The 53,045-nt window shown below is 69.0% G+C and carries 44 protein-coding genes; 28 read left to right on the top strand and 16 right to left on the bottom strand.

Annotation, left to right across the window (positions count from 1 at the left end):
• Nucleotides 1-374: 374 nt before the first annotated feature.
• On the top strand, nucleotides 375-1,442 hold the full coding sequence (locus H9658_RS21680; RefSeq protein WP_179567896.1) for an NAD(P)-dependent alcohol dehydrogenase: 1,068 nt from the start codon (nucleotides 375-377) through the stop codon (nucleotides 1,440-1,442).
• A 355-nt stretch (nucleotides 1,443-1,797) separates the two neighbouring features.
• Here the strand turns inward: H9658_RS21680 and H9658_RS21685 are convergent, their stop codons facing one another.
• Both H9658_RS21685 and H9658_RS21690 read right to left on the bottom strand, forming a co-directional pair.
• Nucleotides 1,798-3,528 (bottom strand): M28 family metallopeptidase, encoded by a 1,731-nt coding sequence (locus H9658_RS21685; RefSeq protein ID WP_179567894.1) that lies wholly within the window; start codon nucleotides 3,526-3,528, stop codon nucleotides 1,798-1,800.
• Between the two features lie 84 nt (nucleotides 3,529-3,612).
• A complete protein-coding gene (locus tag H9658_RS21690; protein WP_179567892.1) occupies nucleotides 3,613-4,275 on the bottom strand; it encodes a DUF4097 family beta strand repeat-containing protein in 663 nt (220 codons plus the stop codon).
• A gap of 162 nt (nucleotides 4,276-4,437) precedes the next feature.
• Here H9658_RS21690 and H9658_RS21695 point away from each other — a divergent pair, with 162 nt between their 5' ends.
• A complete protein-coding gene (locus H9658_RS21695; protein WP_406848154.1) occupies nucleotides 4,438-5,691 on the top strand; it encodes a murein hydrolase activator EnvC family protein in 1,254 nt (417 codons plus the stop codon).
• Between the two features lie 105 nt (nucleotides 5,692-5,796).
• Nucleotides 5,797-7,284, top strand: a complete 1,488-nt coding sequence (locus H9658_RS21700) for a S41 family peptidase (protein ID WP_191826918.1) — start codon at nucleotides 5,797-5,799, stop codon at nucleotides 7,282-7,284.
• Between the two features lie 229 nt (nucleotides 7,285-7,513).
• Here H9658_RS21700 and H9658_RS21705 read toward each other — a convergent pair whose 3' ends face one another.
• On the bottom strand, nucleotides 7,514-7,834 hold the full coding sequence (locus H9658_RS21705; RefSeq protein ID WP_142742976.1) for a DUF1820 family protein: 321 nt from the start codon (nucleotides 7,832-7,834) through the stop codon (nucleotides 7,514-7,516).
• 40 nt (nucleotides 7,835-7,874) lie between these two features.
• Nucleotides 7,875-8,567 (bottom strand): rhomboid family intramembrane serine protease, encoded by a 693-nt coding sequence (locus tag H9658_RS21710; RefSeq protein ID WP_039006253.1) that lies wholly within the window; start codon nucleotides 8,565-8,567, stop codon nucleotides 7,875-7,877.
• Between the two features lie 232 nt (nucleotides 8,568-8,799).
• Between H9658_RS21710 and H9658_RS21715 the strand changes: the two genes are divergently transcribed.
• The 6 genes from H9658_RS21715 to H9658_RS21740 all read left to right on the top strand — a co-directional run bounded on the left by H9658_RS21715 (nucleotide 8,800) and on the right by H9658_RS21740 (nucleotide 19,449).
• The gene (locus tag H9658_RS21715) at nucleotides 8,800-10,137 is read left to right on the top strand and encodes an outer membrane protein transport protein (RefSeq protein ID WP_191826919.1); all 1,338 of its coding nucleotides are present in this window, start codon (nucleotides 8,800-8,802) and stop codon (nucleotides 10,135-10,137) included.
• 631 nt (nucleotides 10,138-10,768) lie between these two features.
• Complete coding sequence (locus tag H9658_RS21720; RefSeq protein ID WP_191826920.1) at nucleotides 10,769-13,747, top strand: TonB-dependent receptor; 2,979 nt, start codon at nucleotides 10,769-10,771, stop codon at nucleotides 13,745-13,747.
• A 70-nt stretch (nucleotides 13,748-13,817) separates the two neighbouring features.
• Nucleotides 13,818-15,689, top strand: a complete 1,872-nt coding sequence (locus H9658_RS21725; protein ID WP_191826921.1) for a beta-galactosidase — start codon at nucleotides 13,818-13,820, stop codon at nucleotides 15,687-15,689.
• A 70-nt stretch (nucleotides 15,690-15,759) separates the two neighbouring features.
• Entirely contained in the window at nucleotides 15,760-17,133 is a 1,374-nt protein-coding gene (locus H9658_RS21730) for an APC family permease (RefSeq protein WP_191826922.1), read from the top strand.
• Complete coding sequence (locus tag H9658_RS21735) at nucleotides 17,130-18,056, top strand: carbohydrate kinase family protein (RefSeq protein WP_191826942.1); 927 nt, start codon at nucleotides 17,130-17,132, stop codon at nucleotides 18,054-18,056. Before H9658_RS21730 ends, H9658_RS21735 begins: the two co-directional genes overlap by 4 nt.
• Complete coding sequence (locus H9658_RS21740) at nucleotides 18,037-19,449, top strand: family 4 glycosyl hydrolase (RefSeq protein WP_191826923.1); 1,413 nt, start codon at nucleotides 18,037-18,039, stop codon at nucleotides 19,447-19,449. The genes H9658_RS21735 and H9658_RS21740 overlap by 20 nt, the downstream gene beginning before the upstream one ends.
• A gap of 158 nt (nucleotides 19,450-19,607) precedes the next feature.
• On the opposite strand, the gene putA is transcribed toward H9658_RS21740, so the two are convergent.
• Entirely contained in the window at nucleotides 19,608-22,793 is a 3,186-nt protein-coding gene (gene putA, locus H9658_RS21745; protein ID WP_369916606.1) for a bifunctional proline dehydrogenase/L-glutamate gamma-semialdehyde dehydrogenase PutA, read from the bottom strand.
• A 274-nt stretch (nucleotides 22,794-23,067) separates the two neighbouring features.
• Here putA and H9658_RS21750 point away from each other — a divergent pair, with 274 nt between their 5' ends.
• Genes H9658_RS21750 through H9658_RS21770 form a run of 6 tightly spaced genes read left to right on the top strand, consistent with a single transcriptional unit; the run spans nucleotide 23,068 to nucleotide 27,809 of the window.
• On the top strand, nucleotides 23,068-23,544 hold the full coding sequence (locus tag H9658_RS21750; RefSeq protein ID WP_191826925.1) for a DUF2244 domain-containing protein: 477 nt from the start codon (nucleotides 23,068-23,070) through the stop codon (nucleotides 23,542-23,544).
• A 20-nt stretch (nucleotides 23,545-23,564) separates the two neighbouring features.
• Nucleotides 23,565-24,554, top strand: a complete 990-nt coding sequence (gene coxB / locus H9658_RS21755) for a cytochrome c oxidase subunit II (RefSeq protein WP_191826926.1) — start codon at nucleotides 23,565-23,567, stop codon at nucleotides 24,552-24,554.
• Between the two features lie 30 nt (nucleotides 24,555-24,584).
• The gene (gene ctaD, locus H9658_RS21760; protein WP_185815048.1) at nucleotides 24,585-26,195 is read left to right on the top strand and encodes a cytochrome c oxidase subunit I; all 1,611 of its coding nucleotides are present in this window, start codon (nucleotides 24,585-24,587) and stop codon (nucleotides 26,193-26,195) included.
• Entirely contained in the window at nucleotides 26,195-26,326 is a 132-nt protein-coding gene (locus H9658_RS23155; protein WP_255432700.1) for a hypothetical protein, read from the top strand. Before ctaD ends, H9658_RS23155 begins: the two co-directional genes overlap by 1 nt.
• Complete coding sequence (locus tag H9658_RS21765; protein ID WP_179567870.1) at nucleotides 26,323-26,913, top strand: cytochrome c oxidase assembly protein; 591 nt, start codon at nucleotides 26,323-26,325, stop codon at nucleotides 26,911-26,913. The genes H9658_RS23155 and H9658_RS21765 overlap by 4 nt, the downstream gene beginning before the upstream one ends.
• 20 nt (nucleotides 26,914-26,933) lie before the next feature.
• Nucleotides 26,934-27,809: a cytochrome c oxidase subunit 3 gene (locus tag H9658_RS21770; protein WP_179567868.1), complete on the top strand. Its 876-nt coding sequence runs from the start codon at nucleotides 26,934-26,936 to the stop codon at nucleotides 27,807-27,809.
• 100 nt (nucleotides 27,810-27,909) lie between these two features.
• Here H9658_RS21770 and H9658_RS21775 read toward each other — a convergent pair whose 3' ends face one another.
• A complete protein-coding gene (locus tag H9658_RS21775; protein ID WP_003480622.1) occupies nucleotides 27,910-28,128 on the bottom strand; it encodes a twin transmembrane helix small protein in 219 nt (72 codons plus the stop codon).
• 30 nt (nucleotides 28,129-28,158) lie between these two features.
• On the opposite strand from H9658_RS21775, the gene H9658_RS21780 reads away from it, so the two are divergent.
• The 5 genes from H9658_RS21780 to H9658_RS21800 are packed head-to-tail and all read left to right on the top strand — an operon-like array spanning nucleotide 28,159 to nucleotide 32,073.
• A complete protein-coding gene (locus H9658_RS21780) occupies nucleotides 28,159-28,917 on the top strand; it encodes an SURF1 family protein (protein WP_191826927.1) in 759 nt (252 codons plus the stop codon).
• Between the two features lie 27 nt (nucleotides 28,918-28,944).
• Nucleotides 28,945-29,520 (top strand): hypothetical protein, encoded by a 576-nt coding sequence (locus tag H9658_RS21785; protein ID WP_191826928.1) that lies wholly within the window; start codon nucleotides 28,945-28,947, stop codon nucleotides 29,518-29,520.
• 11 nt (nucleotides 29,521-29,531) lie between these two features.
• On the top strand, nucleotides 29,532-30,695 hold the full coding sequence (locus H9658_RS21790; protein WP_191826943.1) for a COX15/CtaA family protein: 1,164 nt from the start codon (nucleotides 29,532-29,534) through the stop codon (nucleotides 30,693-30,695).
• A complete protein-coding gene (cyoE, locus tag H9658_RS21795; RefSeq protein WP_191826929.1) occupies nucleotides 30,692-31,612 on the top strand; it encodes a heme o synthase in 921 nt (306 codons plus the stop codon). The genes H9658_RS21790 and cyoE overlap by 4 nt, the downstream gene beginning before the upstream one ends.
• On the top strand, nucleotides 31,609-32,073 hold the full coding sequence (locus H9658_RS21800; RefSeq protein WP_191826930.1) for a hypothetical protein: 465 nt from the start codon (nucleotides 31,609-31,611) through the stop codon (nucleotides 32,071-32,073). Before cyoE ends, H9658_RS21800 begins: the two co-directional genes overlap by 4 nt.
• 165 nt (nucleotides 32,074-32,238) lie before the next feature.
• Here H9658_RS21800 and H9658_RS21805 read toward each other — a convergent pair whose 3' ends face one another.
• Entirely contained in the window at nucleotides 32,239-33,825 is a 1,587-nt protein-coding gene (locus tag H9658_RS21805; RefSeq protein ID WP_191826931.1) for a thioredoxin family protein, read from the bottom strand.
• A gap of 345 nt (nucleotides 33,826-34,170) precedes the next feature.
• Nucleotides 34,171-35,160 (bottom strand): bile acid:sodium symporter family protein, encoded by a 990-nt coding sequence (locus H9658_RS21810; protein WP_191826932.1) that lies wholly within the window; start codon nucleotides 35,158-35,160, stop codon nucleotides 34,171-34,173.
• Between the two features lie 239 nt (nucleotides 35,161-35,399).
• Between H9658_RS21810 and H9658_RS21815 the strand changes: the two genes are divergently transcribed.
• Nucleotides 35,400-36,584, top strand: coding sequence for a lipase family protein (locus H9658_RS21815; protein ID WP_191826933.1), 1,185 nt, complete (start codon nucleotides 35,400-35,402; stop codon nucleotides 36,582-36,584).
• Nucleotides 36,585-36,636: 52 nt separating this feature from the next.
• Here H9658_RS21815 and dnaG read toward each other — a convergent pair whose 3' ends face one another.
• The 4 genes from dnaG to rpsU form a co-directional block, all read right to left on the bottom strand.
• On the bottom strand, nucleotides 36,637-38,376 hold the full coding sequence (dnaG, locus tag H9658_RS21820; RefSeq protein ID WP_191826934.1) for a DNA primase: 1,740 nt from the start codon (nucleotides 38,374-38,376) through the stop codon (nucleotides 36,637-36,639).
• Between the two features lie 67 nt (nucleotides 38,377-38,443).
• On the bottom strand, nucleotides 38,444-39,358 hold the full coding sequence (locus H9658_RS21825; protein WP_179567850.1) for a YihY/virulence factor BrkB family protein: 915 nt from the start codon (nucleotides 39,356-39,358) through the stop codon (nucleotides 38,444-38,446).
• 131 nt (nucleotides 39,359-39,489) lie between these two features.
• Nucleotides 39,490-39,936 (bottom strand): GatB/YqeY domain-containing protein, encoded by a 447-nt coding sequence (locus tag H9658_RS21830; RefSeq protein ID WP_191826935.1) that lies wholly within the window; start codon nucleotides 39,934-39,936, stop codon nucleotides 39,490-39,492.
• A gap of 297 nt (nucleotides 39,937-40,233) precedes the next feature.
• Entirely contained in the window at nucleotides 40,234-40,449 is a 216-nt protein-coding gene (gene rpsU / locus H9658_RS21835; protein ID WP_003465342.1) for a 30S ribosomal protein S21, read from the bottom strand.
• Nucleotides 40,450-40,570: 121 nt separating this feature from the next.
• On the opposite strand from rpsU, the gene tsaD reads away from it, so the two are divergent.
• From tsaD to H9658_RS21865, 6 genes are all read left to right on the top strand, one after another.
• Nucleotides 40,571-41,650, top strand: coding sequence for a tRNA (adenosine(37)-N6)-threonylcarbamoyltransferase complex transferase subunit TsaD (gene tsaD / locus H9658_RS21840; protein ID WP_191826936.1), 1,080 nt, complete (start codon nucleotides 40,571-40,573; stop codon nucleotides 41,648-41,650).
• Nucleotides 41,651-41,745: 95 nt separating this feature from the next.
• Nucleotides 41,746-42,105 (top strand): dihydroneopterin aldolase, encoded by a 360-nt coding sequence (gene folB / locus H9658_RS21845; protein WP_179567844.1) that lies wholly within the window; start codon nucleotides 41,746-41,748, stop codon nucleotides 42,103-42,105.
• A 117-nt stretch (nucleotides 42,106-42,222) separates the two neighbouring features.
• Nucleotides 42,223-43,671 (top strand): circularly permuted type 2 ATP-grasp protein, encoded by a 1,449-nt coding sequence (locus tag H9658_RS21850; RefSeq protein ID WP_179567842.1) that lies wholly within the window; start codon nucleotides 42,223-42,225, stop codon nucleotides 43,669-43,671.
• Nucleotides 43,671-44,612, top strand: coding sequence for an alpha-E domain-containing protein (locus tag H9658_RS21855; protein ID WP_179567840.1), 942 nt, complete (start codon nucleotides 43,671-43,673; stop codon nucleotides 44,610-44,612). The genes H9658_RS21850 and H9658_RS21855 overlap by 1 nt, the downstream gene beginning before the upstream one ends.
• Nucleotides 44,613-44,965: 353 nt before the next feature.
• On the top strand, nucleotides 44,966-47,143 hold the full coding sequence (locus H9658_RS21860) for a glycoside hydrolase family 3 N-terminal domain-containing protein (RefSeq protein WP_191826937.1): 2,178 nt from the start codon (nucleotides 44,966-44,968) through the stop codon (nucleotides 47,141-47,143).
• Between the two features lie 196 nt (nucleotides 47,144-47,339).
• A complete protein-coding gene (locus H9658_RS21865; protein ID WP_191826938.1) occupies nucleotides 47,340-48,485 on the top strand; it encodes a PQQ-dependent sugar dehydrogenase in 1,146 nt (381 codons plus the stop codon).
• A gap of 363 nt (nucleotides 48,486-48,848) precedes the next feature.
• Here H9658_RS21865 and H9658_RS21870 read toward each other — a convergent pair whose 3' ends face one another.
• On the bottom strand, nucleotides 48,849-49,154 hold the full coding sequence (locus H9658_RS21870) for a hypothetical protein (RefSeq protein WP_179567834.1): 306 nt from the start codon (nucleotides 49,152-49,154) through the stop codon (nucleotides 48,849-48,851).
• Nucleotides 49,155-49,345: 191 nt separating this feature from the next.
• Between H9658_RS21870 and H9658_RS21875 the strand changes: the two genes are divergently transcribed.
• Entirely contained in the window at nucleotides 49,346-49,858 is a 513-nt protein-coding gene (locus tag H9658_RS21875; protein WP_191826939.1) for a hypothetical protein, read from the top strand.
• A 40-nt stretch (nucleotides 49,859-49,898) separates the two neighbouring features.
• On the opposite strand, the gene H9658_RS21880 is transcribed toward H9658_RS21875, so the two are convergent.
• The 3 genes from H9658_RS21880 to H9658_RS21890 form a co-directional block, all read right to left on the bottom strand.
• The gene (locus tag H9658_RS21880) at nucleotides 49,899-50,396 is read right to left on the bottom strand and encodes a hypothetical protein (protein WP_191826940.1); all 498 of its coding nucleotides are present in this window, start codon (nucleotides 50,394-50,396) and stop codon (nucleotides 49,899-49,901) included.
• An 87-nt stretch (nucleotides 50,397-50,483) separates the two neighbouring features.
• Nucleotides 50,484-51,776, bottom strand: coding sequence for an APC family permease (locus tag H9658_RS21885; protein ID WP_179567828.1), 1,293 nt, complete (start codon nucleotides 51,774-51,776; stop codon nucleotides 50,484-50,486).
• Entirely contained in the window at nucleotides 51,773-52,468 is a 696-nt protein-coding gene (locus H9658_RS21890) for a L,D-transpeptidase family protein (RefSeq protein ID WP_191826944.1), read from the bottom strand. Before H9658_RS21890 ends, H9658_RS21885 begins: the two co-directional genes overlap by 4 nt.
• Nucleotides 52,469-53,045 lie beyond the last annotated feature (577 nt).

Here is a 53,045-nt window from a genome sequence, read left to right on the forward strand (position 1 = left end):
CCACCCGCTGACCCGCCGCACTGTGCGCACGTGCTTCCCACAACCCGTCCTCGTACTTCAGGTCGTGGACCTGCGTGACACCAAGCGCCTCAATCCCCCTCCGCGCTCACCACACGCCCGTCCAACGGGTTCGCGTATACCTCCAGTCGAACGCCCGTGGCCAATCCGAGCGATCCCGCGACGGCGTACTTGGTTCCCCTGGCCTGCCTGCCACGATGGTTCGCTCCGTTCCACCGGCGATGCGTGCTTTTAATGCATCGCGGCTTAGACTTTTCGTCTGCCGTGCCAGCCGGCTTCGACCTGCGCTGTCGGCTCCGACGACACCGGAGTCCCTCAAGCCGCTACCCCTTCCCCCGTCACGAGAGAACTCTCCCATGAGCCAAGCCAATGGATACGCCGCACTGGCGTCCGATCAGCCGCTGACCCCTTACGCGTTCGAGCGCCGCGCGACCGGGCCGCAGGATGTCAGCATCGAGATCCTCTACTGCGGCGTCTGCCATTCCGACCTGCATACGGCGCGCAACGAATGGCAGAACACCCAATATCCGTCCGTGCCGGGACATGAAATCGTCGGCCGCGTGACCGCGGTCGGCGAGCAGGTCGAGGCCTTCAAGGTCGGCGACCTGGCCGGCGTCGGTTGCATGGTCGATAGCTGCCGGCATTGCGCGTCCTGCGCGGACGGCGAAGAGCAGTATTGCGAAAGCGGCTTCGTCGGCACCTATAACGGCCCGATGTTCGGTGGCGAGAATACCTATGGCGGTTACTCCGACCATATCGTGGTCGACCAGAAGTACGTGCTGCAGATCCGCCATGCCGAAAAGGACCTTGCCGCGGTGGCGCCGCTGCTGTGCGCCGGGATCACCACCTATTCGCCGCTGAATCACTGGAAGGTGGGACCGGGCAAGAAGGTCGGCATCGTCGGCCTGGGCGGTCTGGGCCATATGGGCGTGAAGATCGCGCACGCGATGGGCGCGCATGTGGTGCTGTTCACGACTTCGGCGAACAAGAGGGAGGATGCGCTGCGTCTGGGCGCCGACGAAGTGGTGGTGTCCAAGCTGCCGGAGGAGATGGCGGCGCATACCAACAGCTTCGACTTCATCCTCAATACCGTCGCGGCCTCGCACGACCTGGACGCGTTCCTGACCTTGCTCAAGCGCGACGGCACGATGACGCTGGTCGGCGCGCCGGCCGAGCCGCATCCGTCGCCGACGGTGTTCAATCTGATCATGAAGCGCCGGCAGTTGGCCGGCTCGCTGATCGGCGGCATCCGCGAGACCCAGGAAATGCTCGATTTCTGCGCGAAGCACGGCATCGTGTCGGACATCGAGACGATCGAGATGGCGCAGATCAACGAGGCCTACGAGCGCATGCTCAAGGGCGACGTGAAGTACCGCTTCGTCATCGACATGGCTAGCCTGGAGAAAGCCAAGCAGGCCGCCTGACGCAGCGGCATGGTCGGCCGCGCAACGTCGCGGTCGGCCCATGCGCTATAAACGTTCGACGATGCGCCTGGACACGCGAGTGTCCAGGCGTTTTTTATGCGCGTCATGCGCCATGACCTTGCGTTGGAGCGGTTTGCGTCCCGGTGGTTAACAGGCAACGAAACTCGTAGAGGCGGCTCGGGGGAATCCCAGGACCATCAGCTGCAACAGGCCATATCGGGAACGCCTGTCGCGGCTGAAGCCGCTCCTACAGGAAAGCGCGGGCTCATGCGCCAGCGGCGATGGCCGATAGTTCGAAACGACAACGGCGCCGCAGCGCCGTTGTCGTGACCATCGTCAGGAACGCGTCAGCCGATCATTTGCCCGGCGTCGCCGCTGCCTGCTTGGCATTGCCCATCATGCTGTCGCGGGCGGCCTTGAACGGATTGTCCTGATACCAGTTGGGCCATGCGTCGCCCGCCGCCAGTCCCTTGCCGACGCCGTAGACGGCCTGCAGGTCGTCCATCACCCCGTCGAGTTTCCAGGTCGCCGGATCGTACTGGTCGGCGGGCGTGTGGTAGCGATGCTTGCCGTAGTCCTCGGCAGCGCGCTTGCCGGCATCGATGCCACCGTCGACCAGGTCTTCGCCGCCATCGATGTACAGCGCCGGCACGCCGGCCTTGGCGAAGTTGAAGTGATCGGAGCGGAAGTAGAAGCCGCTCTGCGGCGAGGACTCGGCATGCAGCACGCGGCCCTGCGCGGCGGCGATCGGCTTGAGCAGGTCCTCCAGTTCGGAGCTGCCGAAACCGTTGACCACCAGGTCCTTGGCACGGCCGGCGACCGGCATCGCGTCGAGGTTGATGACGCCGGCGATCTTGTTCAACGGGAAGGTCGGGTGGGCGACGTAGTACTTGGAACCGAGCAGCCCCGACTCTTCCAGCGTCACCGCCAGGAACACCACCGAGCGTTCCGGCTTGGGCTGCTGGTGCACGAATGCGTCGGCGATCTCGAGGATGCCGGCGACGCCGGTCGCATTGTCGACCGCACCGTTGTAGATGTTGTCGCCGGTCTCGCCCTCGTGCTTGCCCAGGTGATCCCAGTGCGCCATGTACAGCACCGCTTCGTCGGCACGGCTGCTGCCGGGCAGCACGCCGACCACGTTGCGCGATTTCTTCTCGGAGATCGTGCTCTTCAGGTCCACCGACAGCTTGGCCTTCAGCGGCACCGGCTTGAAGCCGCGCTTGCTCGCGTCCTTGTAGGCCTGGTCCAGGTCCAGCCCGGCGTCGGCGAACAGCTGCTTGGCGGCCTGCGCGGTGATCCAGCCCTGCGCCGGGATGCGCGGTTCCGGATCGTCCTTGGCCGGCAGGTCGTACTGCGCGCCGGACCAGGAATTCTTCACCACGTCCCAGCCGTAGCTGGCGCCGGGGGTGTCGTGCACGATCAGTGCGGCGGCCGCGCCCTTGCGCGCGGCTTCCTCGAACTTGTAGGTCCAGCGCCCGTAATAGGTCATGCGCTTGCCTTCGAACAGCGCGCCGTCCTCGGTGTGGAAGCCGGGGTCGTTGACGAACATCACCACCGTCTTGCCCTTCCAATCCTGGTCCGCGTAGTCGTTCCACTTCTGCTCGGGCGCGTCCACGCCGTAGCCGACGAACACCATGTCGCTGGCGTCGATCTTGACCTCGGTCTGGCCGGTGCGGGTGCCGATCACCATGTCGGTGCCGAACTTCAGTTCGCGCGGCTTGCCGTTCTGCTCCAGCTTCAGCGTGGTGTTCGGATCGGCCGTGGTCTCGGTCATCGCCACGTCCTGGAACCAGCTGTCGCCGTTACCCGGCTGCAGGCCGATGCGCTGCATCTGATCGCGGATATAGGAGACCGTCTTCTCTTCGCCCGCCGTGCCGGGACCGCGGCCTTCGAACGTGTCCGAGGACAGGGTCTTGACCAGCTCGCCGAAGTCGGCCGGCGTGATCTCGGGAGAAAAGGCGTGGCCTGCGGCGGCCACAGGAGCGGGCGCGGGCGGCGCGGCATCGGCGGCCGGGGCCGGCGCCTCGCGCTTGCACGCGGTCAGCGCGGCCGCGGCGGCCAGGCACAGCACAAGCTTGCGGGACATGGGGGCTCCTGGGGTGTGAGGAATCCCGATTCTATAGGCAAGTCCCGCGCGCGCGCCGCCGGCAGTGCGGACGACGCGGCCGGATCAATTCTCCGGCGCGGTGTCGCCGTCGAATGGCTGCGCGGTGGCGCCGCTGATCGGGCCGGTCTTCGCGCTGCGATGCACGTACAGGGTCACCTCGCGCTCGAAATGCAGCGGACCGTCGATCACCGCGCGCGGACCGATGATGATGCGCGGCTTGCGCGTCGGCTTGAACGAGATGCTGAAGCTCGGCTTCTTGATCTCGATGCCGCCGCCGAGGTGCGAATCGTGGCCGACGGTGATGTCGCCGTTGACCGTCTCGATGCCGCCTTCCAGTTGCGTGGCGACCAGGCCGATGCTGCCGTTGACGCTCTCCACGCTGCCGCCGATGCGGCCGCCGCGGTCGACGAAGATGCCGCCGTTGACCGTCTCGATGGACTCGGAAATCTGCACCTGCTGGCCCACACGGATGCCGCCGTTGACCGTGGACAGGCCTCCGGTCTGCGCGTTGTCGGCGATCTTGAGGCTGCCGTTGACGGTTTCCACATCGCCGACGCTGGCGCCGGATTCGACGGTGATGCCACCGTTCACGGTTTCCAGGTCGCCGTACTGCTTGCCCGATTCGGCGGTGATGCTGCCGTTGACCTTGCTGATGCCTTCTGCGGCCAGGGCGGGGCCGGCGGCCAGGGCCAGCGCCAACAGGACCGATACATGCGTACGCTTCATCACCCACCTCCGGGACGCCGGCCAGTCGCGGCACCTACTTGTGCGGCGATCACAACATGCTTCGTTACAATCCGCACCTGCCTGAAGTCATTGGACCAGCCCTTGCCCGCAACCGCCTCCGCTTCGTTGCGCTCCGCCTCGCCTGCCGCGCCGGGGCGGCGCCTGCGCGCGCCTGGGCACGCGGCAACGAGGTGGCTGGCGGGGACGGTGTTGCTGCTGATCGCGACGCTGGCGCTGGCGCAGAACCCGCGCGAGGCCGAGCGCCGCCTGGAGAAGGTGCGCGGCGAGCTGAAGAGCGTGGCCGAGGAGCGGCGCCAGCTGGAAGGCAAGCGCGGCGATGCCGCGCGCCAGCTGCGCGAGGCCGACGAGAAGGTGGCCACCACCGGGCGCAGCCTGGCGCAGACCCAGCAGGCGCTGCAGCAGCACCAGCAGACCCTGGCCGAACTGGAGCGCAAGCGCGACACGCTGCGCAACGGCCTGGTGCGACAGCGTGCCGAACTGGCGCAGCTGTTGCGCGCGGCCTATGCGATCGGCGGCAATGCGCCATTGAAGCTGCTGCTGGCGCAGGACCGGGTGGCCGACGCCAACCGCCTGCTGGCCTACCACCGCTATCTGCAGCGCGAACGCGCGCAGCGTATCGCCACACTGACCCATGAGCTGCAGGCGCTGGAACAGGTACAGCACGAGGTCGCGGCAAAGCGGCAACAGCTCAGCGTAGCGCAGCGCCAGCAGCAGGAACAGGCGGCGGCGCTGCAGCGCGACCGCAAGCAGCGCGCCAGCCTGGTGTCCGAACTGGACGAGCGCTACCAGGACCGCAGCGAGCGCGAGAAGGCGCTGGGCCAGGACGCCAAGGCGCTGGAGACGTTGCTGGCCAATCTGCGTGCGGCGGCGGCGCGGGCCGAGGCCGAGCGCCGTGCGGCAGCCAGGCGCGCGGCCGCCGAGCAGGCCGCGCAGGCCAAGGCCGCAGCGAAGAATCCGTCGCGCGGCGGCAGCAAGGTGCCGCCCAAGGTGGTGGCCTCGGCGCCGGCGCTGAAGGTCGGCGGCCTGGGCTGGCCGCTGTCCGGCGACCTGATCGCGCGCTACGGCGGCAAGCTGCCCGATGGGCGCACCAGCAACGGCGTGCTGATCGCCGCGCCGGCCGGCAGCACCATCACCGCGGTGGCCGACGGCACGGTGGTGTTCTCCGACTGGATGACCGGGTACGGCATGATCCTGATCGTGGACCACGGCAACGGCTACATGAGCCTGTACGCGCACAACGACACGCTGTTGCGCGATCCCGGCGCGCGGGTCAAGCGCGGCGATGCGGTGGCCAAGGTCGGCAATTCCGGCGGCCAGGGGCGCCCGGCGCTGTATTTCGAATTGCGCCGCAACGGCCAGCCGGTGGATCCGTCGTCGTGGCTGCAGCGGCGCTGACCACCACCGAGGCCGTGCATTCAACGCGGATTTAGCCCGCTTTCGCGCATAATCCGGACAGCTGCGCCGTGGACGGTGCAGGTCATCCCCCAATCGGAGTGCTTCATGCGCGTAGTTCTGTCCGCTGCCCTGTTGCTTGCTCTGGCGCCGCTGCCGTCGATGGCGCAGAGCGCCGGCGAACAGACGCCCTCGGCCTCCACCGCCAGTGCCGACGATCCGGACGCCACCGAATCGGCCACCTCGCGCGTGCCGCTGGACGAGATCCGCCGCTACGTGGCGGTGTACAACGCGGTGAAGGAAGCCTACGTCGATCCGGTCGACGACAAGAAGCTGATGCAGTCGGCGATCCGCGGCCTGCTGCTCGACCTGGATCCGCACAGCACCTATTTCAGCAAGGAAGACGCCGAGGCCTTCGACGAACAGGCCACCGGCGCCTACGACGGCATCGGCGTGGAACTGCTGCAGCTGCCGGACAACACGCTCAAGGTGGTGTCGCCGATCGACGACACGCCGGCCGCGCGCGCCGGCGTGCGCTCGGGCGACATCATCGTCGCCATCGACGGCAAGCCGATCAGCGCGGTCAAGGCGATGGAGCCGTTGCGCGGCGAGTCGGGCAGCAAGGTGGTGCTGACCATCGTTCGCGAGAAGGTGGACAAGCCGTTCGACGTGACCCTGACCCGGCAGACCATCCGCGTGGCCAGCGTGCGCAGCCGCATGCTCGAGCCGGGCTACGGCTACATCCGCATCAGCACGTTCCAGGCCGATACCGGCGCGGACTTCCACAAGCAGCTGCAGCAGTTGCAGGCGCAGTCCGGCGGCAAGCTGCGCGGCCTGGTGCTGGACCTGCGCAGCAATCCCGGCGGCCTGTTGACCGCGGCGGTGCAGGTGGCCGACGACCTGCTCGACAAGGGCACCATCGTGACCACGCGCGGGCGCATCTCGGTCAGCGATTCCAAGTTCGATGCCACGCCCGGCGATCTGCTCAACGGTGCGCCGATGGTCGCGCTGGTCGATGCCGGATCGGCCAGCGCCTCGGAAGTGCTGGCCGGTGCGCTGCGCGACAACAAGCGCGCGCGCATCGTCGGCAGCCGCACCTTCGGCAAGGGTTCGGTGCAGACCGTGCTGCCGCTGGACAACGGCGATTCGGTCAAGCTGACCACGGCGCGCTACTACACGCCCAGCGGCAAGTCGATCCAGGCCAGCGGCATCGTGCCGGAGGTGATACTGCGCCCGGAAGAGAGCAAGGAAGACGCGGACAAGCCGGCGGTGCTGGCCGACTACAGCGAAGCGACGCTGCCCGGCCACCTGCACGGCGACGACGAAGGCGCCGAGGGCTATAGCGCCGGCGACGTGCTGCCCGGCGACGCACCGATCGCGCAGGCGCTGGCCGAACTGAAACAGCCCGGCGCGGTGGCCAGGGCCGCTGCGGCCAAGCAGGCCAAGGCCAAGCCGAAGGCGGCCGCGCCGACCGCGGCCAAGCCGGCGACGCTCGCGCCCAAGAGCGTGGCGCCGAAGACCGAAGCGCCGGCCGCAGAGACGCTGAAGGTCGATCCGCCCAAGACCGACACGCCGACGCCGCCTTCGGGCGACTGACGCGGCGCTTGCCGTTCGCCGCGCCGGCAGGGTGCGCGGCGTGGTGCGCCGTGCATGGCGCGCCACCTGCGATCGAGCGCAGTGCGATCCGCACGATGCTCTTGCAGGAGCGGCTTCAGCCGCGACCGGGCGTTACCGGCAACGCCCGGTCGCGGCTGAAGCCGCTCCTACAAAAGCACTGGATGCCGACAGCGGCGTGGCGCTGACCGGCACTTCACCCCGCATGCGCTCAGCGCGGTTTGCCCGGCATCGGGAACGGGGTGATCACCTTTTCGCCGGTGGCCGCGTCGCGGATCGCGGACTGGCCTTTCTTCTCCACTTCCTCGATGCGCACGATGCTCTGCATCGGCAGGTGCAGCATCTTGGTGTCGCCGAATTCCTCGCGCAGGCGTTCTTCGGTGGGGTCGACGACCAGGCCGTCGTGCAGGTCGAACACCAGCCCGCCGATCTCGCTGAAGCCCCACAGGTGACTGCTGCCCACGTGCTGCGCGTACAGCTCGTACACCTTGCCGTGGTTGAGGAACGTCACTTTGTACAGGGACTTGGCCATGCGCGAAGTATAGAGCGCCGTAGCGCGATGGCGTGGCGGATCAAAAGCCCTTGCGCTTGCGCAGGCGCCGCGCGATCGCCGCGCGCACGTACAGCCCGTACGCCATGCCCAGGGTGAAGCCGGTCAGGTGCGCGGACCAGGCGACCATGCCGAAAGCCGGGCCGATATAGGCGAACACCACCTGCAGCGCCGCCCAGGTGCCGATCAGCAGCGAGGCCGGCGCGCGCACGAATTCCAGGAACAGCCCCAGCGGCAGTACCACGCCGAGCTTGGCGCGCGGGAACAGCGCCAGGTAGGTGCCGATCAGCGCCGAGACCGCGCCGCTGGCGCCGATGATGACCCGGTCCGGAGTGCCGATCGCGAACACCGCGGCCAGGTTGGAGAGGGCGCCGCCGCCCAGGAACAGCAGCAGGAAGCGCCACGGCCCGAGCACGCGCTCGGCGGGCAGGCCGAAGATCAGCAGGAACACCAGGTTGCCGAGCAGGTGCGACCAGTCCGCATGCAGGAACAACGCGGTGAACAGCCGCAGCACGCTGCCGTCCTGCACCGTCGCCAGCCAGTCGCGCGGGCTGGCGACGCCGGCCGACAGCGCACCCCAGTCCAGCCACAACGTGGCGCGGGCCTGGTTGGGGCGGCTGATCGACCACAGGAACGCCAGCCACATCGCCGCGAACAGCAACGGCGTGGCCCAGCGCAGCGTGGTCCGGTCGCGGGAGGGAATGGAGACGAACATGCCAGTACCGGGGGACGCGGCCCGTAACGATACCGGCTCCCTCCGGCTGAACGCACGCCTACTCCGCGCGAAACTGAACGGGCGGTATTGTTATTGTTCGGTTAACGCAGAGGGGTATACTGCATACGGCGTCGTATGTCGGGAGGGGACTCCGGCGCGCATTTCCGGCTTGCTCAGCGGGGATGCGCAGACGCGAACACAGACATTTTCGTCTTCCGGAGAGTAACAAGCCATGCAAAACGCAACCCAGTTCGTCCGCTTCACCGCCCTGGCCGTCGGCATCGTCGGCGCCCTGACCATCGGTCAGGCGCACGGCGCCGCGTTCCAGCTCAAGGAAAACAGCGCCAAGGGCCTGGGCCGCGCCTTCGCCGGCTCCGGCAGCGCCCCCGGCGACGCCTCGATCATCGCCAACAACCCGGCCGGCATGCGCCAGCTCGACGGCAAGGTGTTCCAGGCCGACGTCAGCGCGATCCAGTTCGCGGCCAAGTACGACGGCACCGGCACCTACGCCACCGGCTCGGCGATCTCCGGCGGCAACGGCGGCGATGCCGGCACGATCGCGCCGGTCCCGGCGGTCTACTTCCACTTGCCGTTCGGCGAGAACAACAACATGCACTTCGGCACCTCGCTGACCGTGCCGTACGGCTTCAAGACCGAATACGACCGCGACTGGGTCGGCCGCTACAACGGCGTCAAGACCGAGCTGCAGGCGATCGACCTCAACCTCGCCTTCTCCTACGACGTGAACCCGTACGTGTCGTTCGGCGCGTCGGTGTTCGCCGAGCGCCTGGACATCGATCTGTCCAACGCGATCGATCTGGGTTCGGTCCTGGCCGCGCGCCGCGTGCCGGGCTTCGCGCCGGGCAGCGCCGACGGCTACTCGCGCATCAAGGGCAACAGCACCGATATCGGCTACACCCTGGGCGGCCTGTTCAGCATCGACGAGAACACCCACATCGGCTTCAGCTACCGGTCGAAGGTCGAGCACAAGATCACCGACGGCACCGCCGACTTCACCACGCCGGCCAACGCCGCCACCGTGCTGGCCGTCGCTGCGCCGGGCACCTTCGTCGACACCAAGGGCCGCGCCACGGTCACGCTGCCGGCCAGCGCGACCGCCAGCTTCACCCACACCATCAACGAGCAGTGGACGGTGATGGCCGACGTCAGCCGCACCGCCTGGAGCAAGTTCGACCAGGTGACGGTGGACTTCGCCAACAACCAGCCCGACAGCGTGCTGAACTTCGCCTACAACGACACCACCTTCGTCTCGATCGGTGCCGACTACCGCATGAGCGACACGCTGACCCTGCGTGGCGGCCTGGCCTACGACGAAACCCCGACCAGCAACGAGCACCGCGACGTGCGCGTGCCCGACGCGAGCCGCAAGTGGGTCTCGCTGGGTCTGAGCTGGCGTCCGTCCGAGCAGGCCGAGTACAGCTTCGGCTATACCCACCTGTTCACCAGCGATCCGAGCATCAACTCGACCACCGCCACCGGCAACACCCTGATCGGCAGCTACGACGTCAGCGGCAACGTGCTGGCGGCGTCGGTCAACTACAAGTTCTGATCGAGCGCTTGCGCGACAGTCTCGCGGCGCAGGCCGCGAGCCACCAAAGCCCCGCTTCGGCGGGGCTTTTTTGTGCGTGTTTCCCTTCCCCTGACGCGGCTTCGCGCATATCGCCACGAATGCTTGACAGACATCCCACCCGGGCGTAGAAGGCTTGTGAAGCCGATGGGGATGTGACATCGGCATGCGGCCACGGCAGTCATGCCGTCGCCATCCGGCCTGCGGTCGTCGAATGGGAGAGGTTGGCAATGCACCACCGCGAATCGACTCCTTCGTCCTGCGCTGCAACGCCGCTGTTTTCCTGTACCGCGCCTTCGGCACTGGCTGCCGTCCGCGTTTCCCGAGGCGAGCCGGCATGACCGTTCGCCACAAGCTGAGTGCCCTGCGCTCACGCGACAAGTGCGTCGCCGGCTACTCGCCGCCTCGACGCTAATCGTGCATCGCGGTCTGATCTGACCGACGCCGTCGCGTTTGTTTCCCGTGTCCCGTTGCCCGTGCGCGCCCGTTTTTGCGCGCAGCGCCGCAGCGTGCGCGCCATGCATTCGCCGTGCGTCCGGTCGGTCCCAACGACATCCGGGTTGCCGACATGCGTCGCGCCCGGTGCATGGCACTTTTGGCGAGGGGAAGCATCATGTGCAGTGGCAAGCGTTCGAACGGCAAGATTCTGGTTGAGGCGATCCTGGCGGTACTGGGGGCGAGCGCCGCATTGACGGCGGTGGCGGGGACGGTGACCGGTCAGGTCAGCGTGCAAGGCGGCAAACCCGCCGCGAACGCGCGGGTCGGCATCGCCGGGACCGCGTATGGCGCGGTGACCGATGCCAATGGGCATTTCGCCATCGCCGATGTGCCGGCGGGGCAATACGCGCTGGAATCGAGCTATCCCGGTTTCAGCGCGGCGCAGACCAGCTTCGAGGTGAGCGACACCGGCACCACCGCGCTCACCGTCGCGCTGGACGAGGTCAAGCAGCTGAAGAACATCACCGTCGTCGCCAACCGCTACGACGCCAGCAACCTGAAGATGAACGCCGTGAACACGGTGGACGTGCTGTCCGCCAACGACCTGCAGCACACCGCGGTGCACAACGTCGCCGAGGCGCTGGGGCTGATCTCGGGCATCAACATCACCACCACCGGCTCGGGCTATTTCGGCGGCGTGGATGGCGCGGCGCGCGGCGAGGGCATGTTCGCCTCGGTGCGCGGATTGCCGTCGGAGTACAACGTCAACCTGATCGACGGCGTCACCGTCGCGCAGGGCATGCCGTATAGCCGCAGCGTGCAGCTCAGCCTGCTGCCGCCGTCGGGATTGCAGACCATCGTGGTCAACAAGACCTCCACCGCCGACATGGACGGCGATGCGATCGGCGGCACCATCGACTTCCGCACGCCCACCGCGTTCGATTTCAAGCAGACCACCAGCGGCAGCGTGACCGGCAGCGGCCGGCTGGAGAGCCGTGCGCGCGACTACGGCGGCGACGGCCTGGGCGGCGGCCTGGCCGGCGAGTTCCAGCACAAGTTCGGCGACGAACAGCAGTTCGGCTTCTATGCCAGCGCCTATTACGACTACCGTACTTCGACCAACAGCGAGGTCGCCGCGGCGACCAGCGCGCTGAACGACCATTCGTGGGCGTTCCTGCATGCCGATGCCGACGGCGGCAACGCCGCCGGTTACGATCCGCAGCACAACCTGACCAGCACCGGCATGAACGTCGGCGTGGTCGCCGGCTGGGAACGCCGCTACGGCGGCAACGCCTCGTTCGACTGGCAGGTCGACGACAGCCTGTCGCTGTACGCGCGCGCCACCTACGCCTACGCCAAGACCGATCAGGGCACCACCTTCGTGCAGCTGCTGCCGCAGGACGTGACCTATGTGCCGAGCGCGACCGCAGGCGTCTACACGCCGAACATCGGCCGCATCGCCTCGCGCTTCTGGTACGAGACCAATCCGGAAATCGCCGACCTGGCGACGTTCCAGATCGGCGCGCGCAAGACCTCCGGCGGCTGGACCTTCATGCCGAATCTGTTCTACAGCTTCGGCGACAACGACCGTCCCAACCATGTCGAGATCGACGGCCGCGAGGACAAGTTCTCGCAGACCAACTACGCCTACTCCGGCAGCAGCCTGGTCAACTACGGCAGCGGCGCCTTCCCGTATCCGCAACTGACTCCGGCGTTGCTGGCGCAGGTCAACAATATCCCGTCGCTGTACGCCAGCAGCTACGGCGAACTGACCAAGATCTATTCCGGGCAGAAGAAGGGCGGCGCCAAGTTCGACGTGCGCTACGACTTCGAGGACGGCGCGCTGTCGGCGCTGCAGTTCGGGATGAAGTACAGCAAGAGCTCGCGCAATTTCAGCAACCGCGACTGGTGGACCGGCGGCGTCGACGACACCAGTACGCTCGGCGACCTGGGCATCTTCAACGGCAACTACAGCGCGATCTTTCCCGGTAAATATCCCTGGGTCACGCCCAAGGTCAGCGAGACCGCGGTCAGCAACGTCATCTACAGCCATCTGCGCGACGACGATCTGGACAGCTGCGGCAAGGCGTATTACGTCAACAACTGGAACTGCAACACGATGCGCGGCACCGAGGCGGTCGCCGCAGCCTATGCGATGGCGACCTTCTCGCTCGGCAACCTGGAAATCGTGCCGGGCGTGCGCTTCGAACACAGCAGCATCCACAACACGTTCTGGGTGACGCCGTCCGACGCCGACGGCAACGAAACAGTCGGCTATTTCGACAGCAACCACACCGCCTACGACGAACCGTTGCCGAGCGTGTTCCTGACCTGGCGGCCCGACGCGCGCACCGCCTACCGCGCCTCGCTGTGGACCAGCTATACCCGGCCCGCGTTCGTGCAGTTGGGCGGCGGATCCAACATCAGCATCTCCAACAGCGTCCCCGCCGTCACCACGATCACCCAGGGCAACCCGGACCTGAAGCCGATCGAAGCGACCAACCTGGACCTGTCCGGGGAATGGTCGACCGAGCACGGCGGCTTCTTCTCGGTCGCCGGCTTCTACAAGCGCCTGCGCAACTACATCTACGACGCCGGCTCCGGCCAGGCCAATCCCGGCACCAGCGGCAGCGGCACGGTGTTCTATTCGATGCCGACCAATGGCGGCGACGGCCGCGTCTATGGCCTGGAGGTCAGCGCGCGCCAGCGCTTCCAGGATCTGCCCGAACCGCTGAACGGCCTGGGCGTGAGTTTCAACGCCACCCGCCAGCATGCGCGCGCCGACCTGGGCATGGACGGTTTCGAGAACGAGCACATGCAGTCGGCGCCCAATGCCATGGCCAACGTCGAGCTGTTCTACGAACGCGAGCGGTTCTCGGTGAACCTGAGCTACCACTTCAGCAGCTCATATCTGCTCAGTTACGACTATCTGCACCAGGGCGCGACCTGGGACGACCTGTGGGCGCGTCCGACCCGGCGCGTGGATCTGCATGCCGGCTACCACTTCGACAACGGCCTGAGCCTGGATCTGTCGATCTCCAACCTGACCAAGGAGTACAGCTACTGGGCGCACGTGGGCCGCAGCGATCTGGCGGTCTCGGACATCGTCGATGCCGGCATGACCACGTTGCTGACCGCCAAGTACGCGTTCTAGCCAGTTCTCCGCGGGATCGGGGCGATGCAGGCCTGCATCGCCCCGTGCCGCGCTGCCCACGGAGACTTCGATGAAACGTCGCCATTTTTGTTTGCTGAGTGTGCTGGCGCCGCTCGGGATGGCGGCCGCGCCAGCGGGTGCCGCCGCCACGGCCGTCGCGCCCGAACCGGATGGATGCCCGCACGCGTTCGGTTTCGCGCAAGGGCAGTTCGTGCTCGACGGCCAGCCGTGGCAGATCCGCAGCGGCGAGATGCATCCGCTGCGCATTCCGCGCGAGTACTGGTTGCAGCGGATCCGCATGGCCAAGGCGATGGGCCTGAACACCATCGCCCTGTATCTGATGTGGAACGCGCTGGAATCGGCACCGGGCGTGTTCGACCTGGACAGCGATCGCCGCGATTTCGTCGCCTTCATCCGCCTGTGCGCGCAGGAAGGCATGTGGGTCTATCTGCGGCCGGGTCCCTACGTCTGCGCCGAGTGGACGCTCGGCGGCCTGCCCGCCTATCTGTTGCGCGAACCCGGCATGCGCCTGCGCGACGCCGGCGATGCGCGCTACATGGCCGCAGTGCGGCGCTACATCGCGGCGGTGGCGCCGCGCATCGCGCCGTTGCTGGCGGCGGCCGGCGGGCCGGTGCTGATGCTGCAGATCGAGAACGAGTATTCGATGTTCGGCGACGACGTCGGTTATCTGCAGGCGTTGCGCGCGCTGTGGCAGGAGCACGGCATCGACGGGCCGTTCGCGGTCGCCGACGGCATGAAGGACCTGCGCCGGCGCAAGGCGTACCTGCCCGGCGCGGCGCTGGGCCTGGACGGTGCCGACCTGGCCGATCTGGAGCACGGCCGCGTGTTCGCCGGCGACGCGCCGGTGTGGGTGGCCGAGGGCTATCCGGGCTGGCTGACGCACTGGGGCGAGGCGGACTTCGCGCGACGCGACTACCTGCCGACGCTGCGCCGGCTGCTCGCGCATGGCCATTCGTTCAACCTGTACGTGGTGCATGGCGGCAGCAACTTCGGCCTGAGCGCCGGCGCCAATGCCGACGACGACGGTTCCAACTTCCAGCCGGCGTTGACCAGCTACGACTACGGCGCGCCGATCGACGAGCGCGGCGCGGCGACGCCGGCGTACTGGGCGATGCGCGACGCGATCGCCGCGTCTGTGCCACAGCGCTTGCCGCTGCCGCCGGCGGCGCCGCCACGCACGACGTTCGCGCCGACCCTGGCGCTGCCCTATGCGTCCTTGTGGGACAACCTGCCCGCGGCACCGGTCGCGACCGTGGCGCCGGCCGGCAACGAACTCCTGTTCGGCCAAGACCAGGGACTGGTGCTGTATCGTCGCCGCATCGGTCCCGGCGCGCAGTTGCGTGTGGACGGCGCGCACGACTACGCGGTGGTGCAGGTGGATGGCGAGGAAGTGGGGCACGTGTCGCGGGTGCGGCATCGCACGTTGCAGTCCTCGCCGCAGCTGACGCTGCCGCGGGCGCAGCAGGCCGAGCGCACGCTGGAGATCCTGGTCGACAGCTTCGGCCATGTGAACTTCGGTCCGGCGCTGGGCGATGCCAAGGGGCTGGTCGGCGCCGTGCAGTTGCAAGGCGCGCCGCTGCAGGAGTGGCAGGCGTATCCGATCGCGCTGGACGACGCCTGGATCAAGACGCTGCAGCCGCTGCGCGCGGCGGCGTCGCGGCCGGGGCTGTTCTTCCGTGCGGAGATCGTGGTCGAGACGCCCGGCGACGCCTACCTGGACATGCGCGAGTGGGACAAGGGCTATCTGTGGGTCAATGGCCGGTTGCTCGGCCGCTATTGGCGGATCGGGCCGCAGCAAGGCCTGTACTGCCCCGGGCCGTGGCTGCGTCCAGGCCGCAACGAGGTGCTGGTGCTCGATCTGCATCGCCGCCGCGCCGCCGCGATCCATTGCGCGGACTCGCTGCGGGGAACACACGCATGAGCCTGCGCCGCGTACACACCCACCGTCTCCATCCGATCCACTGCGTCGCGCCGGCGACAAGGGAGTCTGCATGCTGCTGACCACGCCCGATGCGACGCGCCACGATGCCGAGCACGTGCCGCCGCGCGCGATCGGATTCTGGGGCGGGCTGTCCGCGAACCTGCTGAACATGGTCGGCATCGGCCCGTTCATCACCATCCCGTTGGCGTTGTCGGCGCTGGCCGGACCGATGGTGCTGCTGGGCTGGGTGGCCGGCGCGCTGCTGTGCCTGTGCGACGGCCTGGTCTGGGCCGAACTGGGCTCGGCGATTCCCAAATCCGGCGGGCCGTACCACTACCTGCGCGAGGCTTATGGCCGCGACCGCCTGGGCAGCCTGTTCGGTTTTCTCTACCTGTGGCAGACGCTGCTGACCGCGCCGTTGTCGATCGGCGCGGCGGCGGTCGGCTTCACCCAGTACCTGGCCTTTCTGGCGCCGGGCCTGGCGCCATGGCAACTGACCGCGATCGCCGCGGCGCTGTGCCTGTTCAACACCGCCTTGCTGTACCGCGAAGTGCGCTCGGTGCAGGTGCTGTCGCTGCTAGTCACCGCCGCGGTGGTGGCGGCGGTGGTGTGGATCGTGGCCAGCGGCCTGCTGCATTTCGACATGGCGATCGCGCGGCGTTTCCTGCATGCCGGTGCGGTCTCGCCGCACGGCTTCTGGCTCGGCTTCGGCGCGGTGGCGCTGATCGCGGTGTACGACTACGGCGGCTACAACAACGTGTGCATGCTCGGCGGCGAGATCCGCCAGCCGCGGCGCAACATCCCGCTGGCGGTGCTGTGTTCGATCCCGATCGTGGCGGCGCTGTACCTGGGCTTGAACGTGGCCATCCTCGGCGTGCTGCCGTGGCAGCAGGCGGCGCAGTCGAAGGCGGTGGTCGCCGACTTCATGCAGGCGATCTACGGGCATGTCGGCAGCACCATCGCGGTCGCGCTGATCATGCTGGCCAGCTGGGGCTCGGCGCTGGTGGTATTGCTGGGCTATTCGCGGGTGCCGTACGCGGCGGCGGCCGAGGGGCAGTTCTTCCGGGTGTTCGCGCGGCTGCATCCGCGCGGGCGTTTCCCGACCGTGTCGCTGCTGTTCGTCGGCGCGACCTCGGCGCTGGCCTGCCTGCTGTCGCTGGACGACCTGATCGCCACGCTGATGGTCATCCAGATCATGTTCCAGTTCATGGCGCAGTGCCTGGCGGTGGTGCTGCTGCGGCGGCAGGCACAGCGTCCGCCGGAAGCGTTCTCGATGCCGCTGTATCCGTGGCCGCTGTGGGTGAGCGTGGCCGGCTGGCTGTACATCCTGGCCACCAGCCAGGGCCGCCACCTGCTCGCGGCGGTCGTGGCGTTGTGTGTGGGCACGGCGCTGTTCTTGATTCAAGCCAGGAGGCAGGGTACATGGCCTTGGGTAGCGCGATGAGCGCGTGCGACGTCGCCGTGGTCGGCGAGATCTACGCCGATCACATCCTCAGCGGGTTCCAGCGCTGGCCGCAGCCGGGCGAGGAAGCCCTGGCCAGCGCCTATCTGCGCGAACTCGGCGGCGGCACCGTCAACACCGCCTGCGGGCTGGCGCGGCTGGGGCGCAGCACGCGGCTGATCGGCCTGATCGGCGAGAGCGACCGGCCGTGGTTCGAACAGCGCCTGGGCCAGTTCCAGGTGCGCAGCGACGGCTTGCGCAGCGACCCGGCCGGCACCGGGATCACGGTCAGCGTGTCGATGCCCGACGACCGTGCGTTCTTCACCTACCTGGGCGCCAACGCCAAGCTCGACGCGCTGCTCGCGCGCGCCGAGGTGCTGGACGAACTGTGCGCGGCGCGCCACGTGCATTTCGCGATGCCGCTGTCGCGCGCGCTGGCGCAGACGCTGCTGCCGGCGCTGGCTGCGGCCGGCTGCACGACGTCGCTGGACGTGGGCTTCAGCCCGGACTGGCTGAGCGCGCCGCACAACCTGGCCACCTGCCGCGAGGTGGACTATTTCCTGCCCAACCAGAAAGAGGCCGCGCTGCTCGGCTGCGGCGACGGCGCCGAGGCGTGCCGCCAGTGGGCGCAGACGCTGGGCTTGCGCCATGCGGCGATCAAGCTCGGCGGCGCCGGCGCGATGGCGGTCGATGCGGCCGGCGCGCGCCTGGTGGCCGCGCCCGCGGTGCAGGTGCGCGACACCACCGGCGCCGGCGACGCCTTCGACGCGGGCTTCATCGATGCGCTGCTCGACGGCGCAGGACTCGACGACTGCCTGCGCCGCGCCTGCTTCTGCGGCGCGTCCTGCTGCGCCGCGCTCGGCGCGCTGGACGGCCTCCCCGATTTCGACCAACTGAGGAACCGCAATGACAGCAACGAATCGTAAGATCGCCTTGATCGGCGGTGGCGGGGTGCGCTCGCCACTGGTCGTGTATGGGGTCAACGAGGCGGCCGCGGCACTGGGCGTGGAGGAGATGGTGCTGTACGACCCGGATCCGGAGCGCGTGCAGCTGATGGTCGCGATGGGCCGCGCGGTGGTGAGCGAGTTCGGCGGTGACTTGCGCCTGCGCGCGGCCGATTCGCTGGAGGATGCGATCGAAGGCGCGGACTTCGTGCTCAACAGCATCCGCATCGGCGGCATCGCGCAGCGCGCCGCCGACGAGCGGGTGAGCATCGACCAGGGCTATCCGGGGCAGGAGACCACCGGCCCGGCGGGCGTGGCCATGGCCTTGCGCACCGTGCCGGTGTCGATCGCGCAGGCGCGGCTGGTCGAGCAGTTGAGCCCGGACGCGTGGCTGGTCAACTTCACCAATCCGGCCGGGCTGATCACCCAGGCGGTGACCACGCATACCCGCGCCAAGATCGTCGGCATCTGCGACACCCCGACCGAACTGTTCCACAACATCGCGCATGCGCTGGGCGCGCACCACGACGCGGTGGAATGCGATTACGTCGGCCTCAATCACCTGGGCTGGGTGCGCGGCGTGCGCCTGCACGGCGAAGAGGTCATCGACCGGCTGCTGCAGGACGACGCGCTGCTGCGCCAGCTGTACCTGGCGCCGCTGTTCGACTTCGACATGATCCGCGAGCTGCGGCTGATTCCCAGCGAATACCTGTTCTTCTACTACGAGCGGCGCCGCGCGCTGGCCAACCAGCGCACGCAGGGCGGCAGCCGCGGCGCCGAGATCGAGACCTTGAACCATGCCCTGATCGCCACGCTGGGCAGCCGCCTGCAGGCCGGCGACGGCCACGGTGCGGTGCAGACCTATGCGGCGTATCTGAACCAGCGCTCGGGCTCGTACATGAAGCTCGAGGCCGAAGGCGGTTCGGCGTTCGATGCCGGGGTCAGCCTGCAGGCCGATCCGTTCCGGGTCAGCACCGGCTACCACCGCATCGCCATCGACGTGATGAGCGCGCTGACCGGCGCGGTGCCGGCGAAGATCGTGGTCAACGTACGCAACCAGGGCGCGATCGCCGATCTGCCCGTCGACGACATCGTGGAGATTTCCTCGCACATCGACCGCGACCGCATCGTGCCGTGCCCGACCGCGCCGCTGCCGGATGCGGTCCATGGCCTGATCCGCGCGGTGAAGGCCTACGAGCGCGCGGCGATCGAGGCGGTGCTGTCGGGCAGCCGCCTGACCGCGCGCAAGGCGATGCTGATCCATCCGGCGATCGGCGAATGGACGCCGTCGCACGATTTGCTGGAGAGCCTGTTCGGGCATCTCAGCGACGACGGCCAGTGCCTGTGCCAGGGGCCGATGCACTGGCATGGCTGATGGGTGCATGAAGACGTGGCGGCGGAGCCGTTGATCCGCCGCCAATTGCGCTTCGCTGTCGTGTAGGAGCGGCTTCAGCCGCGACATTGGCTTACCGGAGAGTGCCTGTCGCGGCTGAAGCCGCTCCTACAGAATGCCGCAGGGAACTCTTGCGCCGATCAGTCGCCCAGGGTCAGCAGCGACGCATTGCCGCCGGCCGCGGTGGTGTTGACCGTCACCACCTTCTCGGTGGCGAAGCGCAGCAGGTAGTGCGGACCGCCGGCCTTGGGGCCGGTGCCGGACAGGCCCTGGCCGCCGAACGGCTGTACCCCGACCACCGCGCCGATCTGGTTGCGGTTGACGTAGACGTTGCCGACCTGCACGCGGGCGGCGATGCGCTCGATGGTCTCGTCGATGCGCGAATGCACGCCCAGGGTCAGGCCGTAGCCGGTGGCGTTGATCTGCTCGATCACCGCGTCGAGCTGGTCGGCCTTCCAGCGGATCACGTGCAGCACCGGGCCGAAGATCTCGCGCTGCAGCTGCGCCAGCGACTGCAGTTCGTAGGCGCGCGGGGCGAAGAAGCTGCCGTGCGCGGTGCCGTCGTCGCTGGCGGCCACCGCGATCAGGCGCGCTTCGCGGTCCATGCGCGCGGCGTGGTCGGTGAGGAGTTGCAGCGCGTCGGCATCGATCACCGGGCCGACGTCGGTGGACAGCAGGCCCGGGTCGCCGATCTTCAGTTCGGCCATCGCGCCGGCGAGCATGGTCATCACCTTGTCGGCGATGTCGTCCTGCACGAACAGCACGCGCGCGGCCGAGCAGCGCTGGCCGGCGGAGATGAAGGCACTGGAGATCGCGTCCTTGACCACCGCCTCGGGCAGCGACGAGGAGTCGGCGATGAACGCGTTCTGGCCGCCGGTCTCGGCGATCAGCACGCCGATCGCGGCGTCGCGCGCGGCCAGCGCGCGGTTGATCGCGCGCGCGGTCTCGGTCGAGCCGGTGAAAGCGACGCCGGCCACGCGCGCATCGCGGGTCAGTGCGGCGCCGACGGTGGCGCCGTCGCCGGGCAGGAACTGCACCGCCGCTTCCGGCACGCCGGCCTCGTGCAGCAGCTTCACCGCGGCATGGCCGACCAGGTTGGTCTGCTCGGCCGGCTTGGCGATGACGCTGTTGCCGGCGGCCAGCGCCGCGGCGACCTGGCCGAGGAAGATCGCCAGCGGGAAGTTCCAGGGGCTGATGCACACGAACACGCCGCGGCCGTGCAGCTGCAGTTCGTTGGACTCGCCGGTCGGCCCGGGCAGGCGCTCGGGCGCGCCGAACTGGGCGCGCGCCTGGCCGGCGTAGTAGCGCAGGAAATCCACCGCCTCGCGCACTTCGGCGACGCCGTCGGGCAGGGTCTTGCCGGCTTCCTTGACGCACAGCGCGATGAACTCGGGCATGCGCGCTTCCAGCAGATCGGCGGCGTGCTCGAGGATGGTGGCGCGGCTGGCGGCCGGGGTGCGGTTCCAGCCCGGCTGCGCGGCGACCGCGTTGGCCAGCGCCTTCTCCACGGTGGCGGCGTCGGCCGGTTGCCAGCGGCCCACCACCTGGCGGCGGTCGGCGGGGTTGGTCACGTCCAGCGGCGCGCTGGCGATCACCGCGCCCGGCACCAGCGGCACGGCCTGCCAGGGCTTGATCGCGGCGTTGAGCTGGTCGGCCAGCGCGCGCAGGTCGTTGTCGTTGGCGAGGTTGGCGCCCATGGAATTCTTCCTGTTGTGGTTCTGGCTGCGCAGCAGATCGGCCGGCAGCGGAATCTTCGGATGCGGGATGGAGGCGAATGCGGACACGGCTTCGACCGGATCGCGGATCAGGTCCTCGATGGCCACGTCCTCGTCGGTGATGCGGTTGACGAAGCTGGAGTTGGCGCCGTTCTCGAGCAGGCGCCGCACCAGGTACGGCAGCAGGTCCTCGTGCGAGCCGACCGGCGCGTACACGCGGCACGGCACGCCCAGGCGGTCGGCGGGAATCACCTCGGCGTACAGGTCGTCGCCCATGCCGTGCAGCTTCTGGTGTTCGTAGTCCTTGCTGCCGGCGATGGCGCGCACCGCGGCGATGGTCTGCGCGTTGTGGGTGGCGAACATCGGGTACAGCGCGTCGCTGTGCGCGAACATGCGCTTGGCGCAGGCCAGGTACGACACGTCGGTGTTCTGCTTGCGGGTGAACACCGGGTAGCCCGGATGGCCCTCGACCTGCGCGCGCTTGATCTCCGCGTCCCAGTACGCGCCCTTGACCAGGCGCACCGGGATGCGGCGGCCGACGCGGCGTGCCAGGTCGGCGAGGAAATCGATCGTGTACGGGGTGCGCTTCTGGTACGCCTGCACCGCCAGGCCGTAGCCTTCCCAGCCGTCCAGCGACGGATCGGAGAAGGTGGCCTCGATGATGTCCAGCGACAGTTCCAGGCGGTCGGCCTCTTCGGCATCCACCGTGTAGCCGATGCCGTAGGACCGGGCCAGCTGCGCCAGTTCCAGCACGCCCGGCACCAGTTCGGCCATCACCCGCGCGCGCTTGGCGTGCTCGTAGCGCGGATACAGCGCGGACAGCTTGATCGAGATGCTGGGCGCGGCGAACACGTCGCTGCCCTTGTACGAGCCATTGGGGCCGCTGCGGCCGATCGCGTGGATCGCCTGGCGGTAGGCGTCGAGGTAGCGGTGCGCGTCCTTCATGGTCAGCGCGCCTTCGCCGAGCATGTCGAACGAGTAGCGGTAATGCGCGTTGTCGCCCTTCTTCGAGCGCGACAGCGCCTCGCCGATGGTACGGCCCATCACGAACTGGTGGCCCATGATCTTCATCGCCTGGCGCACCGCCAGGCGGATCACCGGCTCGCCGACGCGGCCGATCAGGCGCTTGAACGCGCCGGCCACGTCGGCGCGGGTCAGGTCGTTGATCTGCACCAGCTTGCCGGTGAGCATCAGCCCCCAGGTGGAGGCGTTGACCAGCACCGAGTCGCTCTCGCCCATGTGCTTCTTCCAGTCCGCGTCGCCGAGCTTGTCGCGGATCAGCTTGTCGGCGGTTTCCTGGTCGGGGATGCGCAGCAGCGCTTCGGCCACGCACATCAACAGCACGCCCTCTTCGCTGCCCAGGTCGTACTGGCGCATGAAGGCTTCGATCGCGCCCTGGTTCTGGGCGCGGGCGCGCACCCGGGTGACCAGGTCGGCGGCCAGCGCCTGCACCTTGGCCTGGTCGGCGGCGGGCAGGCGCGCCTGCTCGAGCAGTTCGCGCACGTGGTCGGCCTCGTCCTTCAGCCATGCGGCGGTGATCGCGGCGCGCAGCGCGTGGGAGGCGGGGGGCAGTTCGGGGGCAAGCAACGGCGAGGGAGACGCGGACGGCATCGCCGGTGAGGAACCGGCGCCAGACAGAGCGTTCATGCAGGGAGGACCAGGGAAGATGCGCGCATTTTATGCCAGCGCCCGCTCGTGCAGCGCGTCGGCGCGGTGCACGGTTGTCGGCGGCGCGCGTCGATGGCTGAACGCCTGCGGCGAGAATTTGGTTGCAATGCAGCATTTTTTATGATGAACGCGCGCTTGCCGGCGCGCAGGCCCGGGGCTACCATCGAATCGTTGCTCGCGGCTGGCAAAGCGCGGCGGCTCGGAAGCGCGGTTCGACATGATCGAAATGTGTCCGTTTTCTGCGGAGGGAGCGGGTACGCAGCTGCGGCTGCGGCCGCCGCGGGCGCTCAGTGCCCGGCAATTCGTGATGTTGTTCGCGGCGCTGGCCGGGGCGATGTGGGTGGTGGCGGTGCTGGGGTGGTTCGCCGGCAACGTGTTCGCGCCGGCGTTCGCCTTGTTGCACAGCATCGTGGTGGCGCTCGCGCTGCGCTGGTCATGGCGCAGTGGCGAGCGCGAAGAGGACATCCGGGTGGGTCCGGGCTGCGTGGAAGTGACCCGCACGAATGCAGGAACGCCGGCGTTCCGCGCCCACCCGCATTGGGTGCGGTTGCGGATCGAAGGCGACGACAGGGTGGTGCTGGCGTGCAGCGGCAAGCAGGTCCGGGTCGGCGAGTTTCTCGGCCCGGGCGAGCGCCGCGAGCTGGCGCAGACCCTGGAAGGCTTGCTGGCGGCCGCGACCGGCCGCAACCGATGACGCTCCAAGGGGTCTAGGCAATGAAGCAAAGCGGCAGATGGAAGCAACAGGCGGTCAGGGGCGGGATGGCATTGGCGGCGGCGCTTGCCGTCCCGATGGCGTGGGCACAATCGGCCGATCCGAAACCCTGGCAGTTGAACATGGGCCGCGGCGTCACCCAGAGCGCACGCAACGCCTACGATTCGAACATGCTGTCGCTGTGGATCTGCGCGGTCATCGGCGTGCTGGTGTTCGGCGCGATGGGCTATGCGATGTTCAAGTTCCGCAAGTCCAAGGGCGCGGTCGCGGCGCAGTTCAGCCACAACACCAAGGCCGAGGTGATCTGGACGGTGATCCCGGTGCTGATCCTGATCGCGATGGCGTGGCCGGCTACGGCCAAGCTGATCGCCATGTACGACACCCGCGACGCCGAGCTGACGGTCAAGGTCACCGGCTACCAGTGGATGTGGCGCTACGAATACCTGGGCGAGAACGTCTCCTTCACCAGCCGCCTGGCGCGCGACTCGGACCGCATGCGCCAGAGCGGCCAGGTGCCGAGCCTGGAGAGCAATCCGCACTACCTGCTCGACGTGGACAACCGGCTGGTGCTGCCGGTGAACACCAAGGTGCGCTTCGTGATCACCTCCGACGACGTGATCCACGCCTGGTGGGTGCCGGCGCTGGGCTGGAAGCAGGACGCCATCCCCGGGATCATCAACGAAGCCTGGACCGACATCGACACCCCCGGCGTGTACCGCGGCCAGTGCGCCGAACTGTGCGGCAAGGACCACGGCTTCATGCCGATCGTGGTCGAGGCGGTGTCCAAGCAGGACTTCCAGAAGTGGCTGGCGGCGCGCAAGCCGGCACCTGCGGCGGCCCCGGCCGCGCCGGCCGCCGCACCTGCCGAAGCGCCCGCCGCGCCGGCGGCTCCCGCTGCGCCCGCGCCCGAGGCCACTGCGCCGGCGGCGCCGCCGCAGGCCCTGCTGCCCCGTCTTCGTTCCGGTTCGCACCTGACCGTGCAAGCCGCCTGATCTCCTGCATTCTTTTTTGAGGTAGCCGCCATGGCCCATTCCGCAGTCGATCACCACGACGAGCACGGGCATCAGCAGAGCTTCGTGGAACGGTGGTTCTTCTCCACCAACCACAAGGACATCGGCACGCTGTACCTGCTTTTCAGCTTCACGATGTTCATCGTCGGCGCGGCGATGAGCGTGGTGATCCGTGCGGAGCTGGCGCAACCGGGCCTGCAGTTCGTCAAGCCCGAATTCTTCAACCAGATGACCACCGTGCACGCGCTGGTGATGATCTTCGGCGGGGTGATGCCGGCCTTCGTCGGCCTGGCCAACTGGATGATCCCGCTGCAGATCGGCGCGCCGGACATGGCCCTGCCGCGCATGAACAACTGGTCGTTCTGGCTGCTGCCGGTGGCGTTCACCCTGCTGCTGCTGACCTTCTTCCTGCCCGGCGGCGCGCCGGCCGGCGGCTGGACCCTGTACCCGCCGCTGTCGCTGCAGGGCGGCTACAACGTCGCCTTCAGCGTGTTCGCGATCCACGTCGCCGGCATCAGTTCGATCATGGGCGCGATCAACATCATCGCCACCGTGCTGAACATGCGCGCGCCCGGCATCGACCTGCTGAAGATGCCGATCTTCTGCTGGGCCTGGCTGATCACCGCGTTCCTGCTGATCGCGGTGATGCCGGTGCTGGCCGGCGCGGTGACCATGCTGCTGACCGACAAGTTCTTCGGCACCAGTTTCTTCAATGCGGCCGGCGGCGGCGACCCGGTGATGTACCAGCACATCTTCTGGTTCTTCGGGCACCCGGAGGTCTACATCATGATCCTGCCGGCGTTCGGCGTGGTCAGCGAGATCATCCCGACCTTCAGCCGCAAGCCGCTGTTCGGCTACCAGGCGATGGTGTACGCGATCGCCGCGATCGCGTTCCTGAGCTTCATCGTCTGGGCGCACCACATGTTCACCGTGGGCATGCCGCTGGGCGGCGAGATCTACTTCATGTTCGCCACCATGCTGATCTCCATCCCCACCGGGGTGAAGGTGTTCAACTGGGTCAGCACCATGTGGCAGGGCTCGCTGACCTTCGAGGCGCCGATGCTGTGGGCGGTGTCGTTCGTCATCCTGTTCACCATCGGCGGCTTCTCCGGGCTGATGCTGGCGATCGTGCCGGCCGACTTCCAGTACCACGACACCTACTTCGTGGTCGCGCACTTCCACTACGTGCTGGTCACCGGCGCGGTGTTCGGGCTGATCGCCGCGGTGTACTACTGGTGGCCGAAGTGGACCGGGCGCATGTACAGCGAGGCCTGGGGCAAGTTCCATTTCTGGTGGACGATGCTGTTCGTCAACCTGCTGTTCTTCCCGCAGCACTTCCTCGGCTTGGCCGGCATGCCGCGGCGCATTCCCGACTACAACGTGGTGTTCGCCGACTGGAACCTGGTCAGCTCGATCGGTGCGTTCGGCATGTTCGTCACTCCGTTCCTGATGGCCGGCATCCTGCTGGCGTCGCTGCGCAACGGCGCACGCGCCGAGGCGCGGGCGTGGGAAGGCGCGCGCGGCCTGGAATGGACGGTGCCGTCGCCGGCGCCGGCGCATACCTTCACCCTGCCGCCGGTGCTCAAGCCCGGCGACCTGGCCCACGACGACATCAGCCACTGATGACCGCGCAGACGCCGCTCGACGATCTGGCCCTGCGCCGCAAGCGCGCCGTGCGTACCGCGCTGGTGGTGGGCGCGGTCGCGGTGCTGATCTATGCCGGCTTCATCCTGTCCGGGGTGATCGGCCGATGAGCGCGCCGGCGCCGCGCGTGCACAGCAGCGCCGGGCTGTTCAAGCTGGTCGGCGTGGCGCTGGCGGTGTTCGTGCTGACCTTCTCGCTGGTGCCGCTGTACCGCATCGCCTGCGAGAAGGTGTTCGGCGTGCGCCTGGAGCGCGGCCCGGGCGAAGGCCCGCAGGCCGGCAAGCCGCTGCTCGGCAAGCGCACGGTCAAGGTCGAGTTCGACGGCGGGGTGAATTCCAAGCTGCCGTGGTCGTTCCATCCCGAGCAGCTGACCATGCAGGTGGTGCCCGGCGAACTCAACGAAGCGCTGTACTACGCGCGCAACGACGGCGAACGCGCGATCGTCGGCAGCGCGGTGCCGTCGGTGGCGCCGGCGCGCGCCTCCGGCTACTTCACCAAGACCGAGTGCTTCTGCTTCACCGCGCAGACCCTGCAGGCCGGCGAGAAGCGCGACATGCCGGTGCGCTTCATCGTCGATCCGAACCTGCCCGGCGACATCACCACCATCACCCTGTCGTACACCTTCTTCAAGAACGATGCGCTGAGCGCGGAACTGGGATCGCCGAAACTGGCCGGTTCCGCGCGCGCGGCCCCTTGACCTCACCCGGAACGCCCGCCATGGCCCAGCCCAGCACCGACGCCACTGCCTATTACGTGCCCAGCCAGAGCCGCTGGCCGTTCATCGGCTCGATCGCGATGTTCGTGACCATGATCGGCGTGGCCAGTTGGCTCAACGACGCGGCCTGGGGCAAGTGGACCTTCTTCATCGGCATCGCGATGCTGGTGGCGACCTTGTTCATGTGGTTCGGCGATGTGATCCGCGAATCGATCGCCGGCCATTACAACCGCCAGGTCGACGTGTCGTTCCGCATGGGCATGGTCTGGTTCATCTTTTCCGAAGTGATGTTCTTCGGCGCGTTCTTCGGCGCGCTGTTCTACACCCGTACCTTCATCCTGCCGTGGCTGGGCGGCTCCGGCGACGGGGTGATGACCAACGCGCTGCTGTGGGACGGCTATTCGGCGGCCTGGCCGACCAACGGCCCGGGCGCGATCGGCGGCCAGTTCCAGACCATCCCGGCGTGGGGCCTGCCGCTGATCAATACGCTGATCCTGCTCAGTTCCGGCGTGACCCTGACCATCGCCCACCATGCGCTGAAAGCCGGCCATCGCACGCGCCTGCTGGTGTTCCAGGGGTTGACCGTGCTGCTGGGCTGCGCCTTCCTGTACTTCCAGGCCGAGGAATACATCCACGCCTACAAGGAGCTCAACCTGACGTTGGGCTCGGGCATCTACGGCTCGACCTTCTTCATGCTCACCGGCTTCCACGGCGTGCACGTGCTGCTGGGCACGATCATGCTGCTGGTGATGTGGCTGCGCTCGGCGCGCGGCCATTTCAGCCGCGACAACCACTTCGCCTTCGAAGCGGCGGCATGGTACTGGCACTTCGTCGACGTGGTGTGGTTGGCGCTGTTCCTGTTCGTCTATGTACTTTGAGAGCTGGGAATGGGGAATCGGGAATGGGGAATAGGAACAGCGGAAGCGCGCCGCTCTTGCCATTCCCTATTCCCGATTCTCCATTCCCGGCTAGGCCGCGTCAGCGGCCTAGCCCATGCGGCTTGATCACGCCGGTGTAGATGCCCAGGATCACCAGCAGGATCAGGCATACCGATAGGCCGATGCGCCAGGTCAGTGCGTTCACCGTGCGCTTGCTCTGGCCGCGGTCCACCAACAGGTAGTACAGGCCGGCGCCGAGGTTCCACAGAATGACCAGCAGGAACGCGACGATCAGCAGGGTTTTCAGCGAGTCGTTCATGGGCGTCTCGGTGCACGGTATCGCCGCATTATGACCCTCGCCGCGTCCTCGCGCGTCGCCGCGCGCGCGCGCATGCCGCTGTGGCTGGGCTGGAGCATCGCCTTGGCGGTGGCGCTGGGATTCTGCGCCCTGGGCCGCTGGCAATTGCTGCGCATGCACGAGAAACAGGCGCTGCTCGCGCAGGCCGCGCACATCCGCGATCGTCCGCAGGCCTTGGCCGCTGCGCTGCGCGCGGCGCGGCCGACGCAGCTGGCCTGGGTGCACGGCGCTGGCCGTTTCCTGCCCGGGCAGATCCTGCTCGACAATCAGCTGCGCGAGGGCCGCAGCGGGGTCAAGGTCTACCAGCCGTTCCTGGCCGATGGCGCCTCCGCGCCGCTGCTGGTCGAACTGGGCTGGTTGCCGCTGCCGGCCGATCGTGCGCTGCCCAGGCCGCTGCCGTTGCAAGGGCGGTACACGCTGGTCGGCCTGCTCGGGCCGGTGCCGTCGCACGGGCTGACCCTGGGGCCGGCGCTGGTCGCCGCGCCGGCGCCGCAGCTGTGGCTGGCGATGCGCATCGAGCCGGCGGCGATCGGCCAGGCGCTCGGCCGCCGCGACATTTTGTCGCAGGTGCTGCGCCTGGATCCGGCCCTGCCGCTGGGCTATCCGCGCGACCTGGATATGCTGCCGAACACGCTGCCGCCCGAGCGCCACTTGGGTTACGCGGTGCAATGGTTCGGCCTGGCGCTGGCCGTGCTGATCACTGCGGGCCTGCTCAGCTGGCGCGCGCGCAAGGGGCGAGGCGGGCGCTGAGCGCGCGCGCATGAGAAAATCCCCGGCATGAATGCCTCCCCTTCGGCTCCACGCCAGGCGACCGCACGCGGTCGCTGGACGTTGATCGCGCTGTTCGCCCTGTTCTTCGGCTCGATGCTGGTCGCCGGCGCGCTGCGGTTTTCCGGCTGGCAACCGCCCGGCAGCCGCAACCATGGCGAGTTGCTGAAGCCGCCGGCCGACCTGCGCGCGCTGCAGCCGCGGCTCGACGACGGCAGCGTCTACGCCTGGCAACCGCAGCAGCGCCTGTGGCGCATCGCGCTGGCGCCGCCGCGCGACTGCAACAGCGCCTGCGAGGCGCTGGCGCGCGACCTGGACAAGGTCTGGCAGTTGTTCGGCCACGACGCCGACCACGTGCAGATCCTGTGGATCGGCACGCCGCCGGCGGCGGTGCGCGCGTTGCCGCAGGTGCGCGTGCTGCGTGCCGACGCCGCGTTGCTTGACGGTCTGCCGCGCGTGCACGACGCGGCCGGGGTGCCGGTCTACGTGATCGATCCGAACGGCTTCGTGGTGCTGCGCTACGCGCCGGGCTTCGACCCGGCCGGGCTACGCGCGGACCTGTCGAAGCTGCTGAAACTCCTGTGAGCCGTCCCCCTATGAATCTGTTCGCGCCACCGGCGCTGTTTCGGCACTTCCACCGCATGGCCTGGCTGGCGGCGCTGTTCACCGCCAGCACGATCATGTTCGGTTCGTTCGTGCGCCTGTCCGATGCGGGCATGAGCTGCCCGGACTGGCCGACCTGCTATGGCCGGGTGACCTGGCCGCAGAGCAACGCCGAGGCCAACGCGCACGCGGCCAGCAAGATCCGCCCGCTGGAGACGCACAAGGCCTGGCGCGAGCAGGTGCACCGTTTCCTGGCCGGTGCGCTGGGCGTGGAAGTGCTGGTGCTGTCGCTGCTGGCCGCGCGCCGGCGGCGCCTGGGCATCGTCCAGATCGTCGGCGCGGCGCTGCTGGTGGCGTTGTCGATCCCGCTGTACATGTCCGGCTGGCCGTCGCTGGCGATGGCGCTGGCCGCTGCCGGCGAAGCGATCCTGCTGCTGGCGGCGTTGCGCTGGTCCAATAGCGACCTGGCGCGCGCGGCGGTGCTGACCCTGGCGGTGGTGATCTTCCAGGCGCTGCTCGGCATGTGGACGGTGACCCTGCTGCTCAAGCCGATCGTGGTGATGGGGCATCTGCTCGGCGGCCTGCTGATGTTTTCGCTGCTGGTGTGGATGGCCTGGCGCGCCACCCACCTGCCGATCACCCTGGCCGACGCGTCGCGGCTGAAGTGGCTGCTGCGCATCGGCGTGGCGCTGCTGGCGTTGCAGATCGCGCTCGGCGGCTGGGTCAGCGCCAACTATGCGGCGCTGGCCTGCGGCGGCGGCAGCTGGTCGGCCGACAACTTCCCGCGCTGCGTCAGCCAGTGGTGGCCGCCGCACGATTTCCGCGAAGGCTTCACCCTGTGGCGCGGCATCGGCGTGGACTACGAAGGCGGCGTGCTCGACGGCGCGGCGCGCATCGCGATCCAGATGGCGCACCGGATGATGGCGCTGCTGGTGGCGACCTACCTGCTGTGGCTGGGCTGGCGGCTGAGCCGCTCGCCGGGCATGCGCGGCTGGGCCGCAGCGCTGGCGCTGCTGCTGGTGGCGCAGGTCAGCCTGGGCATCCTCAACGTCAAGCTGGCGCTGCCGTTGCCGGTGGCGGTGCTGCACAACGCCGGCGCGGTGGCGCTGCTGTTCGTGCTGGTGTCGCTGCTGGCACGCCTGCGGGCGCCGCAATGAGCGCCAAGGGCATCCACTGGCGCGACTACTGGGACCTGACCAAGCCCAAGGTGGTGGCGCTGATCGTGTTCACTGCGCTGGTCGGGATGTGCCTGGCGATTCCGGGCGTGCCGACCTGGGCGCAGGTGCGCACCGGTTTGATCGGCTTCTTCGGCATCTGGCTGGCGGCATCGGCCGCGGCGGCGATCAACCAGTTGCTGGACGCGCGCATCGACGCGCAGATGGCGCGCACCTCGTGGCGGCCGCTGGTGGTGGGCAAGGTGCTGCCGTGGCAGGTGCTGCTGTTCGCCACGGCGCTGACCGCGCTGTCGATGGCGATCCTGGTGATCTGGGTCAACACCATCACCGCGGTGCTGACCTTCGCCTCGCTGATCGGCTATGCGGTGATCTATACCGTGTTCCTCAAGCGCACCACGCCGCAGAACATCGTCATCGGCGGCCTGGCCGGCGCGGCGCCGCCGCTGCTGGGCTGGGCCGCGATCACCGGCATGCAGGGGCAGTGGGACTGGGCCTATGCGTCGCTGCTGGTGCTGATCATCTTCGTGTGGACGCCGCCGCACTTCTGGGCGCTGGCGATCTTCCGCCGCGCCGACTACGCCAAGGCGTCGGTGCCGATGTTGCCGGTCACCCACGGCGTGGCGCATACGCGCAAGCAGATCCTGGTGTACACGCTGCTGCTGGTGGTGGCGACGCTGCTGCCGGCGGCGGTGGGCATGAGCGGCGTGTTCTACCTCGGCGGCGCGCTGGTGCTGAACGCGGTGTTCGTCTGGTACGCCTGGCGCATGCTCGACCCGCCGGACGAGATGTTCTCGATGCGCATGTTCGGCTATTCGATCGTGTACCTGATGGCGCTGTTCGCGTTCCTGCTGGTGGATCACTGGTTGCTGCCGGCACTGCCGATGCCGACCGGCGCGTGAGCCGCCTGCGCCACGCCGGGTTGCTGGCGCTGGCGGCGCTGCCGTTGCCGGCATCGGCGTGGGACACGCCGGAACAGGCGATCGACGCCTACCTGGCCTTCGAGCTGGACGGCGGGCGGCTGCAGGCCTGGCCGTTCGCGCGCTACCTCGTGGCGCCACGCGGCTACGACGAACCGGGCTGGGACGTGCTGCACGCGGTGCGCGGCTGGCAGCGCGGCGCGGTGCGCTGCGACCATCCCGCGCGTTGCGAGGTCGTGGTGCTGTTCGAATACGCCGACACGCTGGCCCTGCCGGCGGCATGGCAACTGATACCGCATCCGCATGGCGGCAGCGAGCGGGTGCGCTATACGCTGCAGCAGCAGCCCGCGCCGGACGGCTGGCGCGTGGCCTCCACGCTCGGCCCGCCGCGGGTCAGGCTGAAGGTGGTGGCGACGCTGTGGCCGGAAACTGCGGCCGACTGAGCCGCGCCGATCGACCGCGGCGCGCGGGCGCTGGCGCCGCAGCCGGTGCAGGCCGGAGCGGCTCCGATGGTGCACGGCCTTCGTTCGATGGCGCCCGGTGCGGCGCGCGCGCTGCTCGGCAAGCGCGTGCGCCAGCACCGACGCATGCCGCGATGACCCGGGCGCTCAGCTCAGCCAGTGCTGGCAGCTGTCGCGGTCCTGGCTGCCGCAGCTTTGCTGCATCTTGTGCTGCAGGCGTGCGAGCACGGCGCTGCCGCCATGGCCCTTGCTCCAGCCCTGCAGGGTCTTGGCCAGGGTGTCGAAGCGCTGCCTGGTGCGCTGGTGGTAGCCGCCGGGCTGCCCGGCCAGTTCGCCGATGACCTGGCCGGCGGCGGCCTCGATCGCGGCCGCATTGTCCGGCTGCAGCCGGATCAGGCCGTCGACGTAGAGCACGCCCCACTGCACCCGGGTGGCGGGGCCTTCGGCGCTCTCGTAGGCCTTCTTCAGCCAGTACAGCGCGGTCTGCTTGTCGCCGCGTGCTTCGGCCAGACCGGCCAGTTCCGGCATGTAGTAGTACGGCGTCTTGCTGCGTCCCAGCTCGGCCAGCAGCAGCTGTTCGGCGCCGGCGCTGTCGCCGGCGTCGTCGAGCAGGCCGGCGGCATTGCTGATCGTGGACTGGCGTTCGTAATCGGTCTTGGCCGCCTGCTCGGCCCACTGCACGCGCTGTTGGACCTTGGCGACCACCGCGGCCGGCAGCGGCGGATGCGGCGCGTCGCCGGCGTCGGCCGGCTGACCCTGCGCCAGCCGCGCCAGCTGGATGTCGGCGTACGCGGTATCCAGGCGATCGCTGATCGGCAGGCTGCTGTCGGCGTAGACCCGGTCCAGCGCGCCGGTCAGCGCATTGGACAGTGTGGTCCGTTCGCTGGCATCGGCCGCCGCGGCCTGCACCAGTTCGCGCGCCGAATAGGTCAGGGTGCTGCGGTTGGCGCGCGCCTCGGCCGGATCGGCGAGCACCGCCTGCAGCAGGCGGCGATCGGCGGCGCGGCGCTTGGCGTCCGTGGCGCCGGCCTTGTCCGGTTCCCGCGCGGCCAGCGCCAGCAGCGCGAAGCGGCGCTGCAGCGCCGGCTGCGGCGCGGCCGCGGCCAGTTGCGCGAGCACGCCGGCGGCCTGCTCCGGCTTGACCAGCCGGCTCGCATCCACCGCCCAGCCGTATTCGCCGAGCAGGGTCCAATCGTCGGCGCTGAGCGTGGCCGGCGCCTGCAGTGCCTTCTGCAGCAACTGCGCCGAGGTGGTGGTGCGGGTCGCGGCCACGCGCAAGGCCTCGGCCAGGCGCCCGGTGTCGCTGTCGCCGGCCAGGCGGGTGATCTCGCTGCGATCCGGGCGCAGCACGATGATGGTCGGGTAGCCCTTGATGCCGAAGCGTTCGCCCCAGGCCTGCGCGCCTTCCGAATCGCCGTCCAGATGCACCGCGACGAAGGCGCGGGTACGGGCGATGAAGGCCGGGTCCTTGAACAGCGTGGCCTTGAGCCGGTTGCACGGCGGGCACCAGGCCGCGCCCCAGTACAGCAGCACCGGCTTGTTCTGCTCGCGCGCTTCGGCGAAGGCGTCGTCGACGTCGCCCTCGCGCCAGGCGATGCCGGCGCTGTCGGGCGCCCTGGCCGGCGCGATGGCCTGCGGCTTGGCGGGAGCGGGCGGCTTGTCGCAGCCACCCAGCGCCAGCAGTGCGGCAAGGCTGGCGGAGGTCATGACGGAAAGGCGGAGCGTACGGCGCATACGTCGGTCACCGGGCGAAGAGGGGAGGGCGGCAACGGCGGATGCCGTGCAGGCCATGGCGCCAATCGCGCACTCTACCTAGCCGATCGCGCTGCGGGTACCTGGCGGACATGCCGGTTGCGCATTTGCATATGCCGCGACTCAGCGGCGGCGGCCAGCGCGCTTGCGGCTCGCGGCACCGGCGATGGTGCGGCGCCGGGCGGGCGCCATTGCGCAGCGTTATCGCCAGCACAGACCTGATCGATCTGCGTGTGGCGCCCGAACGCGGGCAGCGGCCGCGGCTTGAACTGGGACGGGCCGCGCCGGGCCGCGCCGGGCCGCTGCCGCCGCGACGGGCCGCGGTCGCTAGTCGTGCTTGGCCGTCTTCGCATCGCGCGCATAGCGTTGCGCGACGAAGGCGCAGACGATCAGCTGGATCTGGTGATAGATCATCACCGGCAGCACGATCGCGCCCAGGCTGCCGCCTGCGAACAGCACCTTGGCCATCGGCACGCCGGTGGCCAGGCTCTTCTTCGAGCCGCAGAACACGATCGGGATCTCGTCGCGGCGGCTGAAGCCCAGCCGCCGCGCGGCGAAGGTGATCAGCCCCATCGCCAGCGCCAGCAGCAGCGCGGCGACCAGCGCCACGCCGAGCAGCGCCGGCAGCGGCGTCTTGCGCCACAGGCCCTCGATCACCGCGGCGCTGAAGGCGGTGTACACCACCAGCAGGATCACGCCCTGGTCGGTGTAGCGCAGCACTGCGCGGCGCCGCTCGACCCAGGCGCCGACCCAGGGCCGCAGCAGGTGGCCGGCGACGAACGGCACCAGCAGCTGCAGCATGATCTTGCCCATCGCCTCCAGCGGGTTGGCCATCGCGCTCTGCGCGCCGGCCAGCAGGCCCATCAGCAGCGGGGTCAGGAACACCCCGAGCAGGCTCGACAGCGAGGCGCTGCACACCGCCGCCGGCACGTTGCCGCCGGCCATCGAGGTGAACGCGATCGACGACTGCACCGTGGACGGCAGCGCGCACAGGAACAGCACGCCGATGTACAGCTCCGGGGTCAGCAGCCAGTGCGACAGCGGCTTGAGCAGCAGCCCCAGCAGCGGGAACAGCACGAAGGTGGCGGCGAGGATGGTCAGGTGCAGGCGCCAGTGCAGCGCGCCGGCGACGATCGCCTCGCGCGACAGGCGCGCGCCGTGCAGGAAGAACAGCGCGGCGATGGCGATGTCGGTGACGCCGTCCATGATCGCCGCGGCCTGCCCTTGCACCGGCAACAGCGAGGCCAGCAGCACGGTACCGAGCAAGGCCAGGGTGAACGGTTCGATGCGCAGGCGGGCGAGCCAGTGTCTGATCATGGCGGGGAGGTGGGCGAGGGGAGGCTCATTCTAGGAAGCGCTGCGCGCGGATGCGAATCCGTCAGCAAGCCGTAGACAACTCGCAGACATGTTGCTGCGTACGCCGCTCCGGCCACAACCGGCGATCGCGTGCTTGCTAGATTGCCCACGCCCCGTCGATGAGCGCGGCGAGCGAGCGTTGGGTCACGCGATCGTCGGCGCTTGCCTTTCCAAGGATCGCAACGGAGAAGGAGCAAGCCATGCAATACGATCAATACCAGACCGTGTTCGCGCTCTCGAGCCTGTCCAACTGGGTCAGCACGCGCAAGGGAACCGCGCAGGCGCTGCAGGCCGACTACCAACATGTGCTGCATGCGACGCTGGCCTCTGCGGCGGCGCAGAACGCCATCGGCACCTGGGAGCTCGTCTGGGGACCGCAGGTCTGGCAGGCGCCGGACTCGCAGCGGTCGGACAATGCGATGTTCGTGGCCAAGGCGGGTACGGTGCCGGGCATCGAAGGCGATGTCTATGTCGTGGCGATCTGCGCCACCAATCCGAATTCTCTCTACGACTGGTTGGTGGAGGATTTCGATGTGTCCGTGGTGGTCGATTTCGCCACTTACGATCCGTTGGCCGGCACCGCCCCGGTCAGGACCCCGAAGCCGGTGGCGCCGGGGACGGTCGTCATTTCGATGGGAACCGCGCTGGGGGTATGGCATCTGCTCAACATGGTCAGCCCGGGGTCGGCATCGGCGCCAGGCACGACCCTGGCCAGCTTTCTGCGAACCGCCGCGAACGAAAACGCGACCGTGATCTTCGCCGGCCACAGCCTGGGCGGCGCGCTGGCGCCGACCATGGCGACCTGGTTCGAGCGCACCGGCAGGCTCGATGGCTGCAAAGCGGTGTACTGCTATCCGACAGCAGGCGCCACGCCAGGAAACACCGATTTCGCGGCGCTCTTTCAGGCGACGTTGCCGCCGGTCATCGGGGACAAGCCGTACCAGACTTGGAATCGCGATCTGTGGAACACGCTCGACGCGGTGCCGCATGCATGGGTGTTGGCGATGCTGCGGCAGATCAAATCGCTCTACGGCAACAAGCCGATCGCGGGTGTCGATGCCCTGGTCTCTTTCGCCAGGGCCAATGCGCGCGCCTCAGGGGTCATCTACAGCCAGATCGCCAATCAGCCGCTGCAGGGGACGCGCAGCGGCGATCCGCCGACCACCACGCTGGCCTTCCTTGAGCAGATGCGGATCCAGCACGGCACGGCCTATGAAGCGCTCATCGCGGACTGGTTGCAGCCGGTGGTGCCGCTCGGGCGCGCGTTGCAGACCGCCGAGGTGGACATGGATGCCCTGCTGGCCGAACTGGCCAGGCGTCTGGATGCGGGCAGCGACACGGTAAAGGCATTGGAGGCCGAAGAGCGCGCCGCACTCGGGGAATGATCGCCGCCGCCGCTCGCGGGATCGGGCCATGGCCTGATCCCGCCTGCCGCCCTCAATGCAGCGCCGCGCGCGCCTTGAACAACTCGCGCAGTTCGTACTTGTCGGTCTCGTCCAGGCCTTGCGCGCGCTGCTTGGCCTGCAGTTCCTCTAGCCGCTGTTGCAACGTCTGCCGTTCCAGTTGCACCACCACGTCGTGCAGTTCCTGGCGCCAGCTGGCGGTCTCGCCGGGAATCTCCTGCACCGCCAGCTTCTGCAGCGCGGGCAGTTCCTCGCGCTCGTGGAAATGCTCGAGCAGGGCGCCGGTGGAGATGTCCGGACGCGTGTGCACGATCTCCAGCAGCTCGATCATCAGCTCGATGCCGGGCAGACGCAGGCCGGCGAACGGGTAGGGCGGCGGCAGGTCCAGCGCCAGCGAGGGCGTGTGCAGCAGGCGCACGATCGCCTCGCGCACCAGGCTGCGCTTCTGCGTCGGCCGTGCCGCTGCGCGCGGCGGCGGCTTGGCCAGCTGCGCGGCGGCGGGCGCAGGGCCGCCGATGCCGGTGATCTCGGCCAGGCGCTGGCGCATCAGGTCGCCGAACGCGCCATCGGGAATCTGCGCCAGCATCGGCCGCGCGCGCTCGGCCAGCCGCGCCTTGCCGTCGAGCGTGGCCAGGTTGACCTCGCGCGAGAGTTCGTCGAAGAAGAACTGCGACAGCGGCGTGGCCTGCTGCAGGCGCGCGGCGAAGCCGTCGGCGCCTTCCTTGCGCACGATGCTGTCCGGGTCCTCGCCGTCGGGCAGGAACAGGAAGAACGCCTGGCGCCCGTCCTTCATCCGCGGCAACACCGATTCCAGCGCCTTCCAGCCGGCGCGGCGGCCGGCGGCATCGCCGTCGAAGCAGAAGAACACGTCCGGCGCGTTGCGGAACAGCAGCTCGGCGTGTTCGGAGGTGGTCGCGGTGCCCAGTGTCGCCACCGCCTGGGTGACGCCGAACTGGAACAGCGAGACCACGTCCATGTAGCCCTCGACCACGATCAGCCGCTCGATCTTCTGGTTGGCCTGGCGCACCTGCCACAGGCCGTACAGCTCGCGGCCTTTGTGGAACAGCGCGGTCTCCGGCGAGTTCAGGTACTTGGGGCCGTCGTCCTTGTCCATGACCCGGCCGCCGAAGGCGATGACCCGGCCGCGGCGGTCGAAGATCGGGAACATGACCCGTTCGCGGAACTTGTCGTAGACGTGGCCACGCTCGTTCTTGGAGAACAGCCCGGCGCGCTCGAGCAGCTTGTGGCGGCGCTCGTCGGTGCCCAGCGCGTCCTTCAGCGCGCTGTAGCCGTCCGGCGCGTAGCCGATCTGGAAACGCGCGCGGTTGTCCGCGTCCACGCCGCGGCCGTCGAGGTAGCTGCGCGCCTTGTCGCTGCTGTCGAGCTGGCGCTGGAAGAACTTGGTCGCCGCGTCGAGTGCCGAGTACAGGTCGCGATGGTCGTCGCCGGCGGCCTGCGCGGCGCCGCGCTGTTGCGCGTCGCGCGGCACTTCCATGCCGGCGCGCTTGGCCAGTTCGTCGACCGCGTCGAGGAACTCGAGGCGGTCGTAGTTCATCAGGAAGCTGATCGCGGTGCCGTGCGCGCCGCAGCCGAAGCAGTGGTAGAACTGCTTGGTCGGCGACACCGTGAACGAGGCCGAGCGCTCGTCGTGGAACGGGCAGCGCGCCGCGTATTCCTTGCCCTGGCGCTTCAGCGGCACGCGCGTGCCGACCACCTCGACGATGTCGGTGCGGGCGAGCAGGTCGTCGATGAACGCGTCGGGGATGCGGGCCATGGGCGATAGGATGCCATGCGTCCGCGCCACCGCCACGGATCGGCCCGCAAACCCTGGCGTTGCGGTGCTACAGCGGCGGCGGAATCGCGGTGATCGCGCTGGCGTCGATCCCGGCCGCGGCGAGCTTGCGCCGCGAGCGCAGGCGCTCGTCGATCACCGCGGTGATCAGTGCGCCGACGAAGAACACCACGGTGGCGTAGTAGATCCACACCAGCAGGATCACCAGCGCGCCCATCGAGCCGTAGGCGCTGCCCGGCGCGGCGGTGGCGATGTACAGGCCGATCGCGTAGCGCCCGGCCACGAACAGGCAGGCGGTGATGGCGCCGCCGATCACCGCCTGGCGCCATTCCACGCGCCGGTCCGGCAGGTAGTGGTAGAGCACGGCGAAGGCCAGCACGTAGATCGCCAGCGTGGAGGCGTAGCCGACCGCCGGCAGCAGCGACGGCAGGCGCGCGAAGGCGACCTGCAGCACCGTGGTCAGGATCATCGAGATCAGCAGCAGGAAGCCCAGCGCGAACACCACGCCGAACGAGAACACGCGCTTCTTCAGCCACGCCACGATGCCTTCCAGGCGCTGCTTGTCGGTGCGGAAGATCAGGTTCAGCGCGTTCTGCAGCTGCGCGAACACCGCGGTGGCGCCGACGAACAGCAGCAGCGTGCTCCACAGCCCGGCCAGCGAGCCGACGTTGGGCTGGTTCTTGGCGTTGTCGATGATGGTCTGCGCCACTTCGCGCGCGCCGTGTCCGGCCAACTGCCCGATCTGCTCGATGAAGGCCTGCTGCGCCTGCGGGTACAGCGAGGCGGTCAGCCACAGCAGCAACACCAGCAGCGGCGCCAGCGACAGCAGCGCGTAGAACGACAGCGAAGCGGCCTGGGTCATTACGTCGATCTCGACGAAACGCCGCAGCAATGCCGCCGGCAGGCTCTGCTGCAGGCGTTCGAGGTGTTTTTGCAGACGGGTGGGCGACAGCGACAGGGACATGGGAGCGGCAACGGCCTTGCGGCGGGCGCGGCAGGTGATGCCGGGCCCGCGGATGCGCGTGGAAGGTGTCGCAGGCTCGCCGGGGTTGTAGCAGCCCGGCGCCGAAAGGCGGGTGAAGCCCGCCTGCGCGATCAGCCGGCCAGTTGCTGCTTGACCAGCACCGAGACCAGGCTCATGTCGGCCTTGCCGGCCAGCGCCGGCTTCAGCACGGCCATCAGCTTGCCCATGTCGGCGGCGCTGCTGGCGCCGGTCTGCGCGATCGCGGCCTGGATCGCGGCGACGATCTCCGCCTCGCCGAGCTTGGCCGGCAGGTAGCGCTCGATCACCACGATCTCCTCGCGCTCGATCGACGCCAGGTCCTCGCGCCCGGCCGCGGCGTACTGGCTCACCGAGTCCTTGCGCTGCTTGACCATCTTGTCCATCAGCGCCAGCACCGCGGCGTCGTCCACGTCCTTGCGCTCGTCCACTTCCTTCTGCTTGATCGCGGCGTTGATCAGCCGGATCACGCCCAGGCTGTGCGCGTCGCGGGCCTTCATCGCGGCCTTCATGTCGTCGGTGAGCTGCTGCTTGAGGGTCATGAGGGGCTCCAGGGGAAAGGGAAGAAGGGGGTGGACATTCTAGGCGCTGCGCCGCATCGGTCCGGACACGGCGCAGGCGGCCACGCGCCGAGGCGGGCGCAGGGGGCGGTGGCGGGTGCGCCGGCGCGATGCGGATGCGGATGCGGATGCGGAGAGGGCCGGTGCGCCGCGACGCGGGCTGGCCGGGCTTGACCCACGGCCACACAAAAAGCCGGCGACGCTTGCGCGTGCCGGCTTCGTGGGCTTACCGTAGCGGATGCCGAAACCGGCACAACCCGCTACCGCAAACCGCGATCCTCAGTACAGACGCTGGCGCTTGGTGACGTCGCGAGACGTACGGCGCAGCTGACGCTTCACCGCGGCTGCGGCCTTGCGCTTGCGTTCCTGGGTCGGCTTTTCGTAGAACTCGCGCTTGCGGGTTTCGGCCAGCACGCCGGCCTTTTCGCAGGTGCGCTTGAAGCGACGGAGCGCAAACTCGAAGGGCTCGTTCTCGCGGACTTTGACGCTGGGCATGGAATCTCCGGGACACAATGGTGACCGGGTCACGCCCGGCGAGCCGCACATTATAGCGACTGATTTCCTGGCTGCAAGCGGGACGTTTGCCTGCCGCCGATTCGGCCCCACAATGGCAGCCATGAGAGTCCTCGGCATCGAATCCAGTTGCGACGAAACCGGCGTCGCCGTCTACGACACCGCCCTGTCCGGCGCGGCCGCGCTGCGCGCGCACGGGCTGTACAGCCAGATCGCGCTGCACGCCGAATACGGCGGCGTGGTGCCGGAACTGGCCAGCCGCGACCACGTGCGCAAGCTGCTGCCGCTGATCCGCCAGACCCTGGCCGAGGCCGGGTTGCAGGTGCGCGACATCGACGGGGTCGCCTATACGGCCGGCCCCGGCCTGGTCGGCGCCTTGCTGGTCGGCGCCGGCGTCGCCCGCGCGCTGGCCTGGGCGCTGGAGGTGCCGGCGATCGGCGTCCACCATATGGAAGGCCACCTGCTGGCGCCGCTGATGGAGGATCCCGACCCGGTGCACGGCGTGCCGGCGCCGCCGTTCGTGGCGCTGCTGGTGTCCGGCGGGCATACCCAGCTGATCGCGGTGGAGGCGATCGGCCAGTACCGGCTGCTCGGCGAGACCCTGGACGACGCCGCCGGCGAGGCCTTCGACAAGACCGCCAAGATGATGGGCCTGCCGTATCCGGGCGGCCCGCAGCTGGCCGCGCTGGCCGCGCAGGGCACGCCGGGCCGGTTCCGCTTCGCGCGGCCGATGACCGACCGGCCCGGGCTGGATTTCAGTTTCTCCGGACTCAAGACCCAGGTGCTGCTGGCCTGGCGCGGCAGCGACCAGAGCGAGAGCACCCGCGCCGACATCGCCCGCGGCTTCGAGGATGCGGTGGTGGATACGCTGGCGATCAAGTGCGAGCGCGCGCTGCAGGCCGCCGGCAGCGACACGATCGTGGTCGCCGGCGGCGTCGGTGCCAATGTGCGCCTGCGCGCCAAGCTGCAGGCGATGGCGCAGGCGCGCGGCGGCCGCGCCTGTTTCCCGCGCCCGGCGCTGTGCACCGACAACGGCGCGATGATCGCCTTCGCCGGCGCGCTGCGCCTGCAGGCCGGCCAGTCCAGCGACGCGGCGGTGCGGGTGACGCCGCGGTGGGACATGGCTTCGCTGCCGCCGTTGGCGGCAGCGCGGGATTCGGGAGTGGGGAATGGGGATTCGTAGAAGCGGCTCCGTGCGGCTCCTGCCTGTGCTTTCGCCTCTGCTTTTGCCTTTGCTCTTACCATTCCCGAATCCCCAATCCCGAATCCCGGCCCCCAATGGATAAAGTTTTCATCGAAGGTCTAGAAATCGACGCGCTGATCGGCATCTACGATTGGGAGCGGCGGATCCGGCAGACCTTGCGCTTCGATCTGGAGATGGGCTTCGACAACCGGGTGCCGGCCGCCAGCGACGACATCGCCGATACGCTCAACTACAAGGCGGTCAGCAAACGCCTGGTGGAGCTGGTCGAGCAGTCCGACTACGGCCTGGTGGAGACGCTGGCCGAGCGCTGTGCGGCCGCGGTGCTGGACGAGTTCGAGGTGCGCTGGCTGCGGCTGAAGCTGAGCAAGCCGGGCGCGGTGCGCGGCGCGCAGGCGGTGGGCGTGATCATCGAGCGCAGCCGCGACGCCGGCTGAGCGCGCGTCGGCGCGGCATCGGCGCAGCCGCTTGACGCTCATTCCGGTTCCGGGCATGTTGCTGTGCAACGCAACACTCGGCCGATCGCGCCCGGTGGCGTACACCGACGGGGCACGATGGACTGGAGCAAGTACCGCACGGCCACCTACGACGAGCTGATCCAGGCAGATGGTCAGCCGCGTCCCGCCGCCCGCCGGGTCATCGAATACCTGTCCAGCCTGTCCGGCCGCGAACTGTCCGAGCGCCAGCTCGCCGCCGATGTCGCCGCGCGGGTCATGGGCATCACCTTCACCGTCTATTCCGATGGCCGCAACGTCGATCGCACGCTGCCGTTCGACCTGATCCCGCGGGTGATCCCGCTGCGCGAGTGGCAACGCACGGAGGCCGGGCTGAAGCAGCGCATGCGCGCGCTCAACCTGTTCATCGGCGACGTCTACGGCGCGCAGCGCATCGTCAAGGACAAGGTGTTTCCGGCGATGCTGCTGGAGCATTCGGTGAACTTCCGTCCGCAGTGCGTGGGCATCACCCCGGCGCTGGGCGTGTGGGCGCATATCTGCGGCTCGGACCTGGTGCGCGATGCCGACGGCACGCTGTACGCGCTGGAAGACAACCTGCGCATTCCCAGCGGCGTGTCGTACATGCTGGAAAACCGCATGGTCGCCAAGCGCGTGTTTCCCGAACTGTTCGAGACCAGCGCGATCCTGCCGGTGGACGAATATCCGGCGCAGCTGTACGACACCCTGGCCGCGCTGTCGCCGCGTCCGGGCGACCAGCCGGTGATCGCACTGCTGACCCCGGGCATCTTCAACAGCGCGTATTTCGAGCACGCCTACCTGGCCCAGGCGATGGGCATCGAGCTGGTCGAGGGCGACGACCTGTTCGTCGCCGACGACGACTGCACCTACATGCGCACCATCTACGGGCCGCGCCGGGTCGACGTGATCTATCGCCGGGTCGACGACCTGTTCATCGATCCGGAAGTGTTCCACCCCGATTCGGTGCTCGGCGTGCCCGGGCTGATCCGCAGCTGGCGCGCCGGCAAGGTGGCGCTGGCCAATGCGCCCGGCGCCGGCGTGGCCGATGACAAGGTGGTGTTCGCCTACGTGCCGAAGATGATCCGCTACTACCTGGACGAAGAGCCGATCCTGCCCAACGTGCCCAGCTACCTGTGCCACGACGACAAGGACCGCAAGTACGTGCTCGAGCACCTCGACCAGCTGGTGGTGAAGCCGGCCAACGAATCCGGCGGCTACGGCATGCTGATCGGGCCGCGCTCGACCAAGCGCCAGCGCGACGAGTTCCGCAAGCTGATCCAGGCCGATCCGCGCAACTACATGGCGCAGCCGACGCTGGGCCTGTCCACCGCGCCGATCGTGACCGAGGTCGGCCCGTCGGCGCGGCATCTGGACCTGCGCCCGTTCATCCTGTCGCGCGAGGACGTCTACGTCACTACCGGCGGGCTGACCCGGGTGGCGATGGAAGAGGGTTCGCTGGTGGTCAATTCCTCGCAGGGCGGCGGCGCCAAGGACACCTGGGTGGTGGACCTGGACGAGGAGATGGACTGATGCTGTCGCGGGTCGCCGACAACCTCTACTGGTTCAGCCGCTACGTGCGCCGCGCCGAGACCACCGCGCGGCTGGTCGGCGTGGGCAGCCTGCTGCAGCTGGACCTGCCGCGCTCGGTGCGTTTCGCCTGGCGGCCGATGATCGACACGGTCGGCGCCGGCGAGATCTTCAACGTCTGGTTCCCGAACGCCGGCGACGACGTCGGCGACGCCGACGTGGTGCGCTTCCTGCTGCTGGACGAGCGCAATCCGTCCTCGCTGCGCAGTTCGGCGCGGCAGGCGCGCGAGCTGCTGCGCGGCATCCGCGACACGCTGCCGCAGGAAGTGTGGGAGGCGGTCAACGACCTGCACCTGTACATCGACGCCAACGGCGAGCGCAGCGTCGGCCGCCGCTACCGGATGGAATTCCTCGGCCACGTCACCGACGCCTGCCTGAAGGTCTCCGGCCTGCTCACCGCCAACGTCAGCCGCGACATCGGCTTCCAGTTCCTGCGCCTGGGCACGGCGATCGAACAGGCCGACATGACCACGCGCATCATCGACGCCGGCGCCTCGGGCCTGATCACCCCGCGCAAGGCCGACGATCTGGAGGCCTACCAGAACATGCAGTGGATGAGCGTGCTGCGCTCGCTGGCCGCCTACCAGATGTACCGGCGCCACGTGCGCCAGCGCGTCACCGGCGAGCATGCGCTGCGCTTCCTGCTGCAGAACAACGATTTCCCGCGCAGCGTGCATTTCTGCCTGACCCGCGCCCAGCACATCCTGCCGACCATGCCGCCGCGGCCGACCGTGGAGCGCGCGCTGATGCGGATCAACGGGCTGGTGCGCAATGCCGACCCGTCCTATCTGGCGCGGCACAATCCGGCCGAGTTCATGGACGAGATCCAGACCCACCTGGGCTACCTGCACAGCGCGATCGCCGAGGCCTACTTCAGCTCGTGAGCGGCGCCTGGCCGGCGCGGCGCCGGTTGCCTCGCGTTGCCGCCCGGGGTGTGCGGCCAGCGCGTCGCAAGGCGGTTGAGACGCAATCCGGCATGGACCCAGGGCGCAGGACCGCTACGATCGCAGCCGCGCCCGCTGGGCACGAGACACCTGCGCCGGCCAGTGCGGAGTGCGACGCGCGCGGCGCAAACGGTTCAGCAGCGGGATGCGGGGGCGTATGGCGGCGTTGGGCGCCAGCGGCGGGCGACGGTAGACAGTTCCCTGAATAGGCGGATCCGGCGCCGGGATTTGCTCTTTCGTCTGGCCGGAGAGCTAGAATTGACGGCTATGTAAACGTTTTCTCAAAGGACCCCATGGCTTCGGATCGTATCGAATCGCTCATCGCCCGCATGACCGTCGAGGAGAAGGTCGGCCAGCTCGGCGTCTTCGCCGACATGGTGCGCCCGTTCGCGCCGGACGTGAATCCGGAAGCGAACGTCAGCAATGCCGACGAGGTGCTGCAGCAGGTGCGCGCCGGCCTGGTCGGCTCGCTGTTCAACGGCGTGGGCGCCGAACTGGGGCGGCGGATCCAGCGCACGGCGCTGGAAGAGAGCCGCCTGGGCATTCCGGTGATCCTGGCCGCGGACGTGATCCACGGCATGCGCACCGTGTTCCCGATCCCGCTGGGCGAGGCCGCCAGCTTCGAGCCGGAGCTGGCCGAGCGCACCGCGCGCGCCACCGCGGTCGAGGCCACCGCCGCCGGCATTCACTGGACCTATGCGCCGGCGGTGGACATCGCCCGCGATCAGCGCTGGGGCCGCGGCGCCGAGGGCGCCGGCGAGGACGTGGTGCTGGGCTGCGCGTTCGCCGCCGCCCGCGTGCGCGGCTTCCAGGGCCCGGACCTGCGCGCGCACGACGCGCTGCTGGCCACGCCCAAGCACTTCGCCGCCTACGGCGCGGTCGCCGCGGGCATGGAATACAACAGCGTGGACATCGCCCCGCAGACCCTGCGCGACGTGCACCTGCCGCCGTTCCAGGCCGCGTTCGGCGCCGGAGCGCTGAGCGTGATGACCTCGTTCAACGACATCAACGGCGTGCCGGCCAGCGCCAACCACGAACTGCTGACCGAGATCCTGCGCGGCGAATGGAAGTTCCCCGGCGTGGTGATCTCCGACTACACCGCCGACATGGAACTGATCGCGCACGGCTATGCGGCCGACGAGCGCGACGCGACCAAGAAGGCGTTCCTGGCCGGCATGGACATGAGCATGCAGAGCGGTTTCTACGCCGCGCACCTGCCGTCGCTGGTGGAGGATGGCGAAGTGCCGATGGCCGCGCTGGACGAAGCGGTGCGGCGGGTGCTGGCGCTGAAGGAAACCATCGGCCTGTTCGACGATCCGTACCGTTCGCTGGACCCGCAGCGCGAGGCCGACCAGTCGCATATCGCCGCGCACGATGCGCTGTCGCGCGAGGCGGCGCGGCGCTCGATCGTGCTGCTGAAGAACGACGGCGACGTGCTGCCGCTGCACAAGCGTGGACAGAAGATCGCGCTTATCGGGCCGTTCGTGCAGGACCGCGAGAACATCGAGGGTTGCTGGACCCTGTTCGGCGACAAGACCCGCTACGTGACCCTGGAGGCCGGCGTACGCGCGGCGCTGGACGACGCCGATGCGCTGAGCGTGGTGCCGGGCTGCGAGCTGGAAGCGCCGCTGGACGGCGGCATCGACGCGGCGGTGGCCGCCGCGCGCGCCGCCGACGTGGTGGTGCTTGCGCTGGGCGAGCCGCAGCGCTACAGCGGCGAGGCGCAGTCGCGCACGCAGATCGTGTTGCCGCCGGCGCAGCAGGCGCTGGCCGAAGCCGTCGCCGCCACCGGCACGCCGCTGGTGGTGTTGCTGCGCAACGGCCGCGCCCTGGCGCTGCAGGGCGCGGTGCGCGACGCGGCGGCGATCGTGGTGACCTGGTACCTGGGCACGCAGACCGGCCCGGCGGTGGCCGACGTGCTGTTCGGCGACTACAACCCTTCGGCGCGGCTGCCGGTCAGCTTTCCGCTCGATCCGGGCCAGCAGCCGTACTTCTACAACCACGCGCGCACCGGTCGGCCGGAACTGCCGACGATGAGCGAGTTCAAGGCGCGCTGGCGCGAGATCCCGAACGCGCCGCTGTATCCGTTCGGCCACGGCATCGGCTACACCCGCTTCGCCTACGGCGCGCCGCAACTGGATCGCGTGCAGCTGGGCTGGGACGACACGCTGACCGTGACCACCCGCATCGACAACGTCGGCGAGCGCGACGGCGAGGAAGTGGTGCAGCTGTACGTGCACGACCGCGTCGCCAGCCGGGTGCGCCCGGTGCGCGAACTGAAAGGCTTCCGCAAGGTGCGGCTGGCGCCGGGGCAGGGCATGAATGTGGTGTTCACCCTGGACCGCCGCGCCCTGGCCTTCAGCGGCCGCGACGGCCGGTTCGAGGCCGAGCCGGGGTTGTTCGACCTGTGGGTCTGCGCGTCGTCGGCCAGCGGCGAGCCGGTCGGCTTCGAACTGCTGCCGCAGGCCTGACAGCCGCGCGCAGGCGGCCGCGTCACGGTCGTCTGCGCGCACGTCTCCCTTGCCCGCCGTTGCGTCGCGCGCAGGCCGCTGTCTACGCCGCGCGAACGCCGCGCGTGACCGCGGCCACGGCTTGGCCATTGCATGCTTGCCGTCCACACCTGCTTTGCTAGGTTCGGCCTTCGACCCCATTCGATAGGTGCGCGTCATGCAACGTTCTCCCCTGGGTTTGGCCTGTGCATTGGCGATGAGTCTGGTCGTGTCCGCGGCAAATGCGGCGCCGCCCGCCAAGAGCGCCGAACGGCGCGGCGACTGGCCGTTCTCGGCGACGCCGTTCGCCACCTTCAACGAACCGTGGGCGATGAGCTTCCTGCCCGACGGCAGCGCGCTGATCAGCGAGAAGCGCGGCACGCTCAAGCGTTTCGACCCGGCCAGCGGCCGGACCGGCACGGTCAGCGGCGTGCCCGCGGTCGCCTATGGCGGCCAGGGCGGTTTCGGCGATGTGCTGCCGCATCCGGGCTTTGCCCAGAATGGCTGGGTGTACCTGAGTTATGCCGAGGCAGGCAGCGGCGACACTCGCGGTGGCGCGGTGGCGCGCGCCAAGCTGACCCTGGACGGCAATGGCGGCGGCGCACTGTCGCAGCTGAAGGTGATCTGGCGCCAGCAGCCCAAGGTGTCCGGCAACGGCCATTACGGCCACCGCCTGGCGTTCGGGCCCGACGGCAAGCTGTGGATCAGTTCCAGCGAGCGGCAGAAGTTCGATCCGGCGCAGGACATGAGCGGCAACCTGGGCAAGATCGTGCGCCTCAACGACGACGGCAGCGTGCCGGCCGACAATCCGTTCGCGCGCCGCGGCGGCGTCGCCGCGCAGGTGTGGTCGCTCGGCCACCGCAACGTGCTCGGCCTGGCCTTCGACGCCAACGGCCAGCTGTGGGAACACGAGATGGGCCCGGCCGGCGGCGACGAACTGAACCTGATCCAGCGTGGCGCCAACTACGGTTATCCGATCGTCTCCAACGGCGACCACTACGACGGCCGGCCGATCCCTGACCATTCCACGCGCCCGGAATTCGCCGCGCCCAAGGTCAGCTGGACGCCGGTGATCTCGCCGGCCGGTTTCGTGATCTACAGCGGCAGCAGCTTCCCGCAGTGGCGCGGCAACGGCTTCATCGGCGGGCTGTCCTCGCAGTCGCTAGTGCGGATCGAATTCAACGGCGAGAACGCGCGCGAAGCGGCGCGTTACGACATGGGCAAGCGCATCCGCGAAGTGGAACAGGGCCCGGATGGCGCGCTGTGGCTGCTGGAAGACGGTAGCGGCGGACGTTTGCTGCAGCTGCAGCCGGTGGAGAGCTGACGCCACCCGAGCCGCCGGGTGATGCGTTGCCGCGCCGCTGAGAGCGGCGTGGCGACTGGTGGCGGGATGTGGCCGCTATGCGTGGGAAATGGTGTGCGTTGCGGCCGTTATCGGCCGCTCGATTTTTTGCGTTGGTCGCGGCTGAAGCCGCTCCTACAAGGTGTGCCGCGCGTTATTGGGCCGCTTCGTGTAGGAGCGGCTTCAGCCGCGACCAAAACCGTCCGCATGAGACGCTCGCCGAAACGCACAAGCTCATCCGACATCGCGCAAACCCGAATCCGCGCCACGTCGATTAGCCGTGCAGCGATTCGGAAAGACCCACCGAAGCGACCGCAACGGTAGCCCTTCCAGCCGCGATCACCCTCAGTCCTGACCCGCCCGCTCCCAGGCACGGCGCACCGCATGGCGGGCCTTGCTCCAGCTCAGGGTCTGCGAGCCCTTGGTGCTGTCCCAGTTGCGGTGCAGTTCGGCCTCGACCTGTTCGTAGGCCAGATTGAAGTTGCGTACGCGCGCCTCGTGTCCGGCGTGATAGGCTGGCTCGTAGTCCTCGAAGCGTTCGCCGTCGCTGTAGTAAGGCTCCTCAGCGAAACGCTCGCGCCAGTATTGCGACACCAGGCTGCGATCGTCGTCGTTGGGCGCGCGACCGGGGATCTGATAAGGAACGCTCATCGTTGTCTCCTGTGCGAATGGGGTATCCGACGTTAGCGACGGCGCCGTTAATGCGATTCCAGCATCGCGTGATCGAGGCATGAAGCACGGCGCGGCGGTCGATTGCCGCCGCCGCGACGGCGCCGGCTACGCCACGGGCCACGGATGGATTACGATCCGGCAACGCCGCTCGTCCCCCGTCGCAGGATTCCATGGCCGCCACCGGTATCGCCTTGCTCACCCCGTACCTGGCCACCGCCGGCATCGGCTGGTTGTACTACCGGCGCATCCGCCGCTATTTCGGCCGCCAGCCATGGCAGCCGCGGCGGACCGTGGCGCGGATGCTGCTGCTGGCGCTGGCGGCGGCAGGATTGACCTACCTGGCGGCGGTAGTGCCGCCGGTCCGCCTCGGCATGGCGCTGGGGGTCCTGGCCGGCGCGGCGCTGGGGGCCTTCGCCTTGCACCACACCCGCATCGACCTGATCGAGGGCCGGCGCTATTACACGCCCAATCCCTGGATCGGCGCCGGACTCAGCGTGCTGCTGATCGGACGCCTGGCGTGGCGTTGGGCCAGCGGTGCGTTTTCCGGCGGTAGCGCGCAGTCGCTGCAGAACGCCAGCCCGCTGACCCTGGCGATCGCCGCGGTGCTGATCGCGTATTCGTTGGTGCACACCGGCGGCTTGCTGCTGCGCATGCGCGCGCTGGCGCCGGCGCAAGCCTCCTAGCGGCGCGAAGCCTGCGCCGCCTGCAACGCGCAGGGGCGCGTCATTGCGCGGCAGCGGCGGACTGGTAGGGCAGCGCGATCGTGCCGGCGCCACGCAGTGCCGCATCGGCGGCATCGAGTTGCGACGCTTCGCCCTCGATCACCACCAGGATGCGGCCGGCCTCGATTTCCTCTTCGAAGTTGCGCCGCACCGGATCCGGCACGGTGGCGCCGACCAGGGCCGAGGACCAGCTGCCGACCAGTGCGCCGGCGATGGCCATCACCCCGGCGCCGGCCAGGGTGATGCCCAGCGGCGGCACCGCGATCGCCGCGAGTCCAGCGAGCAGGCCGGCCGCGCCGCCGCCCAGCGCACCGCGTGCGGCCGCGGGCAAGGCGTCGGTCTTGACGTCCTTACGCTCGTCGGGGATCGCGTCCAGTTCGATGTCGCTGCGGGCGATCAACGACAGGTCGTCGTTGTCGATGCCGGCGCTGCGCGCCGCTTGCAGGGCACGGGTGGCGGTGGCCAGATCGGGGGCGCTGTAGACACGGCGTAGTTTCATCGCGGACTCCATCGCTGAGGCTGGTGCCCAGAGTCGAAGCGATGCGGTTACCCGCACGTGACAGCGGCGCAAGGCCGCGTGAAGGTGCTACGGCGCCTTGCGCGGGAAGCGGTAGAACAGCGCACCGACCAGCAGCGCCACGCCGGCCGCGGCCAGGTTCTGCCAGCTGGCGCTGAGCAGCAACGCCAACGCCAGCAGCAACGCGGCGACCGGGATCAGCGGGCCGCCCGGCAGGTGCAGCGCACCCGGCCGGTCGCGGTAGCGCCGTGCCAGCACCAGCACCGCCGCGGCCGTGCCGATGTAGGCGAACAGGCGGGTGACCATCGACAGCAGCGCCAGCTGCACGAACGAGCCGGACAGCGCCAGCGCCAGCGACAGCACGCCCTGCAGCAGGATCGCCGCGGCGGGCGTGCGGAAGCGCGGATGCACCCGCGCCAGGAACGCCGGACCGTAACCGTCCTGCGCCAGCGCGAACAGGAAGCGCGGCCCCAGCATCACCGTGTTGCTGGTGGTGCCGAGGATGGAGATGGTGGCGCCGACGGTGAGGATCAGCGCCAGCGCCTCGCCGCCGAAGCCGCTGGCGGCATCGGCCAACGGCGTCGCCGACTGCGCCACGTTCGCCAGCGTGCCCTGCGCGACCACCTGCACCGCGGCATAGATCAGGGTGACGGTGACGATCATCGTGATCAGCGCAAACGGCACGTCGCGGCGCGGATTGCGGTATTCGCCGGCAGCGGCGGGGATGTTCTCGAAGCCGGCGTAGGCGAACAGCAACAGCAGCGCCGCTTCGCCCATGTTGCCGAAGTCGCGCGGGTCCGGCGCCTGGCCGGAGAACGCCCACGACCAGTCCACGTAGAACAGGCCGATGGCCACGAACAGCAGCAGCGGCACCAGCTTGCCGATCACCAGCGCCACGCCGGTGCGCGCGGCCGATTTCACCCCGATCACGTTGATCGCGGTGAGCAGGCCGAGCGAGCCGACCACGATCGCCAGGCGCGCGCCGCCACCTGCTGCGGCCGGCCAGAAGCGCACCACCGCATCGGCCAGGCCGTTGCCGAGCGCGGCGGCGGAACTGATCCGGGTCAGCCAGATCATCCAGCCGATCTCGAAGCCGGCGAAGCGGCCGAACGCCTCGCGCGCATACAGGTAGCTGCCGCCGGGTTCGTCGAAATAGCTGGCCGCCTGCGCGTAGCACAGCACCAGCAAGCCCACCGCCAGCCCGGCCAGCAGCACCGCCCACAGGCTCATCGGTCCGAGCAGCGCGGCGGTGGCGGCGGGCAGCAGGTAGATGCCGCTGCCGATGACGTCGTTGATCGACAGGCCGACGATCTGCCAGCGGCTGACCGCGCGGACCAGGCTCGGTTCGGGTGCGTTGCTCATGGTGCCGGCTCCACGGCCGGCAGCGCCCAGGCGCCGCGCAGGCGTGCGTAGTCGTTGCGCGGCAGCAGCACGAACAACGGCGCGGCATCCGGCCGCAGCCAGGCCAGCAGGCGCTGCATGTCGGCCGGCTCCATCGCGGTGCAGCCGGCGGTGGCCTCGCCCGCGGCACGCCACAGGTGGGCGAAGATGCAGCTGCCGGCGCCGGGCCGCGCCTGCTGGTTGTGGCCGATCACGAAGCCTTCCTGGTAACGGCGGTCGCCGTCGTGGTGCAGGTCCAGGCGCATCGGCTCGGTCGAGCCGGCCACCGCCTCGGCGCCGACCCGGTCGGCGTCGACGATGCGGTTGTACAGCGGCGAATCGGGCACGTCGATGCAATAGCTGCTCTGCTGCATCGGCTGGTACGGCAGCGCGCTGTCGATGCGCTGCGCATAACCGAACGCTTCGCCGATGGTGAAGATGCCGGCCGGGCTGCGGCCGTCGCCTTCGCGTTTCTGCGGGCCGTCGGTCTGCGCCGGGTGCAGGCCCAGCCCCCAGGCGCTGCCGTTGCGGCCGAGCGCGACATCGAAGCGCTGGCCGTGCGCGCGCCAGCCCTGCGCCGTGCGTTCGAACGCCTGCAGTTGCCCGCGCGGGCTGTCCCAGTCCGGGGCCACGACCAGCACCAACTGGCGCGCCTGCTGCAGTGCCGGCGGCATGGTGTCGCCGGTGGCGGCCAGGCACGTGCCGGTCACGGCGGTGCACAGCACTACTGCCATGGCCGCCAGGCAGCTGCGGCGGACGCGGCCGGTCTGCGTCAGGGCGGACCACCATGGGAATTTCGGCATGCGCATCTCCGGTCGCAATCGGGCATCGAGCGGGTGCTGGGCCCGCTGCAGGTTCACCGCCGGCTGCCGCCTGCGGTCGGGGTGGGTTTGGCGCGTCGGCCCGACCGCGAAGTCGAGCAGATGCGGCAATGCTGCACGGTACAACAGTTGTTCGATCTGCGGCGCGGGATCAGGCACGGAGACCGGCCGTGCGGTGTCGGTAGGCGCTGTGGATTGGTGCGCCGATGGTGTGGTGTGCTTGGGGCTGTTGGCAGTGACCGACGCAGCAAGCTCGGTCCGCTTGCTACGCAGTTCGATCGTGTGGTGCGTTTGCGTTTGCTTTTGTTTTTGCTTTTTTTGCTTTTGATCTTGATTTACCGGGTCCCTTACGTAGCGGCGAATAGGGCGGGAAAAACCCCGAAGGGGCGGCGCACAGGGATGTGCGCCGTTCGCGGCAGGGGCAGGATGC

The sequence above is a fragment of the Xanthomonas bonasiae genome, assembly GCF_014836395.1.
GTDB lineage: Bacteria > Pseudomonadota > Gammaproteobacteria > Xanthomonadales > Xanthomonadaceae > Xanthomonas_A > Xanthomonas_A bonasiae.

Bases quoted from the DNA above. Each gene is read 5' to 3' on its own strand.
- cyoE (WP_191826929.1), top strand. From the start codon at position 30,692: ATGAGCGCCAAGGGCATCCACTGGCGCGACTACTGGGACCTGACCAAG.
- tsaD (WP_191826936.1), top strand. From the start codon at position 40,571: ATGAGAGTCCTCGGCATCGAATCCAGTTGCGACGAAACCGGCGTCGCC.
- coxB (WP_191826926.1), top strand. From the start codon at position 23,565: ATGAAGCAAAGCGGCAGATGGAAGCAACAGGCGGTCAGGGGCGGGATG.
- H9658_RS21770 (WP_179567868.1), top strand. From the start codon at position 26,934: ATGGCCCAGCCCAGCACCGACGCCACTGCCTATTACGTGCCCAGCCAG.
- H9658_RS21715 (WP_191826919.1), top strand. From the start codon at position 8,800: ATGCAAAACGCAACCCAGTTCGTCCGCTTCACCGCCCTGGCCGTCGGC.
- H9658_RS23155 (WP_255432700.1), top strand. From the start codon at position 26,195: ATGACCGCGCAGACGCCGCTCGACGATCTGGCCCTGCGCCGCAAGCGC.
- H9658_RS21780 (WP_191826927.1), top strand. From the start codon at position 28,159: ATGACCCTCGCCGCGTCCTCGCGCGTCGCCGCGCGCGCGCGCATGCCG.
- H9658_RS21710 (WP_039006253.1), bottom strand. From the start codon at position 8,567: ATGTTCGTCTCCATTCCCTCCCGCGACCGGACCACGCTGCGCTGGGCC.
- H9658_RS21850 (WP_179567842.1), top strand. From the start codon at position 42,223: ATGGACTGGAGCAAGTACCGCACGGCCACCTACGACGAGCTGATCCAG.
- H9658_RS21890 (WP_191826944.1), bottom strand. From the start codon at position 52,468: ATGCCGCCGGCACTGCAGCAGGCGCGCCAGTTGGTGCTGGTCGTGGCC.
- H9658_RS21735 (WP_191826942.1), top strand. From the start codon at position 17,130: ATGAGCGCGTGCGACGTCGCCGTGGTCGGCGAGATCTACGCCGATCAC.
- H9658_RS21865 (WP_191826938.1), top strand. From the start codon at position 47,340: ATGCAACGTTCTCCCCTGGGTTTGGCCTGTGCATTGGCGATGAGTCTG.
- H9658_RS21700 (WP_191826918.1), top strand. From the start codon at position 5,797: ATGCGCGTAGTTCTGTCCGCTGCCCTGTTGCTTGCTCTGGCGCCGCTG.
- H9658_RS21740 (WP_191826923.1), top strand. From the start codon at position 18,037: ATGACAGCAACGAATCGTAAGATCGCCTTGATCGGCGGTGGCGGGGTG.
- H9658_RS21705 (WP_142742976.1), bottom strand. From the start codon at position 7,834: ATGGCCAAGTCCCTGTACAAAGTGACGTTCCTCAACCACGGCAAGGTG.
- H9658_RS21775 (WP_003480622.1), bottom strand. From the start codon at position 28,128: ATGAACGACTCGCTGAAAACCCTGCTGATCGTCGCGTTCCTGCTGGTC.
- H9658_RS21805 (WP_191826931.1), bottom strand. From the start codon at position 33,825: ATGCGCCGTACGCTCCGCCTTTCCGTCATGACCTCCGCCAGCCTTGCC.
- H9658_RS21830 (WP_191826935.1), bottom strand. From the start codon at position 39,936: ATGACCCTCAAGCAGCAGCTCACCGACGACATGAAGGCCGCGATGAAG.
- H9658_RS21725 (WP_191826921.1), top strand. From the start codon at position 13,818: ATGAAACGTCGCCATTTTTGTTTGCTGAGTGTGCTGGCGCCGCTCGGG.
- H9658_RS21790 (WP_191826943.1), top strand. From the start codon at position 29,532: ATGAATCTGTTCGCGCCACCGGCGCTGTTTCGGCACTTCCACCGCATG.
- H9658_RS21885 (WP_179567828.1), bottom strand. From the start codon at position 51,776: ATGAGCAACGCACCCGAACCGAGCCTGGTCCGCGCGGTCAGCCGCTGG.
- H9658_RS21720 (WP_191826920.1), top strand. From the start codon at position 10,769: ATGTGCAGTGGCAAGCGTTCGAACGGCAAGATTCTGGTTGAGGCGATC.
- folB (WP_179567844.1), top strand. From the start codon at position 41,746: ATGGATAAAGTTTTCATCGAAGGTCTAGAAATCGACGCGCTGATCGGC.
- H9658_RS21785 (WP_191826928.1), top strand. From the start codon at position 28,945: ATGAATGCCTCCCCTTCGGCTCCACGCCAGGCGACCGCACGCGGTCGC.
- ctaD (WP_185815048.1), top strand. From the start codon at position 24,585: ATGGCCCATTCCGCAGTCGATCACCACGACGAGCACGGGCATCAGCAG.
- H9658_RS21685 (WP_179567894.1), bottom strand. From the start codon at position 3,528: ATGTCCCGCAAGCTTGTGCTGTGCCTGGCCGCCGCGGCCGCGCTGACC.
- rpsU (WP_003465342.1), bottom strand. From the start codon at position 40,449: ATGCCCAGCGTCAAAGTCCGCGAGAACGAGCCCTTCGAGTTTGCGCTC.
- H9658_RS21860 (WP_191826937.1), top strand. From the start codon at position 44,966: ATGGCTTCGGATCGTATCGAATCGCTCATCGCCCGCATGACCGTCGAG.
- H9658_RS21815 (WP_191826933.1), top strand. From the start codon at position 35,400: ATGCAATACGATCAATACCAGACCGTGTTCGCGCTCTCGAGCCTGTCC.
- H9658_RS21825 (WP_179567850.1), bottom strand. From the start codon at position 39,358: ATGTCCCTGTCGCTGTCGCCCACCCGTCTGCAAAAACACCTCGAACGC.
- H9658_RS21875 (WP_191826939.1), top strand. From the start codon at position 49,346: ATGGCCGCCACCGGTATCGCCTTGCTCACCCCGTACCTGGCCACCGCC.
- H9658_RS21880 (WP_191826940.1), bottom strand. From the start codon at position 50,396: ATGAAACTACGCCGTGTCTACAGCGCCCCCGATCTGGCCACCGCCACC.
- H9658_RS21810 (WP_191826932.1), bottom strand. From the start codon at position 35,160: ATGATCAGACACTGGCTCGCCCGCCTGCGCATCGAACCGTTCACCCTG.
- H9658_RS21870 (WP_179567834.1), bottom strand. From the start codon at position 49,154: ATGAGCGTTCCTTATCAGATCCCCGGTCGCGCGCCCAACGACGACGAT.
- putA (WP_369916606.1), bottom strand. From the start codon at position 22,793: ATGCCGTCCGCGTCTCCCTCGCCGTTGCTTGCCCCCGAACTGCCCCCC.
- H9658_RS21765 (WP_179567870.1), top strand. From the start codon at position 26,323: ATGAGCGCGCCGGCGCCGCGCGTGCACAGCAGCGCCGGGCTGTTCAAG.
- H9658_RS21690 (WP_179567892.1), bottom strand. From the start codon at position 4,275: ATGAAGCGTACGCATGTATCGGTCCTGTTGGCGCTGGCCCTGGCCGCC.
- H9658_RS21730 (WP_191826922.1), top strand. From the start codon at position 15,760: ATGCTGCTGACCACGCCCGATGCGACGCGCCACGATGCCGAGCACGTG.
- H9658_RS21855 (WP_179567840.1), top strand. From the start codon at position 43,671: ATGCTGTCGCGGGTCGCCGACAACCTCTACTGGTTCAGCCGCTACGTG.
- H9658_RS21680 (WP_179567896.1), top strand. From the start codon at position 375: ATGAGCCAAGCCAATGGATACGCCGCACTGGCGTCCGATCAGCCGCTG.
- dnaG (WP_191826934.1), bottom strand. From the start codon at position 38,376: ATGGCCCGCATCCCCGACGCGTTCATCGACGACCTGCTCGCCCGCACC.
- H9658_RS21750 (WP_191826925.1), top strand. From the start codon at position 23,068: ATGATCGAAATGTGTCCGTTTTCTGCGGAGGGAGCGGGTACGCAGCTG.